Annotated in this window: 41 protein-coding genes and 1 pseudogene; 23 read left to right on the top strand and 19 right to left on the bottom strand. The window is 62.6% G+C overall.

Going from position 1 to position 43,702, the window contains the following annotated elements:
* On the top strand, positions 1 to 404 hold a 404-nt coding region (locus NKI73_RS29270; RefSeq protein WP_352634983.1), incomplete at its 5' end, for an integrase core domain-containing protein.
* Here NKI73_RS29270 and NKI73_RS29265 read toward each other — a convergent pair.
* Positions 369 to 1,775, bottom strand: a complete 1,407-nt coding sequence (locus NKI73_RS29265) for a hypothetical protein (protein WP_352634981.1) — start codon at positions 1,773 to 1,775, stop codon at positions 369 to 371. The genes NKI73_RS29270 and NKI73_RS29265 overlap by 36 nt on opposite strands.
* 440 nt (positions 1,776 to 2,215) lie before the next feature.
* Between NKI73_RS29265 and NKI73_RS29260 the strand changes: the two genes are divergently transcribed.
* Entirely contained in the window at positions 2,216 to 3,307 is a 1,092-nt protein-coding gene (locus tag NKI73_RS29260; protein WP_352634979.1) for a GGDEF domain-containing protein, read from the top strand.
* Positions 3,308 to 3,335: 28 nt separating this feature from the next.
* Here the strand turns inward: NKI73_RS29260 and NKI73_RS29255 are convergent, their stop codons facing one another.
* Positions 3,336 to 4,037, bottom strand: a complete 702-nt coding sequence (locus NKI73_RS29255; RefSeq protein WP_352634977.1) for an antitoxin Xre/MbcA/ParS-like domain-containing protein — start codon at positions 4,035 to 4,037, stop codon at positions 3,336 to 3,338.
* Between the two features lie 354 nt (positions 4,038 to 4,391).
* Positions 4,392 to 5,384, bottom strand: a complete 993-nt coding sequence (locus NKI73_RS29250) for an adenosine kinase (RefSeq protein ID WP_352634975.1) — start codon at positions 5,382 to 5,384, stop codon at positions 4,392 to 4,394.
* A gap of 237 nt (positions 5,385 to 5,621) precedes the next feature.
* Here NKI73_RS29250 and NKI73_RS29245 point away from each other — a divergent pair, with 237 nt between their 5' ends.
* Both NKI73_RS29245 and NKI73_RS29240 read left to right on the top strand, forming a co-directional pair.
* Positions 5,622 to 6,539, top strand: coding sequence for a DMT family transporter (locus NKI73_RS29245; protein ID WP_502905638.1), 918 nt, complete (start codon positions 5,622 to 5,624; stop codon positions 6,537 to 6,539).
* A gap of 169 nt (positions 6,540 to 6,708) precedes the next feature.
* A complete protein-coding gene (locus NKI73_RS29240; RefSeq protein ID WP_352634974.1) occupies positions 6,709 to 7,425 on the top strand; it encodes a sulfate transporter family protein in 717 nt (238 codons plus the stop codon).
* On the opposite strand, the gene NKI73_RS29235 is transcribed toward NKI73_RS29240, so the two are convergent.
* The 6 genes from NKI73_RS29235 to NKI73_RS29210 all read right to left on the bottom strand — a co-directional run bounded on the left by NKI73_RS29235 (position 7,422) and on the right by NKI73_RS29210 (position 11,932).
* Positions 7,422 to 8,420: a proline racemase family protein gene (locus NKI73_RS29235; protein ID WP_352634971.1), complete on the bottom strand. Its 999-nt coding sequence runs from the start codon at positions 8,418 to 8,420 to the stop codon at positions 7,422 to 7,424. The genes NKI73_RS29240 and NKI73_RS29235 overlap by 4 nt on opposite strands.
* A gap of 14 nt (positions 8,421 to 8,434) precedes the next feature.
* Positions 8,435 to 9,238, bottom strand: coding sequence for an isocitrate lyase/PEP mutase family protein (locus NKI73_RS29230; RefSeq protein ID WP_352634968.1), 804 nt, complete (start codon positions 9,236 to 9,238; stop codon positions 8,435 to 8,437).
* 76 nt (positions 9,239 to 9,314) lie between these two features.
* The gene (locus tag NKI73_RS29225) at positions 9,315 to 10,169 is read right to left on the bottom strand and encodes a hypothetical protein (protein WP_352634966.1); all 855 of its coding nucleotides are present in this window, start codon (positions 10,167 to 10,169) and stop codon (positions 9,315 to 9,317) included.
* Positions 10,170 to 10,238: 69 nt separating this feature from the next.
* Positions 10,239 to 10,898: an HAD family hydrolase gene (locus NKI73_RS29220; RefSeq protein ID WP_352634964.1), complete on the bottom strand. Its 660-nt coding sequence runs from the start codon at positions 10,896 to 10,898 to the stop codon at positions 10,239 to 10,241.
* On the bottom strand, positions 10,898 to 11,383 hold the full coding sequence (dut, locus tag NKI73_RS29215) for a dUTP diphosphatase (protein ID WP_127289994.1): 486 nt from the start codon (positions 11,381 to 11,383) through the stop codon (positions 10,898 to 10,900). Before dut ends, NKI73_RS29220 begins: the two co-directional genes overlap by 1 nt.
* Before the next feature lie 78 nt (positions 11,384 to 11,461).
* A complete protein-coding gene (locus NKI73_RS29210; protein ID WP_352634962.1) occupies positions 11,462 to 11,932 on the bottom strand; it encodes an Lrp/AsnC family transcriptional regulator in 471 nt (156 codons plus the stop codon).
* Between the two features lie 114 nt (positions 11,933 to 12,046).
* On the opposite strand from NKI73_RS29210, the gene NKI73_RS29205 reads away from it, so the two are divergent.
* Positions 12,047 to 12,295 carry a DUF6356 family protein gene (locus NKI73_RS29205; protein ID WP_352634960.1) on the top strand — a complete coding sequence of 83 codons (249 nt, stop codon included), beginning with the start codon at positions 12,047 to 12,049 and terminating at the stop codon, positions 12,293 to 12,295.
* Between the two features lie 15 nt (positions 12,296 to 12,310).
* Positions 12,311 to 13,111: a class II glutamine amidotransferase gene (locus NKI73_RS29200; protein ID WP_352634958.1), complete on the top strand. Its 801-nt coding sequence runs from the start codon at positions 12,311 to 12,313 to the stop codon at positions 13,109 to 13,111.
* Positions 13,112 to 13,163: 52 nt separating this feature from the next.
* On the opposite strand, the gene NKI73_RS29195 is transcribed toward NKI73_RS29200, so the two are convergent.
* Positions 13,164 to 14,114 carry a hypothetical protein gene (locus NKI73_RS29195; protein WP_352634956.1) on the bottom strand — a complete coding sequence of 317 codons (951 nt, stop codon included), beginning with the start codon at positions 14,112 to 14,114 and terminating at the stop codon, positions 13,164 to 13,166.
* Positions 14,115 to 14,745: 631 nt separating this feature from the next.
* On the opposite strand from NKI73_RS29195, the gene NKI73_RS29190 reads away from it, so the two are divergent.
* Positions 14,746 to 15,021: a hypothetical protein gene (locus NKI73_RS29190; protein ID WP_352634955.1), complete on the top strand. Its 276-nt coding sequence runs from the start codon at positions 14,746 to 14,748 to the stop codon at positions 15,019 to 15,021.
* A 69-nt stretch (positions 15,022 to 15,090) separates the two neighbouring features.
* Here NKI73_RS29190 and NKI73_RS29185 read toward each other — a convergent pair whose 3' ends face one another.
* Positions 15,091 to 16,164: an NAD(P)/FAD-dependent oxidoreductase gene (locus tag NKI73_RS29185; protein WP_352634953.1), complete on the bottom strand. Its 1,074-nt coding sequence runs from the start codon at positions 16,162 to 16,164 to the stop codon at positions 15,091 to 15,093.
* A 234-nt stretch (positions 16,165 to 16,398) separates the two neighbouring features.
* On the opposite strand from NKI73_RS29185, the gene NKI73_RS29180 reads away from it, so the two are divergent.
* Positions 16,399 to 17,991, top strand: coding sequence for a peptide chain release factor 3 (locus NKI73_RS29180; RefSeq protein WP_352634951.1), 1,593 nt, complete (start codon positions 16,399 to 16,401; stop codon positions 17,989 to 17,991).
* A 160-nt stretch (positions 17,992 to 18,151) separates the two neighbouring features.
* Here the strand turns inward: NKI73_RS29180 and NKI73_RS29175 are convergent, their stop codons facing one another.
* The gene (locus tag NKI73_RS29175) at positions 18,152 to 18,622 is read right to left on the bottom strand and encodes a VOC family protein (protein ID WP_023758244.1); all 471 of its coding nucleotides are present in this window, start codon (positions 18,620 to 18,622) and stop codon (positions 18,152 to 18,154) included.
* A gap of 267 nt (positions 18,623 to 18,889) precedes the next feature.
* Between NKI73_RS29175 and ilvD the strand changes: the two genes are divergently transcribed.
* On the top strand, positions 18,890 to 20,734 hold the full coding sequence (gene ilvD / locus NKI73_RS29170) for a dihydroxy-acid dehydratase (protein ID WP_352634949.1): 1,845 nt from the start codon (positions 18,890 to 18,892) through the stop codon (positions 20,732 to 20,734).
* Between the two features lie 169 nt (positions 20,735 to 20,903).
* Here ilvD and NKI73_RS29165 read toward each other — a convergent pair whose 3' ends face one another.
* Positions 20,904 to 22,658, bottom strand: coding sequence for an ABC transporter ATP-binding protein (locus NKI73_RS29165; protein WP_352634947.1), 1,755 nt, complete (start codon positions 22,656 to 22,658; stop codon positions 20,904 to 20,906).
* Between the two features lie 169 nt (positions 22,659 to 22,827).
* On the opposite strand from NKI73_RS29165, the gene NKI73_RS29160 reads away from it, so the two are divergent.
* Together NKI73_RS29160 and NKI73_RS29155 are read left to right on the top strand one after the other, a co-directional pair.
* Positions 22,828 to 24,108: an amidohydrolase family protein gene (locus NKI73_RS29160; RefSeq protein ID WP_352634945.1), complete on the top strand. Its 1,281-nt coding sequence runs from the start codon at positions 22,828 to 22,830 to the stop codon at positions 24,106 to 24,108.
* A gap of 235 nt (positions 24,109 to 24,343) precedes the next feature.
* Positions 24,344 to 25,267 carry a DMT family transporter gene (locus NKI73_RS29155; protein ID WP_352634944.1) on the top strand — a complete coding sequence of 308 codons (924 nt, stop codon included), beginning with the start codon at positions 24,344 to 24,346 and terminating at the stop codon, positions 25,265 to 25,267.
* 7 nt (positions 25,268 to 25,274) lie between these two features.
* Here the strand turns inward: NKI73_RS29155 and NKI73_RS29150 are convergent, their stop codons facing one another.
* Positions 25,275 to 26,177, bottom strand: coding sequence for a phosphotransferase (locus NKI73_RS29150; RefSeq protein WP_352634942.1), 903 nt, complete (start codon positions 26,175 to 26,177; stop codon positions 25,275 to 25,277).
* A 103-nt stretch (positions 26,178 to 26,280) separates the two neighbouring features.
* Here NKI73_RS29150 and NKI73_RS29145 point away from each other — a divergent pair, with 103 nt between their 5' ends.
* Complete coding sequence (locus tag NKI73_RS29145) at positions 26,281 to 26,913, top strand: class I SAM-dependent DNA methyltransferase (RefSeq protein WP_352634940.1); 633 nt, start codon at positions 26,281 to 26,283, stop codon at positions 26,911 to 26,913.
* 61 nt (positions 26,914 to 26,974) lie between these two features.
* On the opposite strand, the gene NKI73_RS29140 is transcribed toward NKI73_RS29145, so the two are convergent.
* Positions 26,975 to 29,428 carry a GcvT family protein gene (locus NKI73_RS29140; RefSeq protein WP_352634939.1) on the bottom strand — a complete coding sequence of 818 codons (2,454 nt, stop codon included), beginning with the start codon at positions 29,426 to 29,428 and terminating at the stop codon, positions 26,975 to 26,977.
* Positions 29,425 to 30,312, bottom strand: coding sequence for a phosphotransferase (locus NKI73_RS29135; protein ID WP_352634938.1), 888 nt, complete (start codon positions 30,310 to 30,312; stop codon positions 29,425 to 29,427). Before NKI73_RS29135 ends, NKI73_RS29140 begins: the two co-directional genes overlap by 4 nt.
* 403 nt (positions 30,313 to 30,715) lie before the next feature.
* Here NKI73_RS29135 and NKI73_RS29130 point away from each other — a divergent pair, with 403 nt between their 5' ends.
* Entirely contained in the window at positions 30,716 to 31,492 is a 777-nt protein-coding gene (locus NKI73_RS29130) for a DeoR/GlpR family DNA-binding transcription regulator (RefSeq protein ID WP_352634935.1), read from the top strand.
* A 36-nt stretch (positions 31,493 to 31,528) separates the two neighbouring features.
* Here NKI73_RS29130 and NKI73_RS29125 read toward each other — a convergent pair whose 3' ends face one another.
* Entirely contained in the window at positions 31,529 to 32,914 is a 1,386-nt protein-coding gene (locus tag NKI73_RS29125; RefSeq protein WP_352634933.1) for a sensor histidine kinase, read from the bottom strand.
* The gene (locus NKI73_RS29120; RefSeq protein WP_352634931.1) at positions 32,911 to 33,585 is read right to left on the bottom strand and encodes a response regulator transcription factor; all 675 of its coding nucleotides are present in this window, start codon (positions 33,583 to 33,585) and stop codon (positions 32,911 to 32,913) included. The genes NKI73_RS29125 and NKI73_RS29120 overlap by 4 nt, the downstream gene beginning before the upstream one ends.
* Before the next feature lie 287 nt (positions 33,586 to 33,872).
* On the opposite strand from NKI73_RS29120, the pseudogene NKI73_RS29110 reads away from it, so the two are divergent.
* The 4 genes and pseudogenes from NKI73_RS29110 (at position 33,873) to NKI73_RS29095 (ending at position 36,066) form a co-directional block, all read left to right on the top strand.
* A pseudogene (locus tag NKI73_RS29110) lies at positions 33,873 to 34,470 on the top strand (class I SAM-dependent methyltransferase).
* Entirely contained in the window at positions 34,467 to 34,697 is a 231-nt protein-coding gene (locus NKI73_RS29105) for a hypothetical protein (RefSeq protein WP_352634925.1), read from the top strand. Before NKI73_RS29110 ends, NKI73_RS29105 begins: the two are co-directional and overlap by 4 nt.
* Positions 34,660 to 35,085: a DedA family protein gene (locus NKI73_RS29100; protein ID WP_352634923.1), complete on the top strand. Its 426-nt coding sequence runs from the start codon at positions 34,660 to 34,662 to the stop codon at positions 35,083 to 35,085. Before NKI73_RS29105 ends, NKI73_RS29100 begins: the two co-directional genes overlap by 38 nt.
* A 75-nt stretch (positions 35,086 to 35,160) precedes the next feature.
* Positions 35,161 to 36,066, top strand: a complete 906-nt coding sequence (locus NKI73_RS29095; RefSeq protein WP_352634921.1) for a LysR family transcriptional regulator — start codon at positions 35,161 to 35,163, stop codon at positions 36,064 to 36,066.
* A gap of 6 nt (positions 36,067 to 36,072) precedes the next feature.
* Here the strand turns inward: NKI73_RS29095 and NKI73_RS29090 are convergent, their stop codons facing one another.
* Positions 36,073 to 36,555, bottom strand: coding sequence for a helix-turn-helix domain-containing protein (locus tag NKI73_RS29090; protein ID WP_352634919.1), 483 nt, complete (start codon positions 36,553 to 36,555; stop codon positions 36,073 to 36,075).
* A 75-nt stretch (positions 36,556 to 36,630) separates the two neighbouring features.
* On the opposite strand from NKI73_RS29090, the gene NKI73_RS29085 reads away from it, so the two are divergent.
* From NKI73_RS29085 to NKI73_RS29060, 6 genes are all read left to right on the top strand, one after another.
* Positions 36,631 to 37,476, top strand: a complete 846-nt coding sequence (locus tag NKI73_RS29085) for a class I SAM-dependent methyltransferase (protein ID WP_352634917.1) — start codon at positions 36,631 to 36,633, stop codon at positions 37,474 to 37,476.
* 214 nt (positions 37,477 to 37,690) lie between these two features.
* Positions 37,691 to 38,845, top strand: a complete 1,155-nt coding sequence (locus NKI73_RS29080) for an ABC transporter substrate-binding protein (protein WP_352634915.1) — start codon at positions 37,691 to 37,693, stop codon at positions 38,843 to 38,845.
* Positions 38,846 to 39,062: 217 nt separating this feature from the next.
* Positions 39,063 to 40,067, top strand: a complete 1,005-nt coding sequence (locus NKI73_RS29075) for an ABC transporter ATP-binding protein (RefSeq protein WP_352634913.1) — start codon at positions 39,063 to 39,065, stop codon at positions 40,065 to 40,067.
* A gap of 226 nt (positions 40,068 to 40,293) precedes the next feature.
* Entirely contained in the window at positions 40,294 to 41,259 is a 966-nt protein-coding gene (locus tag NKI73_RS29070; protein ID WP_352634911.1) for an ABC transporter permease, read from the top strand.
* A complete protein-coding gene (locus NKI73_RS29065; protein ID WP_352634909.1) occupies positions 41,249 to 42,064 on the top strand; it encodes an ABC transporter permease in 816 nt (271 codons plus the stop codon). Before NKI73_RS29070 ends, NKI73_RS29065 begins: the two co-directional genes overlap by 11 nt.
* A 105-nt stretch (positions 42,065 to 42,169) precedes the next feature.
* The gene (locus NKI73_RS29060) at positions 42,170 to 43,597 is read left to right on the top strand and encodes a gamma-aminobutyraldehyde dehydrogenase (protein WP_352634907.1); all 1,428 of its coding nucleotides are present in this window, start codon (positions 42,170 to 42,172) and stop codon (positions 43,595 to 43,597) included.
* Positions 43,598 to 43,702 lie beyond the last annotated feature (105 nt).

Here is a 43,702-nt window from a genome sequence, read left to right as displayed (position 1 = left end):
AGATACTGCCCGACGAGAAAAAAGAAAGCGCCATCGCCTTCCTCAAGGCGGCGGTTGCCTACTACGCCAGCCTCGGCGTCGCGATAGCCCGCGTCATGACCGACAACGGCTCCTGCTACAGATCCAAGGCCTTCGCCAAGGCCTGCCGCGATCTCGGCCTCAAGCATGTCAGGACAAGGCCCTATACGCCCAAGACCAACGGCAAGGCAGAGCGCTTCATCCAGACGGCACTGCGAGAATGGGCCTACGCCATTGCCTATCCGACTTCAGACCACCGCGCCGCCGAACTGCCTGTCTGGCTGCACCGATACAATTGGCATCGACCTCACGGCAGCCTGAAGTCCAAACCACCTATCAGTCGCCTCGCCTTAACCGAGGACAACCTGTTGAGGCTCCACACCTAGGCTAGGTAATCGTTGCAGCATTAAAGACGCTTCCTCAATTGGGGCGGCGCCGGTTGCGGCTTCGAATGCACTTTGAAGCTCATTTAGCGATATAGGACCAACGTTTGCGGCCTTCGATCGTGTGAGCCGAGCAAGTTGAACGAAAATGGCGAAAATGGTGTCAGGGTCGAAAGATACGTGTATCCGTGCATCACGTTCACAAATCACCCGGATAAAGTGATTCCAGAAATCAACCTCGTTCCCTTCACTGCCAAACATCGTATTGAATGTCTCTGTGTCGAGATTGGCGATGGTTTGGCATATTAGAGGTCGCCGAGGCAACCAGCTTGGAATGTCAACTTCAATATCAAGTTGTCCGAAATATTCCAGAAGTTCAGTATCGCTAAATTCGTTTTTCGATCTAGCTACGATAGTTTTCTTTGGGTCCAATCCAAGAGCAGAAAACATCTCGGCGCTATTCGGAAAATAGTGTTCTCTGCCAGTTATGAGAACACCACCTTTAGATTCAGAAATTATATCTTTTACACCCTGCAAGGATTTTGCTCGAATAATCTTTAGCTTTTGTCCATCATTGCTCCAAGCCTGTGATCCTACTTCGTCAAAACCGTCAAGCATAAGTGCGACGGAGCCGCTCTTAAACGCACGGATTGCAGCGCCTTCAAGGTCATCCAGGCCTAGATCTTGAAGATGCCGCCGTAGCAATTCACTGCTTCGACTGAGTCCCCAAGATTGCCGCAAATTGATTGCGACAGGGTACCCCAGCGTTTCGACGGCATTCGTGCTGAGAAGTCGGAACACCTCTCTAATGCAGCGGCTCTTTCCGCTTCCATATTCTCCGAGAAGAATGATTCTCGATCCGTCTTTCAACCATCGAGCGATCTCATGAGAGGTAACGTCGGAAACGCGTCCGTCTATCTTATAGCGAACTGGTACGTAAGCCGTCTCGTCACTTTCACCAGTAAGTGGGTCAACAGAACTTCCAAATGGTGCACTCTGGCGAGCCACGCTGTAACGATCGAAGTCGAAAAATAAACGGGAAAATTCGGCAATTGAAAGAACTTGAATGTGATGAGAAACGCCAGCTTCCTTCATGCTGTTGGTAATCGGTCCATTAACAACGCAGAATGACTTCGCAAGGATGCCACGTGAAAAAGAATCAGCCTTAGCTGTTATAAGCTTAGTAATATCCGTTCGAACCTTGGATAGTGTTCGATCTTCTGTGATTTCTATGTGAATACTGACTTCTGAATCGATAGCAATTGCGCCATCGATGTTTACGCCTCCAATCTTGGTCGGCAAGCAAGGCTTTCCCCAGATGTGCTGGGCAAGACCGCGAACCTTATCCTCAAATTTGTCCCATGACTTATCCATATCGAATCCCCCATCGAGTCAGCATCTACGGACTGCGCATTTGATGCAAGTCACTAAGGTCAGCAACTAGCGAGTGGCTCGATCGATATGTGATCGACTTCAACCCGCCCCATCACCCGCTTTTGCTAGGCAATCTCCGCCAACAGGCACTCCCAAGACCACCTGATTCCGGCCGCCCGCTGGCCAGCAGGTCCCGCGCCATGACCAGTGCCTCGCGGCCACCATTGATGGGCTCGCGCGCACCGCCAGCGCCGATAGCAAGAGATCGGTCGGATTTCGCGTTCGGCCTGTATCCTGCGGTTCAGGCCAATTTTACGGGCAAATCACCGGAATCCATAAGATATTGATAATATTCGGTGGTTATACCAGGGAGCTGTCGTCGATGTGCCAGAGCGGCATTTTGGACAGACTGGGGTGGTGACCGTCATGGATTTGCAGCCGTGAAGCGCGATACGATTCCAGCATCCGTGGTCGGCCAGGGAGCCTATCACGACGAGCGCCTGGATGCGCTGCTCAGCATTACCGGCCGGATGGACGGCTATCTCTACCGCTGCCGCAACGATGCGTCCTACACCATGCTCTATATCAGCGACGGCATACTCACCGTCAGCGGTTATCGGCCGAGCGATTTCATTCACAACGCGGTGCGCGACTATGTCTCGGCCATCCACCCGGATGATCTCGCCGCCGTCTATGCCGCCGTCGACACCGCGCTCGAGGCGCGCTGCAACTGGAACGTCGACTACCGCATCGTGCCGCAGGTCGGCGAACCGCTCTGGGTCCGCGAGATCGGCGGCGGTGTCTGGGATGATACCGGCGAACTCGAATTCCTGGAGGGCTTCGTCGTCGACATCAGCGACCGCAAGGTTGTCGAGGACCTCAATTCGCAGCTGCTGCTGGATCTGAAGACCGCCAACGAGGAACTGTCCGCGCAAAAGCGCGAGATCGAGCTGGCGAAGCTGCAGAGCGACCATTCGGCCAACCACGATCTGTTGACGGACCTGCCCAACCGGCGTGCCTTCCACAACGAACTCAAATCGGTGGTCGCCCGCTGCGGCGCCACCGGCGAGGCGGCCGGACTTCTGTTCATCGACCTCGACCGGTTCAAGGAAGTCAACGACACGCTCGGCCACGAGGCCGGCGATGCGCTGCTGCAGCGCGTCTCGAGCCAGCTTCGCTCGATTCTGCGCAGCGCCGATTTCGTCGCCCGGCTTGGCGGTGACGAGTTCGCCTTCTTGTTCTCGGGCGACTCCGGTCTGGCGCAGCAGAAGGCTGTGCGCGTCGCCGAACGCATCCTGGAAAGGTTGCGGATCAAGGTTCCTACGCCGAATGGCGAGATCCAGGTCGGCTGCACCGTTGGCGTGGCCATGTATCCGGCGGAAGCCGCCGATTCCGAAGCGCTGATCGCACTCGCCGACCGGCTGATGTACATCGGAAAAAAGAGTGGCCGCAACCGGTTGGTCACCGCGAAGGAAATGGCGCCGCAACAGGCATCGTCCGGTCCTCGCCACCCGATTCGCAAGACCGCCTAGCGCTATCAGGGATCTGCACCAAAGCCCATCAAGCAGGCGCGAACACGCGTGCGGCTTCGACGACTTCATCGACCTGATCGTGCCGTAGCAGGTCGATGGGAACGCGGCCGTCAAGCTGCGCCGAGGGGCGCGTCAGCCACAGCCAGGCCAGCCTCGGATTGCTGATCTGGGACAGCACCCCAGGGATGCCCGCGACCGGCCTGCCGTCGACGAACTGCGCCAGCGGGAAGACATGCTTGCGGCCGCCCTTGCGCAAGGCGATGACCTCGCCCCGCCTTTGCCAGCGATGCAGAGTCGAGCGGGCGATGCGCAGGTTTTCTTCCAGATAGGTCGATCCGGCGACGCGGCCCGCCCAATCCTCGATCAGCATCGATTCGAGATCGTCGGATTTGGGGAGCGAAGGGGGCTCGGCATCGGCCAACAGGGTGGTCGTCGGATTTGTCGCGCCAGCGATACCGGCTTCGCTGCGGCGCGCGGCCTCGGCCGCCAGCGCGCGCACGAATTTCGAGGCCAGGCCAGGCAGGTCGGCATGGATGGTGTCGATGGCGCGCTGGTGCTTCGGCGACAGCAAGGTGACGGCGGACGCTATGCTGCCGGCGATCTTGCCGACCGAGACCATGGTGGGATTGTTGATGGCCTCGTCATAGTGGGCAAGCGCGCGTTCGACCTCCTCCGCGACCATCTCCGCGAAGTCGTCCTGCTTGATGTCCTGGATCAGAAATTTGTTCATGCATCTGTCTTCCGGGCCGCGCGCTCCTCCCAGCGGCGGATTGTTGAACTTCTAGAGCAGAAAGGGGAAATCGCGGCGGCAACAGATGCAGCGGCCCGACAGCTTGCTGTCTTGCATTTCTGGACACCCCCAACTGACTGCGAGCGCCCCGAAATGTCAGTCGCAGGGCGCCTCGATTGCGTGTAGGTGCGATGTGTGACAGCCGCGCGACGGTGAGAAGCACGGACGGCCAAGCTGCCGATCTCCCCCCTCGTGGGGGAGATGCCCGGCAGGGCAGAGGGGGGCGCGAAAGATCGCTGCGCAGCGATGTTTGCGCCCGAGCTCCACGTCCTTGTGACGCCGCTTGACGGTCGGCTACAACAATCCCGCCTGCTCGGCCTCGCGGCGCAAGTTCTGCCGCGGCCTGGGGCCGATCTGCTGGATCACCAGTCCGGCCGCCAGTGAGCCAAGGTCGCCGCAGGTCTGCAGGTCGCGGCCTTGCGTGTAGCCATGCAGGAAGCCGGCGGCATAGAGATCGCCGGCGCCTGTCGTGTCGACCAGCTCCTTGATGGCGGTCGCCTTGATGACCACGGTCTCGTCGCCGCGTACGATCACCGAGCCCTTTTCCGAACGCGTCACGGCGGCGATCCTGCAATCCTTGCGGATCTGCGCCAGCGCCTCGTCGAACGACGATGTCTGGTAGAGCGACTTGATCTCGTGGCTGTTGGCAAAGACGATGTCGACCGTGCCCGAACGCATCAGGTCGAGGAACTCGTCGCGGTAGCGGTCGACGCAGAACGAATCCGACAGTGTCATCGACACTTCGCGGCCTGCCGCGTGCGCCAGCTTCGCCGTCTGCCGGATTGCTTCCTTGGCCCTCGGCGGGTCCCACAGATAGCCTTCGAAATAGGTGACCTTGGCGCCAGACGCCTTGTCGGCCTCGACATCCTCAGGGCCAAGCTCGACGCAGGCGCCGAGATAGGTGTTCATCGAGCGTTCGCCGTCGGGGGTGACGAAGATCATCGAGCGCGCCGTCGGCGGCTCGCCCTTGAGCGGCCTGGTGTCGAAGGCGACGCCCTGCGCATGGATGTCGTGGGCGTAGATTTCGCCCAGCGCATCGCTGGAGACCTTGCCGAAGAAGGCGGCGCGGCCGCCGAAGCTGGCGACGCCGGCCGCCGTGTTGCCGGCACTGCCGCCGGACGCTTCGATCGCCGGGCCCATGCGGCTGTAGAGCAATTCGGCGCGCTGCGTGTCGATGAGATTCATCGCGCCCTTGATGATGCCGTTGGTCTCGAGGAACTCCTCGTCGCACTGGGCAATGATGTCGACAATGGCATTGCCGATGCAAAGCACGTCATAATCCGGCATCAAAATCTCCGCCAAAAACCCGAGCCGGCTTCTTGCCACGTCGGCCGGGCGCGGGTCTAGCGATTTGAAACCGGTTTGCCTAGAGCGCGACCCACAACTTTGGTGGATCAGGCCAGAACAGGCCAAAAGCGCATCCGCAACGAGGCGCTATGACAATTCGACCGTGGCCGAAGCATTTCATCGCGACACCACTTAAAAGCCTGGCTCAGACGATCACGTTTTAAGGCGAGCCAGCCCATGCCGACAAAGAACACGCCGACAGGGAACGACATGACCACCGATCTGGCACTGCCCGCCGTGCTGGCGGTGCTCTGGGGCGCCTCCTACACCTTCATCAAGATCGGCGTCGAGACGATCCCGCCGGTCACCTTGATTGCCGCCCGCACCCTGATCGCGGGTGGCATCCTGTTCGCCATCATCCGCTGGCGCGGGCTCGCCATGCCGGGCGATGCGGCGAGCTGGCGCCGCTTTGCGTTCCAGGCCTGCCTCAACAGCGTCATACCGTTCACCCTGATCGCCGCCGCCGAACGCTCGGTCGACGCCGGCCTCGCCACCATCCTGAACGCGACCTCACCGATCTTCACCTTCCTCTTGACCGCGCTCATCACCCGCCACGAGCCGGTCACGTTGCGCAAACTGATTGGCATCGGCGCCGGCATTGCCGGTATCTGCCTCATCATCGGCACGCAGGCGCTGGGTGGTCTCGGTCATGAACTGTGGGCACAGTTGGCAATCGTCGCCGCAACAATCTGCTATGCCGGCGCGGCGATTTTCGGCCGTGGTTTCAAGAGCCTCGACCCGATGCTGCCGGCCGCCGGCTCGATGCTCTGCGGCGCAGTCATTCTCGTGCCGCTCAGCCTTGTGTTCGACCAGCCATGGACGCTGTCGCTGTCGACCGCGTCGATCCTGGCGCTGCTCGGCCTGTCGGTGTTTTCGACGGCGCTGGCCTTCGTCATCTATTTCCGCCTCATCCACACGCTGGGCTCGGTCGGCACCACCTCGCAAGCCTATCTGCGCGTGCCGATCGGCGTCGGCATCGGCGCCGTCTTCCTTGGCGAAAGCCTTGGTTCAACGGCATGGCTGGGCATGGGTTTTGTCATTGCCTGCGTCGCTGCCATGACCATACCGGTTCGAAAGCCGGCGTTTGCGCGGTAGAGCAATTCCAGGAAAAGTGTGAAGCGGTTTTCCCGGGAAAAGCGCATAGCGCTTTCCCTTGGGAATTGCGTCAAAGCAAAAGAACCAGCCCGCTTGTGCGCGCGACCTAAGCTGCCTATCTCGGAAGCGTCCGCCGCTCGGCGGCGTCCGCTAGAGGGGCTGAAGCACGGTGATTTTCGACGCAGCACGCACCGCGGCCCTTGAGCTGCTCTCGCCTCCGTTTCGTGCCGTGTTCGTGAAGACGCTCGGGCTGACCTTGCTTGCGCTGGTGGCCTTGTGGTTCGGCCTGACCAGCCTTGTCGAGTGGCTGGCCCTGCCGTGGCTGCAGACGCTGTTGCCCGGCATGCCGTCCTGGGCCGGCTGGCTGGGCGGCATCATCGCAGCCATCGCGCTCGCCTTCGGGATGGCGTTGCTCATCGCGCCGGTGACGGCTGTTGTCGCCGGCCTGTTCCTCGACGATATCGCCGAAGTGGTCGAGCGCACCGACTATCCCGACGATCCGCCCGGCCGCGCCATGCCGGCGCTGCGCTCGCTGGTGCTGTCGATGCGATTCCTCGGCGTTGTCATTCTTGGCAACATCGTCGCCGTGCTGCTTCTGCTGGTGCCGGGCGTCAACATCGCCGCTTTCTTCATCGTCAACGGCTATCTGCTCGGACGCGAGTTCTTCGAATTCGCCGCCATGCGCTTTCGCGGGGAAGAAGAGGCCAGGGCCTTGCGCCGGCACTATGCCGGCACCGTGTTTCTCGCCGGACTGGTAATCGCTGCCTTCCTCGCCGTGCCGTTGCTCAACCTGGTGACGCCGCTCTTCGCTGCCGCCATGATGGTGCATCTGCACAAGGCGATTTCGGTGCGGGAAGTGGCTCGATCCGGATATAGGCGCACTTAACGCAGGAGAAATCCGCGTCCCAGTTCGTCGTCGGGCTCGACGATGAACTCAGCCCGCCCGGAATAATAGGCGCGACCGCCGACGCGGGCGATGATCGCATCGTGCGGGCCAGCCGTCGCCGTCCGCACCACGGCCCCGGAAAAACGCGAGCCGGCGATGCTCTCGAACATGCGCGTCTGCCCGATCGCGATCTCGCCCCTGTCATGCATGGCCGCCAGCCTTGCGGTGACGCCGGAGCCGGTCGGCGAGCGGTCGACTTCGGCTTCGGCGAAGACACAGACGTTTTTGGTCACCTCGCTGGAAAAGGCATCCTTTCCGTCGGTCAGGATGGTGCCGTAGAGGAAGGCGAGGTCGGCGTGTTCGGGATGCGACAGTGGGAATTCGGCCTTGAGCCGGTTCGTCAGCGCCGTTGCCGCATCGACGAAATCGCGTACCCGGTCGCGGCCGAATTCGAGCCCGAATTGGTAACAATCGGCAAGCGCGTAGAAAGCGCCGCCATAGGCGACGTCGAAGCCGATCGTGCCATGGCCCGCAAGCTCTATCGTCTGGTCGCCCGCGAACAGGAACGCCGGCACGCTTTCGAACGACACCGCGCCGGCCTTGCCGTCCCTGACCTCGACCGAGGCGATGACCAGCCCGCACGGCGCCTCGATGTTGACGGTCGTCACCGGCTCGCGTTTCGTCACCAGTCCTTCGTCGACGGCGTAGCGGCCGAGCGCGACGACGGCGTGGCCGCACATGGTCGAATAGCCTTCATTGTGCATGAACAGCACGGCCAGGTCGGCGCCGGGCAGGTCCGGCTCGAGCAGCAAGGCACCATACATGTCGTAATGGCCGCGCGGCTCGAACATCAGGATTTTCCTGAGATGATCGAGATGGTCGCGCACATAGGCGCGCTTTTCCAGGATCGTGCCTCTCGGGATGTCCGGATAGCCGCCGGTGACGATCCTGACCGGCTCGCCGCCGGTATGCATATCGACGACGGTCAGCGTCATGCGATGGGCCTTATCTAAGCTGAAGGTTTGCCGAACAGCGCCTGCAATTTGCCGAACGGCATGGCGGCGCGGGTGAAGCCGAAGGTGCCGTCCTGCTGGATTTCGCGCGCCGCTGTCTCCAGCATGCCATAGGCGAAATTGGTCAGCCACGGCCCGAGCGAGATGCGCTTGACGCCGGCCATGGCGAGATCGGCGATGGTAAAGCCGGGCCTCGCCATGACGTTGACCGGCTTGCCGACCGCCGAGCAGATCGCACGCACCATCTCGACGTCGCCGATGCCCGGCGCATAGAGCACATCGGCGCCGGCCTTCTCGAAAGCCTGCAGCCGCTTGATGGTGTCGTCGAGGTCGGACTTGCCCCACAAGAAATTCTCGGCGCGCGCGGTGAAGACGAAATCGCGCTTCAGCGCGCGAGCTGCCTCCACGGCCGCCGCGACGCGCTCGACGGCGTGCGAGAAATCATAGATCGGCTTGTCCGGGTCGCCGGTGTGGTCCTCGATCGAGCAGCCGGCAAGGCCGGCCGCTTCCGCCGCGAAGACGGTTTCCGCGGCACTGGTCGGGCTGTCGCCCTTGCCCTTCTCGAGATCGGCCGAGACCGGCAGGCTGGTCGCCGCCGTCACCTCGCGGCAATGGTGGATCATCTGGTCGAAGGTCACGGTGCCATCCGGCAGGCCGCGCGAAAAGGCAAAGCCGGCGCTGGTCGTCGCCAGCGCCGTGAAGCCGAAAGAAGCCAACAGCTTCGTCGTGCCGATATCCCAGGGATTGGGCATGACGAAGGTCGAGGCATGCAGGTCGCGAAAGATCTTGCCCTTGTCCATGGTAGTTCCCCCTGTGCGGTGTAGCTAAGCGGATTTTATCCTGCCTCATTTGGCCGGGCAAACGAATGCGGTTGGGTCAGAAGCGTTTGGCGTTCTCTCCTGCCAATTTGTCCAGCGCGTCGGAATCCTTGGCGTAGCGCGATGTCTTCTTATCCCACCGATAGGCGACGGAAATCGCATGAGACTCTGGCCTGGGCGGTTCGTCGTCGCAGCTTTCGCCACTCAGCACCGTGGCATCGGTCACGGTCACCTTGATGGCGGCATAAGGCTGGCCGTCGGCGACGATCTCGAAAGCCACGTCCTGCTTGCGGCTGAAGGCGCACAGGTTCTCATCGAACGTATAGATCATGTCGATCAGTTCGAATTTTTCGTCGCGGACCATGATCAGCGGCGTGATCACATAGTTCTGGCTCGAATTGAAATGCGCGCTCATGGTGACGAGGACGTCATCGTTGGCACCGACGGAAAGCTTGCCTGGTTCGCGGAAATAGGTGCCACGATCGAGCGCGACATTGACGGCGTCGAGCAGTTTTGGTTTGGCCGCAATGTCGTAGAGCGCCAGCACCGCATAGCCCTCGGCGCTGTCGGGGGAATCCCCAAGATCGAACAGCATGGTCAGCCGATCCTTGCCGCTGGCCTTGATGGCAAGCACCGCGGCATTGGAAAAGCCCGACGTCTCAGGCGGCGAGCCGCCGCTGTCCGGCCCCTCGATATGACGCATCTCGATCGGCAGCCCGCCCTTGTAGAAGCCGTCCTTGTCTGCGGCGAGATCTGGGATAACCATCCTCGCCAGATCGAGATAGGTGACATCCTTGCGGCCCGGCAGCGCGCTGCCGAGTTCCGGGAAGCCGACGGCCTGCGCGCCGGCCGCGGTCCACAGGAACGGCAGCAGCATCAGGGCGAGGACGAAGCGAAGCAGGGTGGGTTTCATGCGCGGCCTCAAGTTGGCGGCCAAGCTAGCACGGACAATCGAGGCGCACAGCCGTGGGCTGAGATCAGGTCAGTGGATCGGCACCAGCCCGGCCAGTTCGCGCATGTCGTCGAACAGGATGCCGCCGGCCTGGATCAGGCCGTCGCGGTCGGAATAGGGGTCGCCATGATAGGAAAACACCCGCATGCCGGCGGCAATGCCGGCTTGCGTGCCGGCGACGCTGTCTTCGATGACGATGCAGTCGGCGGGCGCGAAGCCCATGGTCTTGGCCGCATGCAGGAACAGGTCGGGGAACGGTTTGCCGCGCGCGACCATGGTCGAGGAAAACATCGCGTGCTCGAACAACGGCAACAGCCCGGTCTGGCCGAGCGTGATGTGCATCTTCGACACCCTGGCCGAAGTGGCGACGCAATAGGCGATGCCGGCTGAACGCACGGCTTCGACAAACTCGCGGACGTAAGGGATTGCCTCGACGCCATGGGCGAACAGGTCAGGCAGGCCGGCATTCCAGCGATCGACGAAATCGGCGCCGAGTCTGACGCTGGTTTCCTCTTCGATCTGTTTCTGCACCGAAGCCATGCTGCGGCCGGAGAAATGCTTGCGGCAATATTCGAAGCTCGTCGGATAACCGGCAGCGCTCAGCCATTCGGCGAGGCGCCGATTGGCCAGGTTCTCTGTATCGACCAGGATCCCGTCGCAGTCGAAGATGACAAGTTTAGGAATTCGCATCAGGCGGTGCCGGTCGATCCGAACCCACCGGAGCCACGCGCCGTTCCGCCGGCAAGTGTGCGCTCTTCCACGGCTGCCTGCGTCACCGCCGCGAAGACGATCTGGGCGATGCGCATGCCGCGCGTCACCGCGAAATCCTCGTCGCCGAGATTGATCAGCAGCACCTTCACCTCGCCGCGATAGTCACTGTCGATGGTGCCGGGCGTGTTGAGCACGGTCAGGCCATGTTTGAAAGCAAGTCCGGAGCGCGGCCGGACCTGGCCTTCCATGCCTTCCGGAATCTCCAGGATCAGCCCGGTCGGCACCAAAGCGCGTTTGCCAGGCAGGATCAGCAGCGGCCGGTCGTCGGGCACCGCGGCGCGCAGATCCATGCCGGCCGCGCCGGTGCTTTCATAGGCGGGAAGCGGGAGTCCCTCAGCATGCGGCAACCTGACGAAGCCGACGGTGGGACCGATGACGGAGGGAGTTTGGAGGGCTGCGCGCATAAAATCGATCCTATCGGCGCGAACGGCGATTCGGTCAACTCGACCGCAATGCTATCAACGTCTTTCTTTCAGGCATCACTATGACCTGGCCATCGGAACGACGGTCGTCTCCTTGATTTCCTCCATCACGAAGGAAGCGGAGACATCAGACAGCGCTACCTTGGCGATCAGCCGCTGGTAGAGCCGGTCGTACGCCTTCACGTCGGCGACGCGGGCGCGCAAGACATAATCGAGGTCGCCGGACATGCGGTAGACGCCGGTGATCTCGGGAAAGCCGGTCACCGCCGCCCGGAATTTCTGCAGCCACTCCGGGTCGTGGTTGGACGTGCGGATCAGGATGAAGACGGAAAGGCCAAGCCCGAGCTTTTCAGCATCGACCAGCGCCACGCGGCCGGTGATGACGCCATCCTCCTCCAGCCGCTTCACCCGGCGCCAGCAGGCATTGCGCGACAGCGACACCCGTTCCGACAGCTGGTCGACTGACAGCGTGCCGTCGCGTTGCAATTCAGTCAGCAATCTTCGATCGATTTCGTCGATTTCCTGCGCCATGTGGGATGTTTGTCCCATGAGTAGGCCAAATACAAGGACATTTTGAGACCGATGAACCGGCGAAGCATGTCAGGATACTCATATCAGGAACTCGAACACTGAAGGGGAACCAGCATGTCGGTCGCAAGGATTTTCACCTCTCATCCGGCCAAGGTCGGCGAAACCTATCTCGGTCACATGGGTTTTGCCGCCTGGTTCTCGTCGCGGCTGCTGATGGCGGCGGGCGCCGCGCTCGTTCACGCTTTCTTGCCATTTCTGTTTGAGACTACCGCCAGCCGAATCGTTCGCGAGCTTTATGAGCGGACGCAAAACAGAGGCACGCACGCGACCAAGGAGCCTGCGGCTCTTATGGATCGCGCCTAGAGGGCGACAGAAGCGATGTGCCGGTGGGCGGCCTACCTCGGTGAAGCAGTCTTTCTCGAAGACATCCTCACCGCGCCCTGTCACTCGCTGATTGCCCAGAGCCATTGCGCCCAGGAAGCGAAATCACCGACCAATGGCGACGGCTTCGGCCTTGCCTGGTATGGCGACCGCCCGGAGCCGGGTCTCTACCGCGACATCCTGCCGGCCTGGTCGGATCCCAATCTGAAGAGCCTGTGCCGGCAGATCAAATCCGGCCTGTTCCTCGCCCATGTGCGGGCGTCCACCGGTGGCGCCACCAGCCGCATGAACTGCCATCCGTTCATCTCCAGCTCCTGGTCGTTCATGCACAACGGCCAGATCGGCGGCTTCGAAAAAATCCGCCGCGCGCTGGAGAACTCGCTGTCCGACGCCGTTTTCGACCAGCGCGAAGGCACCACCGATTCCGAATTGTTCTTTCTCCTGATGATCGACGAGGGGTTGGCCACCGATCCGCAGGGCGCCGTCTCCCGTGCCACCAGCCGCGTGATTGAAGTCTCGTGCCGCGCCGGCCTAGAGCCGGCGCTGAAACTCACCGCCGCCTTCTCGGATGGACAGGCGCTGCATGCGGTGCGCTATGCCACCGACGCCCACGCGCCGACGCTCTACACCTCGACCTTCCGCAAAGGCGGCGGCCGCTGCATCGTTTCCGAGCCGTTCGATCGCGAGGGCGGCGATTGGCAGGCGATCCCGCCATCGAGTTTTGTCACGATCACCGGCGATGGCATGGCCATTCGCCCGTTTGCACCGGCTACTGCAAAGCTGGCGCTGGTCGTCTAATCGCAAATCACAAATCACGGCACCGTCGCGGGCCTCGCCCTGGCTATCACCTTCAGAAGCTTTCCGGCACGCTGGAATGTCTCAGCCAATGGCGGTCGAAGACATCGAGAATGGCGCGGAACTCGGCTGGCGGGACCTGGTGGACACCGCCATCGCTGCCTCCCATGAGGAACCGTATGAGCTGTCGGTCGACCTGCTCCGGTTGCTCGATGGATATGCCGAGCGATCCCAAATCCTCTGATATCGACTGGTCGCTCAGCAGGTATCCGCCCCACGAGGTAGCGCCGGGCGCCGGATCGCGCAGACGTACGATGAGGATCCTGGTCAATGACGGCAGGGCCTCTGGGCCGATAATACCGGTTCCGCACATATAGCCGCCAAGCACACTTCCCGGCTGCGACTGCGGCAGCAGGCTGATGAAGAACTGGGCATCGCCGCCGGCTTCCTTCAGATGCACGTAAAGAGCGCGCTTGGCTGGCGTGACAGGGCCGCCAAGCACCAACTGGCCTGTCGGCAACGCTTCGCGATAAGTGGCTGTCAGGCCATGCAGACCAGGCCCTGTCTCGATCGACAGGATGCCCTTGATGATCTGGCCGCGATAATAAGGCGACCAGGCGCGCGAATAGCATGCATAGGTACCGGTCAGCGCGAAGACGAGGCTGCGCTCATCATGGCCGGTGGAGGTGTCGAATTGAGTGCCGGCGCGGCGTTCGAGCACTGCGCTGTCGACGCCATGGCGGGCCGCGATGGCGGCGGTGAAGTGCGGCAGGTCGCAGTCGGCGATCCATGCGCCTGGCTGCTCCAAGCGAAGCAGCTTCGCCCAATCATCATAGACACTGTGCTCGCGCGGCTGGGCGCGGCCCTGCAGCCATTTGTCGGCGCGGCCGAGATCGAACGCGGTCTTCGGATTAACGGCTCGGAACGCCGCCGCCAGATCCTTGCGGGTGACGGTCCCCAGTAACGCCGAGGTCAGCCGCAATTTCTGCGCAATGTGTTGTGCCATACGGCTGCCTCTTGCTGCTCGCTGTCTGCCATAACACCCCGTCACCCATCCTCCCATTGTTATATTTCCATCAGCTAATATTCCAGGAATTCCAGAGAATTCCACGGTATTCCATACGTGCTGCCTTTTCGGGTCGCGGGCCGGCGCTAAGCTCGTAGAGGGCAAGGGGCATATCATCCGCGAGAACGTGCTGAACGTGAGCTGAGCACGTCCCTTTCTTCGCAGAGCAGTGACTCGCTCCAATCGAGCAACGGCCGAACTGGGCTAAAGGAGCCTGCTAGCAACCGAACCGTAATGCCACCTCAACCTGAAGGAACGACCGGATGACCTCGAACGCCTCTTCCAGACTGACGTTCATTGTATTTACTGCTGGCTGTATCGCGTTGGCGCTGCTCTTTCGATACGCGCCGGCCGGTGAATTCCCTCGAAATATATCAAGACCGCACCGGTGGCACTCGCCGCAAATCCGACGCGCATCGACGTCGACAATGAGGCGCACGCCATACGCTTCTACATCGATGGCAAGCAGGTCGCCTTGCTCGATCAGTCCGGTTTCAGACAGTAAGGCGCCAAGCCGCGCAAGGTCGTGCGGCGGTTTTGAGTGCATGAGACTAGAACTTGGGCGCGACGCATGGGTGATCCAGAAAATGCGGAGCGCTTTGGAGCCAGAGAGGAAATCGTCATGAGACTCGTTCTGTCCGCGTTGCTTGTGCTGCTTGCCTTGTCGCAGGTAGCGGAGGCGAAGAAGAAAGTCGTGGTGACGCCGGACAATGCCGCCAAGGCGCAGGCGACCCGGCCGCCGCTCGACAACGCATCGACAGGCGGGATTAAACCTGCCGCGGATGCAAAGGCGCCAGCCATCGACGGGATGCAGTACCCGCCGGCGCTATATCTCAATTTCCACTAGGCCGGTTGCTTGCCGGCGTCGGATCGATGACCCGCGGCCATTGACCGCTGGCTTTCGTCGTCCGCTGGGCTATTGAGCGAAGCGTCCCAATCCATAAGGCGCCAAAAGCGGGTCGCGCTCGCCCTCAAGTATCTCCCGCGCGGCGAACAGGCCGACGGCCGGCGCCAGCGTGATGCCCGAATGCATGACCGCGACATAGACACCGTCCATGCCCTCGACGCGGCCGATGATCGGAAAGCCGTCGATCGGCGTCGGCCGGTAGCCGACCGTGTGGAAATCGAGTTCCAGTCCCTCGCTGCCGCGCAGCATGGCTTTCATCGCCGCAAACAGCGCGTGGGCGGTGGCTTCTGCATTCATGCCAGGGTCGGCGCCGCCGAAATCCGAGCCGGCGATGATGCGACCCTCGGCCGTCTGGCGCATATGCAGCCGCTCGGCCAGCACCAGCCCGTTGAGCAGCTTTTTGTAAGGCCTTGAATGGACGATCAGGCCGGGCGGTGTTTCGATCGGCAGATTAATCCCGGCAGTCGCGGCGATATCCGGTGAGCCAACGCCGGCCGCGATCACCACTTCGTTTGATGCAATCAGGCCATGCGATGTGTCGACACCGGTGATCTTGCCACCGGCCTGGACCAGCGCCGTGACCGTGCTGGAGATGATGCGTGCGCCATGTCGCTCCGCGTCTGCCAAAAGGGCACGGGTAGCAGCCACCGGTTCGGCGACACCTTCCTCAGGCACATGCAGGGCAAAGTCGGGAAGCTCGGCGAGATTGGGCTCGATGCGCGCGGCACCGGCGCGGTCGACTCGTTCGATGCCGTAGCCCCAGACGGAATGCTCTGTGGCGTAGGTTTCCATGTCGGCCGCCGCCAAATCCCAGCACAGGCCGCCACACCAGCTGAGCGGGAGGCCGGGCAGATCCTGCGCCAGCCGCGTCCATTCGGCCATCGCGCGGGTGCGCAGTCGGAAATACGGCTCCGGATTGCCCCAGCTGGCATTGATCCAGGCAAAGGAATTGGGCGTTGCGACCCCGCCGGCGGCGCTGTCGGCAACGACCGTCACCTGCGCGCCCGCTTTGCTCAGATGCCAGGCGATGGAGGCGCCGATGATGCCGGCACCGATGACGATCACTTGTTTCCCGTTGCTCATGCTCGCTCCTCTGCCTCGTCATCCGGAGGGATGTTCATCCAACTGCCATCCTGGCAGCCGTTTGCCAACATCGAGCAGCGCAAAATATGCCGCAATGCGCTGGCCTGAGCCACAGCATGACGGAGCTGCATGCTCTGACCGAGAGGTGGCAACCAGCAGCATCCCCGCCGGACCGGTCGACAGCCCGGCACTGCGCTGCTAGAAGCCCGGCCTGTCACACGGAAATCCCAGAGAATGCCCGAAGCAATAGAAGAAGAAGTGGCGCGCCGCCGCACCTTCGCGATCATAGCGCACCCCGACGCCGGCAAGACGACGCTCACCGAAAAGCTGCTGCTGTTCGGTGGCGCCATTCAGCTTGCCGGCGAAGTCAAGGCCAAGAAGGACAAAATCCAGACGCGGTCCGACTGGATGAAGATCGAGCGCGAGCGCGGTATTTCGGTCGTCACCTCGGTGATGACCTTCGAGTATGAGGACACTGTCTTCAACCTGCTCGACACGCCCGGCCACGAGGATTTCGCCGACGACACCTACCGCACGCTGTCGGCGGTCGACTCGGCCGTGATGGTCATCGACGCCGCCAAGGGCATCGAGCCGCGCACGCTGAAACTGTTCGAGGTCTGCCGGCTGCGTGACATCCCGATCATCACGTTCGTCAACAAGATGGACCGCGAAAGCCGCGATCCGTTCGAGATCCTCGACGAGATCGAGCAGAAGCTGGCGCTGGATACCGCGCCCATCACATGGCCGATTGGTCGGGGAAGAACCTTTTCCGGCACCTATCATCTGGCGCTGAACGCGGTACGCAAAGGCGACGACGAGAAGGAACGCACACCGGTCAACGGTCCCGATTCCAACCGCGTTGCCGGGCTGCTGCCGGAAAACGAGCGTGAGGCCTTTATCGAGGAGCTGGAGCTCGCGCGGGAGGCTTGCCGACCTCTTGATATTGACTCGTTCCGGGAAGGTCATCTGACGCCGGTCTATTTCGGTTCTGCGCTGCGCAATTATGGCGTCCGCGACCTGATCGAGGCGCTTGGCGCGTTTGGGCCCCCGCCGCGCGCGCAGGAGGCCGACACCCGCAAGGTCGAGGCGACCGAAGAGAAGATGACGTCCTTCGTCTTCAAGATCCAGGCCAACATGGACCCCAACCACCGCGACCGTATCGCCTTCGTCCGCGTCTGCTCGGGCAAGCTCGAGCGCGGCATGAAGGCAAAGCTGGTGCGCACGGGAAAGCCGATGTCGCTGTCGGCACCGCAATTCTTCTTTGCGCGCACCCGCGTCACCGCGGACGAAGCCTTTGCCGGCGATGTCGTCGGTATTCCCAACCACGGCACGCTGCGCATCGGCGACACGCTGACCGAGGGTGAGGAGATCCTGTTCCGCGGTGTGCCGAACTTCGCGCCCGAAATCCTGCGCCGCGTCCGCCTTGGCGACGCAATGAAGGCCAAGAAGCTCAAGGAAGCGCTGCAACAGATGGCCGAGGAGGGCGTCGTGCAGCTGTTCTCGCCGGAGGATGGCTCGCCGGCCATCGTCGGCGTTGTCGGTGCGCTGCAGCTCGACGTGCTGAAGGAACGGCTGAACTTCGAATACACGCTTCCGGTCGAGTTCGAGATGTCGCGGTTTTCGGTCTGCCGCTGGATCTCGGCCGACGACAAGGCCGAGGTTCACCGCTTCATCGAGGCGCATCGCGGTGACATCGCCCGCGATCTTGACAACGATCCGGTGTTTCTGGCCCAGCACGCCTTTTCGCTGAACTACGAAGCGGAACGCTGGAAGGCGATCCGCTTCGCCACGATCAAGGACTATCAGGTCCGCGACAAGGCGGCATGAGCGGCAGCTCTTCCTTCTCCCCCGTTTACGGGGAGAAGGTGCCCGAAGGGCGGATAAGGGGCAGCGTCGACCTGGGTCTAATAGACTCCAACGTTCCCCGCCCGTTGCAGCTCCAGGCGTTCGAAGCAATTGGCTTTCCGTCCGCTACGCGGACCGCTTCTCACCCTTTCGCCGCTTCCTCGATCTTGGCGACGTCAATCTTGCTCATCTGCATCATCGCTGACATCACGCGGCCGGCCTTGGCCCGGTCCGGATCCAGAAGCAGGTGCGGTAGCTGCTCCGGCACAACCTGCCAGGAGACGCCGAATTTATCCTTCAGCCAGCTGCATTGCGACGGTTGGCCGCCACCTTCGATGAGCTTGTCCCAGAAGTAATCTACCTCTTCCTGCGTCTTGCAGTCGATCGACTGCGACATCGCTTCGGTGTGCTTGAACTGCGGTCCACCGTTGAGCGCCTGGAACTGCACGCCGTCGAGTTCGAACGTGGTCACCAACACCTTGCCTTCATCGGCGTGGCCTTCGGGCCAACGCATCACGCTCAGCACCTTCGAATTCTTGAAGATGGAGACGTAGAAATTCATGGCCTCTTCGGCCTGGCCATCGAACCACAGGCAGGTGGTGATCTTTTGCATGTCGTGCTCCTCGGGTGTTTTGGTTGCGGTTACGGCGAAACGGCTGACTCCGGGAATGGTGCATATCTTGCCGTTTGCCCAAGGACGGCCGTGCGGCACGCAATCCGACAACGGGGTGCAATTTTTTTGGAAGATCTGATTTTTGCAGGGAATCTGGCGCATTGCAAAATTGTGGCCAGACCATGTTTGCGCGTCTATAACGCCTGCGGTCCGAATTCAGCTCTGCCGCGCCATTCCTGGGCTGCGGCCAGCCACCAAGGAAAAAACATGCCTGCCTATCGCTCCCGCACCACTACCCATGGCCGCAACATGGCCGGCGCCCGTGGTCTGTGGCGCGCCACAGGCATGAAGGACAGCGATTTCGGCAAGCCGATCATCGCGGTGGTCAACTCCTTCACCCAGTTCGTGCCGGGTCATGTCCATCTGAAGGATCTCGGCCAGTTGGTCGCGCGCGAGATCGAGAAGGCCGGCGGCGTCGCCAAGGAGTTCAACACCATCGCCGTCGATGACGGCATCGCCATGGGCCATGACGGCATGCTCTATTCGCTGCCGTCGCGCGAGCTGATCGCCGATTCCGTCGAATACATGGTCAATGCGCATTGCGCCGATGCCATGGTCTGCATCTCCAATTGCGACAAGATCACGCCCGGCATGCTGATGGCCTCGTTGCGCCTCAACATTCCGACCGTCTTCGTTTCCGGCGGGCCGATGGAAGCCGGCAAGGTGGTGCTAGCCGGCAAGACGCAGGCGCTCGACCTGGTCGACGCCATGGTCGCAGCGGCCGACGACAAGATCTCCGATGAGGACGTCAAGGTCATCGAGCGCTCAGCCTGCCCGACCTGCGGCTCCTGCTCGGGCATGTTCACCGCCAATTCGATGAATTGTTTGACCGAAGCGCTTGGCCTGTCGTTGCCGGGCAACGGCTCGACGCTGGCCACGCATGCCGACCGCAAGCGTCTGTTCGTCGAGGCCGGCCATCTGATCGTCGATCTCGCCCAGCGCTACTACGAGCAGGATGATGAGACCGCTCTGCCGCGCAACATCGCCTCAAAAGGCGCCTTCGAGAACGCCATGACGCTCGATATCGCCATGGGCGGCTCGACCAACACCGTGCTGCACATCCTCGCCGCCGCGCATGAGGGTGAGATCGACTTCGATCAGGATGACATCGACGCGCTGTCGCGCAAGGTGCCGGTGCTGTGCAAGGTGGCTCCCGCCAAGTCCGACGTCCACATGGAAGACGTCCACCGCGCCGGCGGCATCATGGCGATCCTCGGCCAGCTCGACAATGCCGGCTTGATCAACCGCGACCTGCCGACCGTTCACACGTCAACGCTCGGCGAAGCGCTCGACCATTGGGATGTTTCACGCTCGACCAGCCAGAGTGTGCGCGATTTCTTCCTCGCCGCCCCCGGCGGCGTGCCGACGCAGGTCGCCTTCAGCCAGGATCGCCGCTGGGACGAACTCGATCTCGACCGCGAGAAGGGGGTCATTCGCTCGGCAGAACATCCCTTTTCCAGGGATGGCGGCCTTGCCGTGCTGAAAGGCAATCTGGCGCTCGACGGCTGCATCGTGAAGACGGCCGGCGTCGACGAATCGATCCTGAAGTTCACCGGCCCGGCGCGCGTCTTCGAAAGCCAGGATTCGAGCGTCAAGGCGATCCTGTCCAACGAGATCAAGGCCGGCGATGTCGTCGTCATCCGCTATGAGGGACCGCGCGGCGGCCCCGGCATGCAGGAAATGCTCTATCCGACCAGCTATCTGAAGTCGAAGGGCCTCGGCAAGGCCTGTGCGCTGGTCACCGATGGCCGCTTCTCCGGCGGTACTTCGGGCCTGTCGATCGGCCACGCGTCGCCGGAAGCCGCCGAAGGCGGGCTGATCGGCTTGGTGCAGGAAGGCGATACGATCGAGATCGACATCCCGAACCGCAGCATCCGCCTTGCTGTCAGCGACGCTGAAATCGCTGCCCGCCGCGCTGCGATGGAGGCAAAGGGCGCCTTGGCCTGGAAGCCTGAAGAAAAGCGCAAGCGCAAGGTGACCACCGCCTTGCGCGCCTATGCCGCCATGGCCACCAGCGCGGCCAAGGGCGCGGTGAGGTTCGTGCCGGAGTAGTGCGGTTCTTCCTTCTCCCCTTGTGGGAGAAGGTGGCCTCGCGAAGCGAGGTCGGATGAGGGGTGTTCCAGGGAACGCCAACGCCTCACTCCGCTGGAACACCCCTCATCCGTCTCGGCGCTAACGCGCCGATCCACCTTCTCCCACAAGGGGAGAAGGGAAGAGTGTGCTACGGCATCAGTTGGTACTCATAAAGCTTCTGATAGAGCCCGCCCTGTTTGAGTAAGGTCTTGTGCGGACCGCTTTCCACCACCTTGCCGGCTTCGAGCACCACGATTGTGTCGGCCTGGTGCACGGTCGACAGGCGATGCGCAATGACGATCGTCGTGCGCCCTTCGGTCAGCTGCTGCAGCGCATCGCGGAAAAGCGCTTCCGATTCGGCGTCGAGCGCGCTGGTCGCCTCGTCCAGGAGCAGGATTTCGGCATTGCGCAGCATGGCGCGTGCGATCGAGATGCGCTGGCGCTGGCCGCCGGACAGCAGCGCGCCGTTTTCGCCCACCTCGGTGTGGTAGCCTTTCGCCTGCGCGCTGATGAACTCATGCGCGTTGGCCGCCCTGGCGGCAGCGATCACCTCTTCGTCGGTCGCGCCCTCGCGCCCAAGCCGGATGTTGTGCATGATCGTGCCGGCAAACAGGAACGTGTCCTGGCTGACATAGGCGATCTTTTCCCGCAGCGACGCGAGCGTCGCATGGGAGATGTCTTGGCCATCGAACAGCACCTTGCCGCTCTGCGGGTCGTACATGCGCATGATCAGGTTCAGAATGGTCGACTTGCCGCCGCCGGAAGGCCCGACCAGTGCCGTCATCTTGCCGGGCGCAAGCGTCATGTCGAACCGGTCCAGCACCGGAGGGCCATTCTGATAGGCGAAGCTGACGGCGTCGAACCTGATCTCGCCCGGTCCGGCCAGAAGCGGCTTCGCATCCGGCTTCTCGGCCAGCGTCAGCGGCTCGTCGGCCAGCTGGAACATCATGCGCACACCGACGATGCCGCTTTCCAGTGAGATGCGCACGCGCGCAAGGCGCTTTGCCGGTTCATAGGCGAGCAGCAGCGCCGCGATGAAAGCCATGATGCCGCCAGGTGTCTGGCCGCCCTGCAGCACCAGAAGGCCACTGACCAGGACGGCGCCGGCGATTGCCAGCCCGGCGAGCGTCTCCATCACCGGACTGGTGATCGCTTCCAGCGTGGCGATGTTGTTGGCCCGGTTCTCGACATCCGACACCGCCTTGAACATGCGCTTGCGCATCATGCCTTCGAGGTTGAAGGACTTGACCACGCGCACGCCGATCGCGGTTTCCTGCATCACCTGCACGATCTGGCCGACCGAGCGAAACTCCAGCGCTGCGAACTTGCGAACGCGCTTCAGGATGCGGTTGACCCCATAGATGGCCAGGGGGCCGACGATGAAGCAGATCAGGGACAACGCCGGCTGCTGCACGATCATGACCAGCACCAAGGCAACCAACGTCACCAGATCCCGCACATAGGACGTGACGATGAGGTCGAGCACGTTGCGCGCCGCCTGCGCATTGTTGGTCATGCGGGTGATCAGGTCGGATGACGAGGTCGAATGATAGAACTCAATGCCTTGCGCCAGGACGCGATCGTAGATCTTGCGCTGCCGTTCGGCGATGATGGCGTTGCCCACCCGGCTCATGAAATAGGCCTGGACGAAATTGGCGATGCCCTTGACGATGAAGATCGCTGCGACCGCCAGGGCAATCATGTTGACGCGATCGATCCTTTTGTCGATCACGAATTCATTGGTAATTTCGCGCAGGATCCATGCGCTGGCAGCCGTCATGCCGGCCACCACCAGCATCGACAGGATGGCGGCGCCGTAGCCAAACATATGCTGGCGGAAGGATTCCCGAAGCAGCCTCGCGACGAGGCGCTGGTTCTCCGTCGAGCGGAAGAAACGAAACAAACGGCTGGTCCTTGAAACCGCGACAACGAAGGCGGCTTATAGAGGGAGTTGCGGCCGGATGGAACCATCCGCTGCCGCTGCGGACAAACCGCTGTTGCAAGCGGCATCGACGGGATGCGATTTTCAGCCTCGGCTACATCAGATGATTCTTTTGACGGGATGACGACAGATGGATTTCGACCTTATCGTTCGCGGCGGCACACTGCCCGATGGCAGGGTTGCCGACATCGGCATCACCGGTGAGACCATCGCGGCGATCGAGCCGAAGCTCGACGTCGCCACCGACGCGACGATCGACGCCCGTGGCAATCTGGTCTCTGCGCCCTTCGTCGATCCGCATTTCCACATGGACGCAACGCTCTCCTACGGCATTCCGCGAATCAATGCGTCGGGCACGCTGCTCGAAGGCATTTCACTGTGGGGCGAGTTGAAGCCGCTTCTGACGCATGAGGCGGTGCGCGACCGCGCATTGGCATACTGCGACTGGGCGGTGTCGATGGGCCTGCTCGCCATCCGCACCCATGTCGATGTCTGCGATGACCGCCTGCTGGCGGTCGAGGCGCTGCTCGAGGTCAAGAAGACGGTCGCCCCCTACATCGATCTGCAACTGGTGGCTTTCCCGCAGGACGGGTTTTACCGCTCGCCGACAGCACGTGAAAACACCATCCGCGCGCTGGACCTGGGCGTCGATATTGTCGGCGGCATCCCGCATTTCGAGCGCACCATGGCCGACGGCACGCGCTCGGTAACGGAGCTGTGCGAGATCGCGGCCAGGCGCGGCCTGATGGTCGACCTGCATTGCGACGAGACCGACGACCCGCTGTCGCGTCATATCGAACAGCTTGCCTATGAGACGCAGCGCCTTGGCCTGCAGGGCAAGGTGGCCGGCTCGCATCTCACCTCGATGCATTCGATGGACAATTACTACGTCTCGAAGCTGCTGCCGCTCATCGCCGAAGCCGGTGTCTCGGCCATCCCCAACCCGCTGATCAACATCATGCTGCAGGGCCGCCATGACACCTTCCCGAAGCGCCGCGGTATGACCCGGGTCAAGGAAATGCAGGCGCTCGGCATCCGCGTCGGCTGGGGCCAGGATTGCGTGCTCGATCCCTGGTATTCGCTGGGCACCGCCGACATGCTCGATGTCGCCTTCATGGGGCTGCACGTTGCCCAGATGTCGAGCCCGGCCGACATGGCGCGCTGCTTCGACATGGTCACCAACGTCAACGCATCGATCATGGGGCTCAACCATCTCGGCCTGGCGGTCGGCAAGCGCGCCAGCCTTGTCGTCCTCGACGCCGGCAATCCGGTCGAGGCCCTGCGCCTGCGCGCCGAACGCCTGTGTGTCATCGCCAGGGGCAAGGTGGTGGCGGAGCGGACGAAGCAGGAGACCAGGCTTTCGATCGTTGGACGGCCGGCACTGGTGAACCGGCGGCACATATCCGGCTAGGGTGGGTCACCGTTTCGCGGAAACGGCGAACCACTGCTAGCTCTTTGTTTTGACGCAATTCCCAAGGGAAAGCGCTATGCGCTTTTCCCGGGAAAACCGTTTCACACTTTTCCTGGAATTGCTCCTAGATACAGCCGATTCCCGGCTCTGGCCTTGCCGATTTCCGGATTTCTCCTCGTCAAAGCCGCCGCTTCCGTCTACGACGCGGCTTACGCAGGGAGGATTCGGGATCGGCATGACGCAGCCCGTGGCGCAGAATTCCACAGTCAGGAACGTGCTTTTGGCCGGCATTCTGCTGATGCTGGCCGGCGACTTCCTGTTTGCGCTGAACGACGCCATGGGCAAGTGGCTGGTCGCCAGCTTCTCCGTCGGCCAGGTTGTGCTGATCCGGTCCATCGGCGCCTTCTTCGTGCTTGGCCCGATGATCGCCCATCAGGGCACGGCCAAGCTGTTTCGCATGGAGCGCCTGGAGCTGCAGCTGCTGCGCGTGGTGATGACCACGCTCGACACCGCGCTCTTCTATGCCGCCGTCGTCTATCTGCCGCTTGCCGATGTGATGAGTTTCTACATGGCCGGGCCGATCTATGTCGCGGCACTCTCGCACCTCTTGCTTGGCGAAAAGGTCGGCTGGCGCCGCTGGATGGCTATCCTGCTCGGCTTCTGCGGCGTGCTGATCATGCTGAAACCGTCCTCGGCGGCGTTCTCGCTGTCATCGGGCTTCGCGCTCGCAGGCAGCGTCGCCTTCGCTTTCGCCATCATCCTCAACCGCCGCTTGCGCGGCACCAGCGACACCAATCTGGTGACTTGGCAGACCATCGGCACGCTGCTGGTCGGCGGTGTGCTGACCATCGGCGCCTGGCAGACGCCGTCAGCACTCGATTTCGGCGCCATGCTGCTGCTCGGCATTGTCTCCTGCGGCGCACATCTGATGATCACCAGGGCGCTCAAGCTGGCGCCGGCCTCGACGCTGGCGCCGCTGCACTACACGCTGCTCCTGTGGGCGGTTGTGTTCGGGCTGGTGTTCTTCGGTGACGTTCCGGGCCCGCGCATCCTGATCGGCTCGGGCATCGTCGTGCTGGCCGGCTTGTTCATCTTCCACCGCCAGAAACTGGTCGAGACCACGGTGCCGCCCGAAAACGTGCCGAAGGGCGTCAATTAGTCCAGGCTCAGCCCTGACGTATAATCGCCAGATGCCGTGAAAACTCCGACGTCTCCATAAGCGCCTTGCAGCGGACAAACCGACCGTCGGCATAGGCGCGGAAATCATCGACCGGATTGTTGTTGGCGAGTTGGATCAGTCCCCACTGCGTCCACAACAAATCGCACATCGCCTTGTAGATGACGATGCGGCCGCGCTCGGCCGGCCTCGCCTCGCCGCCGAAATAGGCGCGCATCATCTCTTCGTCCTGCGCGGCGTCGAATTTGCCTTCCACGCTGAGGTCGCCAAGGTCCCAGAGCGGGTCGTTCATGCCCGAATATTCCCAGTCGACGATCCACATCCGCTCGCCCGTGTCGAGGAAGTTCTCGCACAGCGGATCGCAGTGGCAGGCGACGATGGGCAGCGGATGGGTGGCGAGCGCCGATCGCACAGTCTCGGCCTCGTGCACCACGTCATGGTAGCCGGCGGGCAGGGCGACATCCTTGGTCGACAGCACCTTGAGATAATCGTCGATCATCGCAAACAATTCGAAGCGGAAGGGAAACACCGCGCCTGAATTGTGCAGCTTGCGAAAAGCCTCGCCGGCCCGCGCGGGACTGCCCGGCCGAAGCTTGAATTTTTCCGGCGACATCGTCTCGGCGCCGGCGATGAAGCGCGTCACCATGATTCCGGTGGCGGGGTCGACATGCAGCACCTCAGGGCTGACCCCTGCCTTTGCCGCTTCGCGCGCCGCCACAGCTTCATTGGCCCGGTTGATGTATTCTTCGGTGCCTTTGCCGGGAATACGCAGGCAGAAGTCGCCGGCCCTGAATACCAGATTGGTGAGACCGCCAAGCCGTTCGAGTGGCCCGGTGTAGCCGACCAGCATGGGAATGGCGGCCAATGTCGCGCGCACTTCGTCTGTCACCATGCCTGCGCCCCCACGCTGTTATTTGTCGCAGCGACGGTTCCACAATTTTCGTGCTTTGGCTATCATCCGATGTGAGACCCAAGGAATGGTGGACAGGACAAAAGTGGCGGACAGCAAACATCATGGTGCACTTGGCGCCGTCTATGCGGCCAAGCGCCCGGAGGAGGTCGCAGCACTCTATAACAGCTGGTCGCAGACCTATGACGCCGACATGTCGGCCGCCGGCTATCGCCATCCAACGATCTGCCTTGCGCTGCTAGCGCGCCATCTGCCGCGCGGTTCAGCCCCGCTGCTCGATGCCGGCGCCGGCACCGGGCTGATCGGCGAATGGTTGAACATTGCTGGCTATCCCGAGGTCGAGGCGCTCGACATTTCTGAAGGCATGCTGACTCAGGCGGCGCGCAAAGGCGTCTATTCGGCGCTCCATTGCCTGGCTCTCGGCGGTCATCTGCCCTTTGCCGACGGGGCCTATGCCGGGATCATCTCGGCCGGCGTCTTCACCTCCGGCCATGTCGGCGTCGAGGGGTTGGACGAGTTGATCCGCATCTGCCGACCGGGCGGAGTGATCGTGCTGACCGTCAAGAACACGCTGTGGAAAGCGGGCTTCGCCGCGCGCATCGCCGAGCTCGAAGCGCAAGGCCTCGTCAGCCGCGTCGAGGAAACGAGGCCTTACATCTCCATGCCGGGCGAGGCCGACACCGTGCCGAGCCGCGGTCTCGCTTTGCGCGTGAACTAAAGCAATTCCAGGAAAAGTGTGAAGCGGTTTTCCGTCCGGAATTGCGTCCTATTAAAGAACTCTACGCTTTGACCTTGGCGGCTGTCGGATCGTACATCGGCTCGAGATGGATCTTGGCCGGTGTTCGTTCCATCGCGACCACCAGTTCGTAGTCGCCCGAGGTGAGAAAATCGTCGCTGACGCCATCGGCGTTGCGCACATAGCCGTAGCCGATGTTCTTGCCCAGCGTGTAGCCGTAGCCACCGCTGGTGAGATAGCCGACCAACTCGCCATTGCGCAGGATGGTCTCGCGTCCGAGCAACACGATCTCGGGGTCATCGACCGTGAAGCCGGCAAAGCGTTTCTTTAGTGCCGCGCCGCTGGCCGTCTCGAGCGCTCGCCGCCCAATGAAGTCGGTGTTCTTGCGCAGCTTGACCGCCCAGCCGAGCCCGGCTTCTTGTGGCGTGTCATTGGGCGTGATGTCGGAGCCCCAGGCGCGATAGCCTTTTTCCAACCGCAGCGATTCGAGCGCTCTGTAGCCGACCGGGCGGATGTCATGCGTCTTGCCTGCCGCCATCAGCGCGTCGAAGACTTCGCCGGTGGCCGCGATCGGCACATGCAGTTCCCAGCCGAGCTCGCCGACATAGGTGACGCGCAGCGCCCGAACCGTGTGACCGGCGACAGCGATTTCGCGCACATGGCCGAACAGGAAGCTCGCATTCGACACCTCGGCTTCGGTCACCGCCGAAAGAACGTCGCGCGCCCGGGGACCCATCAGCGACAGCGTGCCGAAGTCCTCCGTGACGTCGACAAGCGTGGCATCGAGGCCTTGGCTGATGTGATCGCTGATCCATGAGGCATCATGCGTACGGAAGCCTGTGCCGGTGACGATGTAGAACTTCTCCTCGGCCAGCCGCGCCACCGTCAGATCCGCCTCGATGCCGCCGCGTGTGTTGAGAAGCTGCGTGTAGGTCAGCCGGCCGACCGGCTTGTTGACGTCGTTGGCGCAGATCCAGTCCAGCGCCTTCAGCGCGTCGGGCCCGCTCAGCTCATATTTGGCAAAGGACGATTGATCGAAGATGCCGACCTTTTCGCGCACATGCCGGTGTTCGCCGCCGACCGTCGCGAACCAGTTCTGCCGGCCCATCGAATAGATGTCCTGCGCCTCGACGCCTTCTGGGGCGAACCAGTTCGGCCGTTCCCAGCCGAGCTTCGAGCCGAACACGGCGCGCTGCTGCTTCAGCCTGTCGTAAAGCGGCGAGACGATGCGCGGCCGCCCGCTGGTGTACTCCTCGTGCGGAAAACCGATCGTATAATGCTTGCCATAGGCCTCCAGCGTGCGCTCGCGTACCCATTGGCGATCACGGTGCAGGTTGGAAAAGCGCCTGATGTCGACCACCCACAGGTCGAGCGGCGCTTCGCCATCGACCACCCACTGCGCCAACACCCAGCCGGCGCCGCCACCCGAGGCGATGCCGAAGGCGTTGAAGCCGGCGCCGACGAACATGTTGGCGCATTCGGGCGCTGTGCCGAGGATGAAATTGCCGTCCGGCGTAAAGCTCTCCGGCCCGTTGATCATCTGCTTGACGCCGACGGTTTCCAGCGCCGGCACCCGCGCGATCGCTTGCATCATGTGCTGTTCGAAATGGTCGTAGTCGTCGTCGAACAGCCGGAACTCCCAATCGTCAGGCACATCGCCTCCGGGGAGATCAGTCGCCCAGGCCTGCGGGTTCGGCTCATAGCCGCCCATCACCAGCCCGCCGACCTCTTCCTTGAAATAGGTGCGCCGGTCCGGGTCGCGGATGGTCGGCGCGTCGGTCGCCAGCCCATCGATCTTCTCGGTGATGATGTACTGATGCTTCACCGGCTGCAGCGGCACGTTGATGCCGGCCATCCCGCCGACCTGCCGCGCCCATTGCCCGGCGCAGTTGACCACCTTGTCGCAGGCGATGTCGCCCTTGCTGGTCTTCACCGCCGTGATGCGGCCGTCCTTCATCTCGAAACCGGTGACGCGGACATCCTCGAACAATTTCGCGCCATGCATGCGCGCGCCCTTGGCCAGCGACTGCGTGATGTCGGAAGGGCTCGCCTGGCCATCGGTCGGCAGCCAGGAGGCTCCGACAAGATCGCCGGTTTCCATGAGCGGCCACATGGCCTTGACCTCCGCCGGCGACAGCAACTGCATGTCCATGCCGAAGCTTTTCGCCGTCGTCGCCAGCCTTTTGTACTCGGTCCAGCGGTTTGCATTGGTGGCGAGCCTGAGGCACCCGGTCATCTTCCAGCCGGTAGCAAGGCCGGTCTCGGCTTCCAGTCCCTTATAGAGGTCGACGGAGTATTTCAGCACGCGGGTGATCGAAGCCGATGAGCGCAGCTGCCCGACGAGGCCGGCGGCATGCCAGGTCGAGCCCGAGGTCAGCTTGCCCTGCTCGAGCAGCACCACGTCGGCCTTGTGGTCGCGCGCCAGATGATAGGCCGTCGAACAGCCGATGATGCCGCCGCCGATGACGACGATCGCGGCCTGGCTAGGCAATGTCATGATTTCTGTGTCCCGTACTTCGTTCTGTAGTTTTCCAGCGCGCCTTCGAGCCGCGTCAGGTTTTCCTCGGTGTAGGCGACGTAGTCGATGCCGGGCGCGTCGAGATACAGCTCGGACACCATGCTCCACATCGCCTCGCGCAGCAGCGAGGCGCATTGCATGGCCGCGTGCGAGCGGCGGATCGCCTCATCCGGTTCCTTCATGAAATAGGCGGTCAGGAAGGCGAAGGATTCCTCGTCGCTCATGCCGGCGTTGGAGGCCACGCCGGCGAGGTCGAACATCGCCGTGTTGAAGCCGGCATATTCGAAGTCGATCAGCCACAGCCTGTTGCCGTCGTCGAGAATGTTGGCCGGCAACAGGTCATTGTGGCCAAAGACGATCGGCAGCAGTTTCTGCGCGCGCTCCAGCTCGTCGGCCAGCGTCAGCAGGCGCGGCAGGTCGCTGCGTTTGCGGCTGCCGCCTTCTTCAAGCGTGCGCGCATAGTCTCGGATGACATGGAACACCCAGAACATGAAGCCGGCCCCGGAGACGTGATTGGGCATCTCCCGGTGGAAGGCGCGCATCAAGGCAGCGACACGGCCAAGGTTGGCGCGCACATCTTCCGCCTGATAGGTTTTGGCGCCAAGAAACTCCGTGACCAGGATGCCCGGTTCGGCATGGAGGACTGCCGGCGCGAAACCGGCGGCATGGGCCGCCCGCGCCGTCATCACCTCGCGCTCGCGAAAGACATGGTGGAACGGATAGTCCTTGCCGAAGCGAACGACATGTTTGCCGGTCGCGTCCGCGACCACATAGTTGGCGTTGCTCAGACCGCCAGGCAATGGTGCGATTTCGATGCCGCCGGTCCAGCAGGGCAGGGCGCGGATGCGTTCTTCGGCAGTCACAGAATCATCCCTGGTTTGCTGGGGGTTCGATAGGGTGCCATAGACAGCGCAACGACGGTGGAGAGAAACGCAAAAATCTCGTCGGTGCGGGATGCCAGGATCGGTATCCCGCACCGCACCGACGAGCCCCTTGGCCAGGTTTTTGAGCCCGGCATCCGCCCCCGCGGATCTGAAAATTCCTTGCGCCCGGCACGTTCCAAACGGCCTGATGCGTGAGTTGCGGCTCTGCCATCATCCTCCCGTTGCAGCTCCGAACCCTGTCTCGATTTCACGCCAGGGTTGCCCGGTTGTCAAGAAAAAGATGTGACCTTTTTTGGGTGTTTTGCCCGAAACCATAAGATAGCTCCTTTAAAAGCGCTTGAATTACCCTAAAATCGGTCAAATTCTCAGTTCGGGGAACCAAATGGCCCAATCCAAACGCCATGGCGAAATCCTGCGGCTCCTGCAGGAAGAAGGCACCGTCACCATCGCCAGTCTGGCCGACCGGCTGGGCGTGTCGCTCGAGACCGTGCGCCGCGACGTCAAACCGCTCACCGGCGACGGCTCGGTCCTCAAGATGCATGGCGCCATCGGCCTGCCGTCGATGGTCGGCGAAGCGCCGTTCGAACGGCGCATGCGTGAGAATGCCGACGCCAAGCGCGTCATTGCCCGCATGGTCGCCGCCACCATTCGCGACGGCGAATCGATCATGCTCGACACCGGCACGACGACCTCGTTCCTTGCCCGAGAGCTGCTGGGCCACCGGCGCCTGACGGTCGTCACCAATTCGTCGGATATCGCCCGCACGCTGGCCACCATCAACGGCAACAAGGTCTATATGGCCGGTGGCGAATTGCGCAGCGATTCCGGCGCTGCCTTCGGCGCCTCGGCCATCGACTTCGTCAGCCGCTTCTCGGTCAGCCACGCCATCATCTCCACCGGTGCCATCGATGCGGTGATGGGCGTCATGGACTATGACCTGGAAGAGGCCGAATTCGCCCGCATGGTGCTGTCGCGCGGCCAGCGTTCACTTGTCATCACCGATCACTCGAAGTTCGGCCGCCAGGGCCTGGTCCAGGTCTGCGGCTTCGACAGTTTTTCCGAACTTGCCAGCGACCGGTCACCGCCGCGCGATATAGCCGCCGCCCTTGCGCAGGCCGGTGCGCGGCTCAGCATCGCCGGCGGGGAAGCCGGGTTTTAGCCGAACACCAGCGATTGATATCAAACGCGCCTACACTCACATGGTGGCTTGCGGGAATGTCTCTACAGGCAAAGCGCGAAAGCTCATCCGGAAGCAGGCGCCGCTCGGCTCGCCGTCGAGCATCTCGATGCGCCCGCCATGCAGTTGCATGATCTCCTGCACCAGGTTGAGGCCGAGCCCCGCGCCGTGATCCTGCGGGCGCAGCCGGTAGAAGGGTTCGAAGATACGCTCCCGCTCGGCCGGAGGCACGCCGCCGCCTTCATCCCGCACTTCGATGATGGCAGGGGCGGTGACGCCGATAGTGATCTTGCCCGAACAGCCGCCATGCTCGATGGCGTTCTGGACGAGATTGGTCACGGCGCGTTCGATTGCCGTTCTGTCGCCGGTGGCGAAAATTGTTTCTCTTTCCGGTTCGAACGACATCTCGTATCCGGCCGAGAACGCCATCGGCGCCAGGTCGACGATGACGCCGCGCGCGATCGCCACAAGGTCGATCCTCTCGAACGGCGTCGTCTGCCGGTCGAGGCGCTGCAGGTCGAGCAACTGGTCGGTCAGCGTCGAAAGCCGGGCTGCGTCCTGCAGCAGCCGCGCCCGTTCCGGTGTCGCCGGCAGCGAGGCGAGACGCGTGTTGAGGATGGCGACCGGCGTGCGGAGTTCGTGTGCGGCGTCGGTCAGGAAGCGTTTGTGGCGCTCATAGCCCTTGTCGAGGCGCGATAGCGCGGCATTCACCGCCTTCACCAGCGGCGTCACTTCCGTCGGCACGTCCTTCAGCGGCAGTTGCGCGCCGCGCTGGTCGATGTCGATGCGTTCGGCCTCGGCGGCCGCATGGCCAAGGCCCGAAAGCGCGCCGCGCACCACCCAGGGCGTGGCGAACAGCGTGGCCAGTGCCATCAGCCCGGCCAGCGGCAATATCCCTTGCAGGAAAAATTGCGGCGCCTGCTGAAGCAGGCGCATGAGCGAAAGGCCGCCCTTGGTCCCGGTGAAGATCTGGACATTGCCGGCCGCCGTGTCGGTCCAGCGTATCTTTCCCCCGGGCGGCGCGGCTTGCCCGATTGCCTGGTCGATACGGGCATCGCTGATGGTGTCCAGCAGTCCGACAAAGGGCTGGAAGATGGTCGGCACCGTTCCTTCCCGCAGCCGCTGCCCTTGCTTGTCGCGAATGATGAACCAGAGGTCCGGAACTCCAGATCGCAGCTTTGCCATGTCCGGCGTCTCGTTGAGGACAAGCTTGCCGCCGATATCGCGTGCCACCGCATCCGCCAGTATGTCCATCGTGCCGTCCTCATAGTCGTGTGGAATAAGCCCGGTTGCCAGCATGGCGCCAACAATGCCGACGATGATCAGTGTCAGCATCGCGCATTGCAGCAATGCGATGCGCAGCACCAGGCTCCATTTCAGCGAACGCGGGCGCTTGATGGTCATGTCGTCTCGCGCAAGAGATAGCCGACGCCGCGAATGCCGTTGATCGTCACCCCGCCATCGGCGTCGGCGAGCTTGCGGCGCAGGCGCGAGACGTGGGTGTCGAGTGCGTTGGACTGGATCTCATCGTCGAGGCCGAACACCGCTTCCATCAGCGCCTCGCGCTGCACCATGCGGCCGGTCCGCCGCATCAGCGTTTCCAGCACCAGGAGTTCGCGGCGCGGCAGGCTGAGTGGCTCGCCACGGATCGACACCTCGCGATGCCCGACATCGAGCACCAAATGGCCGGCGCGGATGAATTGCGACTGCATCGGTACCGGGCGCCTGAGCAGCGCGCGCAACCGGGCCAGCAATTCCTCGAAAGCGAATGGCTTTGCTAGATAATCGTCCGCGCCCATATCCAGCCCGTCGACCTTGTCCGGCGTATCCCCCTTCGCCGTCAGCATCAGCACGGGCGTGGTGTTTTTCGCCGAACGCATTCTGGGCACCAGCGACAGCCCGTCGCCATCCGGCAACTGGCGGTCGAGCAGTATGGCGTCGTAGCTGTCGGTGGCAACGAAGCCTTCCGCCTCGAGCAGCGAGCCCGCGTGATCGACGACCATGTCATGGCGCTTCAGGGCTGCGCGCAAGGCCGAGACCATTTCGGGCTCGTCTTCGACCAGCAAGATACGCATCCATCATCCTCTCACGAAGGCCACTGCTGGGGGCGCTACAGCGCCAACATTGCGCAAGCATGGCAAATCCTGGCGGCCGGCGGCGACAAGTCCTTTCTTTGCATCTGCCACCTTGCGCAATGTCTATGCAATCCAGTCGCCGCAAACAGCACCGGTCGGCACGAACCGCCATGCCGGCATCAAGGCGTCGGGCCCGAATATGCAACAGGTTTGGGTCCGACGCTGAAACGAAATCAAATGGCCGCACCAAACTGATTGTCGCGCTGCTGTCCGGATTGAGGTTAGCTATGTCTGCAAATGATGCTCTGTCTTTTCTCATGGCCTGGACCGCCGCGCCGTTCAGGATCGGCTCCGTCACGCCGTCCAGCTCCAGCCTGGCGGCGCTGATGACGCGCGACATCGGTCCCGACACCGGCCTGTGCTGGAACTTGGTCCTGGAACCGGCCCGTTCACCCGGGCGTTGCTGGCGCGGGGCGTAAACGAAGAGGATCTGACGTGATCGAATCCGATCTGGACTTTGCCGCGCTGCTCAAGCGGCGCTTTCCCGCCGCCCGGGTGTTCGAAATGGATGCCGTCGGTCTGCGCCACCTTTCGCTATTCCCTAGGCCGTTGGTCGGCGCCGCCGTCAGTGGCCTGCCCTTCCTCCTGATTTCCCCGCGCAAGACGCTCGCCATACTTGAAGGCGTTTTCGCAAACCTTCGTCCAGGCGGCGCGCTCTATCAGTTCACGCTTGGTGGACGATGCCCGTTCGACCAGACGCTGCTCGACCGGCTGGATCTGGAAGCGACACGGGTCGGCCGCACCTTCCGCAATTTCCCGCCGGCGACCGTCTATCGCATCGCCAGGATCAAGACGCTCGGCACCTATGACTGGCGCTTCGCATGACGGGGCCGCTGGCGACTATTCTGGGCTTTGGCCTGTTGGGCGTTTTCTGCCTCGCCTTCACCGAAAAGATCCTGCCCGTGCCGCCGTCGCATGTGCTGCTGCTGTTCCTCGGCATGACGGCGGCGCCGGATGGTTTGACGCTGGCGATCGTGCTGATGGTGACGACGCTTGCCTCCACCAGTGGCTGCCTTGTCTGGGTATGCGGTCGGCCGCCGGGTTGGATTTGACCGTGCCGACAGGCTGGTCGACCGTTTCGGCAAATATGTCTTTCTGCGTCATGTGACCTACTGCAGGCTCGGCCAGGCCTATCGGCGCCATCATGTCCGGGTCTCGTTGCTGGCGCAGTTCATCCCGACGGTGCGCAATTACCTGCCGATCGCCGCCGGCGCGCTCTGTCTTCCTGTTTGGCCCTTTGCTGCCGTAACGCTACTCGGCGCCACGCTCTGGAACGCGGGCTTTCTCTTGACCGGCTACCTGCTGCGCGGCAGTGGCCAGGATTCCTTCACGGTGGGCCTGCGCATCATTGTCATTGTCGTGGCTCTGGAGACGGCATTCATGCTCGCGCTTCGCTATGGCCCCGCATGCCGGCGGCGCATCAAGCTGGTGCTCGGCTGAGCGCCATCTCTCCGGTCATTGGATAAGCTCTGCCGTCGGCTTTCCTTCGCTTCCACGCCGGTGTTTAGTCCGGCCATGGCTTTCACCATCCGCCAGTTGCAGTTCTTCATCGCCGTGGCCGAGCAAGGCACGGTGTCGGGTGCCGCGCAGAACCTCTCCATCTCGCAATCGTCGGTCACCGAAGCGATCAAGGAACTCGAAAGCGATCTTGGCGTCGAACTGTTCGAACGCCATCCGCGCGGCCTCAACATCACCCACAAGGGCCACCAGTTCCTGCGCCATGCGACAAAGATCCTCGCCGATGTTTCCGACGCGCGCCGCTCTTTCTCAGACGAACAGGCGGCAGTGGGCGGACGACTGCAGCTCGGCGTCACCTCGCTGGTCGCCGGTTATGTGCTGTCGGATCTGCTTGCCCGTTATCGCCGTGCCTATCCCGGCGTCGAGGTCTCGGCCATCGAGGACAATGGCGATTATCTCGAACATCTCTTGATCGGCGGCAAGCTCGACATTGCCGTCATGGTCACCTCCAATTTGCGCGACCGCACCGCGCTGCAGTCGGAAATCCTCGAAGTCTCGGCCTATCGGCTGTGGCTGCCGCTCGGTCATCCGCTCGCCAGCGCTGACATCATCAGCATCGGCGACATTGCCTCCGAAACGCTGATTATGTTGACCGTCGACGAGATCGAGGAAAACACCGGCAAGCTGCTGACGGCAATTGGCGCCAAGCCGCATGTCGCCTTCCGTACACGTTCCGTAGAAGCCGTGCGCAGTCTCGTCGCCACCGGCGCTGGCGTGGCGCTGCTGCCCGATCTCGTCTACCGGCCCTGGTCGCTGGAAGGCGACCGCATCGAGTCGCGCGATATTTCCGGCTCCTTGCCGGTGGTCCAGGTCGGCATGGTCTGGCGGCGCGGCTCCGGCCTGCCGCAGGCTGCGCGCGATTTCATCGGCCTTGCCCAATCGCAACGGACGGTCCGCCGCTAGTGTGGCCTACTCCAAGTTGACGTCGCCAGTCTTGCGCTCGCGCCTTGAGACAGAAACCGCCTCCGCCTTGAACGGCCCGATTGGAGCAACCTCGAAGCGGCCGGCGCCGGCAAGCCTGACGGCGCGGCGGAACGTCGGACACTCCATCGGCCGGGCTGCCGGACATCGGGCGGCGTGACGCAAAGCCTCTCGGATCGCGGTCAGGCGCTGGATGGTTTGGTCAAGTTCGTTCGCCTTGGCATCAAGGCGCCTTCGATCCATTTTCGGCAGGCCGTCGGGCGTCAGCATCGCGGAAATCTCGTCCAGTGCAAATCCTCCGGCGCGTCCAAGCGCGATCAAGGCGAGCCGTTCCAGGACGGCCGGGTCGAACAAGCGGCGCTGGCCGCGACGGCCGATCGAGGCAATGAGGCCCTTCTCGTCGTAGTAGCGAAGTGTCGAGGCGGGCACGCCGGTGCGGCGTGACACTTCGGCAATATCCATATCTTTCATGCTTGACCTCAAGTCGGCTTGAACTCGTAGAGTGCTCGCGACGAGCGGTGAGAGCAACAGAAAGTGAGGTCCGTTATGCCACAATCCGCGCAGCCAAACACACGGCAAGCCGCGCTCTGGAATGATGTCAGCGGAAAGGCCTGGGTCGAGATGCAGCCGATCCTCGACGAGGTACTGGCGCCGTTCGAGCGGCTGGTAGTCGATGCCGGCTATCCCGGGGAAGGGGGCAATGTCCTGGACATCGGCTGCGGCGCCGGCGCTACAACTCTGGCGATGGCGCGCCTCGTGGGCAAGGACGGACGTTGTGTTGGGCTTGATATCTCGCAGCCGCTTGTCGCCCTGGCGACGGAGCGCATGCGGCGGGAATTGGTAGCAAACGCAAGTTTTGAAGTGGGCGATGCCCAGGCATATGCATTCGAATCCGGGCACTTCGACGCTGTTGTCTCGCGCTTTGGTGTCATGTTCTTCGATGATCCCGTGGCCGCGTTCACCAACATAAGACGGGCCGCAAGGCGCGGTGGCAAACTCGCCTTTGTTGCTTGGCGCAGTCCGGTCGAGAATGATTTCATGACGACCGCTGCGCGAGCGGCTGCGCCTTTCCTGCCGCCCGCACCCGCGCAAGACCCCGATGCGCCGGGGCAGTTTGCCTTTGCCGACGGCGCCAAGGTGAAGCGGATCCTTGACGCGAGCGGCTGGGCATCGATCGAAGTCGAACAGGCGGACGTCCTGTGTCAGATCGCCCAAGACGATCTGATGACGTATGTCACCCGGCTAGGGTCGGTCGGCGCCGCGCTGCGCGAGGTTGACCGGGCAACGGCCGAAAAAATCACTACGGTGTTGCCTGCTGCGTTCGCGCCTTTCGTGGAGGACGGTGAGGCTCGCTTCAATGCGGCCTGCTGGCTGGTGACGGCGCTGGCTTGAAGGGGCGTCTGGCTATCGGAAAAACCGATATCACCCTTCTGATAAATGAATTTGCGAAACCGGAATTTTCCAAGCACTTTCCGATTCCAGGGATCAAGCCGCCATTCAGAGCGGCATCAAGTCCAACGGACTGACTTTTTCAGTTTGCGCGTGACTTCCTGGCGAAGACCGAAAACCGGCCTTCGCAGTCAGGCGCCTAAATGGGAGATCGACAATGAATTCATTCCTGAAGTCATGCACTGCTCTGACGGTCGCGCTGACCTTTTCCGGTCAGGCCGTCGCCCAGGTCAAGGAACTGGGCAAGGGCGAAGGCCAGGTCAACATCGTGGCCTGGCCGGGCTACATCGAGCGCGGCGAAACCGACAAGGGCTATGACTGGGTGAGCTCCTTCGAGAAGGAGACCGGCTGCAAGGTCAACGTCAAGACCGCCAACACGTCAGATGAAATGGTCTCGCTGATGAATGAGGGTGGTTTCGACCTCGTCACCGCTTCAGGCGATGCCTCGCTGCGCCTCGTTGCCGGCAAGCGCGTACAGCCGATCAACACCGATCTCATCCCGAGCTGGAAGACGGTCGACGAGCGCCTCAAGGACGCGCCGTGGTTCACCGTCGGCGGCGCCCACTACGGCGTTCCCTACCAGTGGGGTCCCAATGTCCTGATGTACAACACCGACGTGTTCAAGGAGGCTCCCAAGAGCTGGAACATCGTCTTCGAGGAAATGAAGCTGCCGGACGGCAAGTCCAACAAGGGGCGCGTGCAGGCCTATGACGGGCCGATCCACATCGCGGATGCCGCCAACTATCTGATGTTCCACAAGCCGGAACTCGGCATCAAGGATCCCTATGAACTGAACGAGGACCAGTACAAGGCAGCGCTCGACCTGCTGCGCGTCCAGCGCACCCTGGTCGGCCGCTATTGGCATGACGCCGCTATCCAGGTCGACGATTTCCAGAACGAAGGCGTCGTCGCTTCCGGTTCGTGGCCGTATCAGGTCAATACGCTGGTTGCCGCCAAGAAGCCGGTCGCTTCGACCATTCCGGAGGAGGGCGCAACCGGTTGGGCCGACACCACGATGATGGAAGCCGACTCGGCCAATCCCAACTGCGCCTATATGTGGATGGAACATTCGCTGTCGCCCAAGGTGCAGGGCGATGTCTCGGCCTGGTTTGGTTCGCTGCCCGTCGTGCCAGCCGCCTGTAAGGGCAATGAGCTTTTGACCGACGAAGGCTGCAAGACCAACGGCTACGACAATTTCGGCAAGATCAAGTTCTGGAAGACCCCAGTGTCGAAATGCGCCACCCAGAACGACCAGTGCGTGCCCTACTACCGCTGGGTGTCGGACTATATCGGCGTCATCGGCGGTCGTTAAGCGCCCTTCCCTCCCCTTGTGGGAGGGTCGACGCGCAGCGTCGGGGTGGGGGTTCGCCCAGACACGATTTTGCCTATGAGGCCGCCCCCCACCGTGGCCTTTGCTGCGACCTCCCCCATCGAGGGGAGGTGTAGTGGCGCGCGAATTCGCATCCCCTGCCAGGATTTGCAGGCGAGGTGATCGACAGAACTAAAATCGGCAACAGACTGACAGCACCATGACATCAGCCGTTTCCTTCCAGAAAGCCTCGCGCCATTTCGGCAGCGTTCGCGCCGTTGACGCGGTCGATCTCGACATCGCGCCGGGCGAATTCTTCGCTATGCTTGGGCCGTCCGGCTCCGGCAAGACCACATGCCTGCGCCTCATTGCCGGTTTCGAGCAGCCGACATCGGGTTCGCTCTCGATCTTCGGCGAACGCGCCGAGGGCGTTCCGCCCTATCGCCGCAACGTCAACACCGTGTTCCAGGACTATGCGCTGTTCCCGCATCTGAACGTGCTCGACAACGTCGCCTACGGGCTGATGGTCAAGGGCGCCGGCAAGGCTCAGCGGCACAAGGCGGCGGAAGAGGCGTTGTCGCTGGTCCGGCTGCCCGGCTATGGCGCGCGCCGTCCGGGCCAGCTTTCCGGCGGCCAGCGCCAGCGCGTCGCGCTCGCCCGCGCGCTGGTCAACCAGCCCAAGGTGCTGCTGCTCGACGAGCCGCTCGGCGCGCTCGACCTCAAATTGCGCGAGAACATGCAGGAGGAACTGAAGTCGCTGCAGAAGGCGCTCGGCATCACCTTCGTCTTCGTCACCCACGACCAGGGCGAAGCACTGTCGATGGCCGATCGCGTCGCCGTCTTCAACGATGGCAAGATCATGCAGATCGGCACGCCGGAGGATATCTACCAGCGGCCGAAGACGCGTTTTGTTGCCGATTTCGTCGGCTCCTCAAACGTGCTGCCGCCGGACTTCGTCCAGCGTTACTCCGGTCAGCATCGCTGGGGCAGTCTGCGCCCTGAATCCATTCGTGTCGGGCGCGCGGCCAGCGGGGTTGGCGAAGGCGTGTCCGCACGCCTCGTCTCGACCAATTATCTCGGTGCCACGACGAAGCTGGCGCTCGACGCCGACGGGCTGCGGTTGCACGCCATCGTGCCGGCCGGCACGGCCTTGCCGGGGGAAGGCGAGACGGTCGTGCTCACCTTCAACCGCGAGCATCTGCACCTGATGGATGAGCCGGCATGACGAAGGCTTGCGCGAAGCGCCCCCCTCTGTCCTGCCGGACATCTCCCCCGCAAGGGGGGAGATCAGCAGCTTGTCTGCCTCACCAGTTTTGCAGTGTTGGAAGCTGGCGAAGCCTGTGGGGACAGCCAATCTCCCCCCTTGCGGGGGAGATGTCCGGCAGGACAGAGGGGGGTGTGAAGGATCGCGGCCTTGCGGCCATTGATCCAATCAGCACGGCAGCCGCGTCATGACAATCGCCGCGCTCAACCCAAATCCCACCCCCGCCATCCTGCCGGGCAGCGGCGGCTTGCGCGGCGCCCTGTCGGACCTCTTCTGGCGCAAGCCGAAGGTCCTGCTGCTGCTCATGCTGCTGCCGCCCGTGCTGTGGCTCGGCATCGTCTATATCGGCTCGCTGTTCGCGCTGCTGGCGCAGAGCTTTTTCTCCATCGACGAGTTTTCCGGCCTCATCAACCGCGAATTCACCTTGAAGACCTACGGCGACCTGTTCCAGGCCGCCAATCTCGACATCATCCTGCGCACGGTGACCATGGCGGCTCTGGTCACGCTGGCCTCTGCGGTCATAGCCTTCCCGATCGCCTACTACGCGGCGCGCTATGCGCGCGGCCGCTGGAAGGCGCTGTTCTACCTCGGCATCATGCTGCCGCTGTGGTCGAGCTATCTGGTCAAGATCTACGCCTGGAAGCTGATCCTGGCCAAGGAAGGCATCCTCACCTGGCTGCTCGCCAAGCTGCACCTGTTGTGGGTGCTCGACGCCTGGCTGTCGCTGCCGGTCGTCGGCGGCAATTCGCTGTCGGTGTCGTTCACCGGCACCTTCATCGTCTTCGTCTATGTCTGGCTGCCGTTCATGATCCTGCCCGTGCAGGCCGCACTTGAGCGCGTCCCCGGCAATCTGGTCGAGGCCTCGTCCGATTTGGGGGCTTCGCCCGGACAGACCTTCCGCAACGTGCTGTTCCCGCTGGCGCTGCCGGGCATCGTCGCCGGTTCGATCTTCACCTTCTCGCTGACGCTGGGGGACTACATCATCCCGCAGATCATCGGCACGTCGCGCCTGTTCGTCGGCCAGGCGGTCTATTCGCAGCAAGGCACCGCCGGCAACATCCCGCTCGCCGCCGCCTTCACCGTGGTGCCGATCGTCATCATGGGCTTCTATCTCTGGGGCGCCAAGCGCATGGGGGCCTTCGATGCGCTCTGATGGTTCCCAGTCGGCTCCGCGCGGCCTAAAGATAGCCGCCGCCTGCGGGCTGCTGTTCCTGCATCTGCCGATCCTGCTGATCTTCGTTTATGCCTTCACCACCGAGGAGAAGAGTTTTGTCTGGCCGCCGCCCGGACTGACGACGCAATGGTTCGCCGTCACCTGGAACCGGCCGGATGTCTGGCAGGCGCTGTCGCTTTCGGTCAGGGTCGCGGCCATCTCGACAGCGATTGCGCTCATCCTTGGCACGCTCTGTTCGGCGGCGGTGTCGCGGACAAAATTCTTCGGCCGCGAAACCATCTCGCTGCTGGTCATCCTGCCGATCGCGCTGCCCGGCATCATCACCGGTATCGCGCTGCGCTCGGCCTTTTCGCTTGCCGATATCCCGTTCTCGTTCTGGACGATCGTGCTTGGCCACGCCACCTTCTGCGTCGTGGTCGTCTACAACAACGCCGTCGCCCGTTTCCGCCGCACCTCCGGTTCGATGATCGAGGCGTCGATGGATCTCGGCGCCGACGGTTTTCAGACCTTCCGCCATGTCGTGCTGCCCAACATCGCCACGGCGCTGCTTGCCGGCGGCATGCTGGCCTTCGCGCTGTCCTTCGACGAGGTCATCGTCACCACCTTCACAGCCGGCCAGCAGCAGACGCTGCCGATCTGGATGCTGGAAGAGCTGATCCGTCCGCGCCAGCGCCCGGTCACCAATGTCGTCGCCATGGTCGTGGTGCTGGTGACGCTCCTGCCGATCCTTGCCGCCTATTACCTCACCCACGACGGCGATCAGATCGCTGGAAGCGGGAAATGAAAAACAGCGAATAGGGAGTAGCCAATAGCGAATAGGGAAGATCGACGGTCAAACCCTACTCGCTATTCGCCACTCGCTATTCGCTCCTGTTAAGGGAGAAACCTTATGGACACCCAAATGCTGATCGGCTCGAAATTCGAGAAGGGTACCGAGACCGAGGAACCGATCCTCAATCCCAAGACCGGGGCGACCATCCTCAACCTGCCCGAGGCCAACCAGGCACAGATCGAGGCGGCTGTCACTGCCGCCGAACAAGCGTTCGTCTTGTGGTCGCGCACCACGCCGGCCCAGCGCTCAGGCTATCTCCTGAAGATCGCCGACCGCATCGAAGCCGACGCCAAGGGGTTCGCCACGCTCGAGGCGCTCAACTGCGGCAAGCCGATCAACGCCGTGCTCAATGACGAAATCCCGGCGATCGTCGATTGTTATCGCTTCTTCGCCGGCGCCGTTCGCTCGATGCCGGGCGTGGCCGCGGGCGAATACATTCCCGGCCACACCTCGATGGTCCGCCGCGACGCCATCGGCATCGTCGCTTCCATCGCGCCGTGGAACTACCCGCTGATGATGATGGCCTGGAAGTTGGCGCCGGCGATCGCCGGCGGTAACACCGTCGTCTTCAAGCCGTCCGAGCAGACACCGCTGACGGCGCTGAAGTTGGCAAAAATCCTTGCCGAGATCCTGCCCAAAGGCGTCGTCAACGTCGTGCTTGGCCGCGGCGACAGCGTCGGCAACACGCTGATCAACCACCCCAAGGTCAACATGATCTCGATCACCGGTGATGTCGCCACCGGCAAGAAGGTGCTGCAGGCGGCCGCCAAGTCGGTCAAGCGCACGCATCTCGAACTCGGCGGCAAGGCGCCGGTCATCGTCTTCGACGACGCCGACCTCGGCGCCGTGGTCAATGGCCTGCGCGCCTTCGGCTATTACAATGCCGGCCAGGACTGCACCGCCGCCTGCCGCATCTACGCCGGCAAGAAGATCTACGACAAGCTCGTCGCCGATCTGTCATCGGCCGTCTCGACCATCAAGTACAACCGTCCCGACGACACCGAAAACGAGATCGGTCCGCTGATTTCGCGCCGCCAGCGCGACCGCGTCTCCAGCTTCGTCGAGCGCGCTTCGGAACTGAAGCACATCGAGATCACCACCGGCGGCAAGCCGGGCGAGGGCTCCGGCTTCTACTACCAGCCGACCGTCGTTGCCGGCGCGCTGCAGGAAGACGAGATCGTACGCCGCGAAGTGTTCGGGCCGGTCGTCTCGGTCACTCGTTTTTCCGAGGTCGACGAGGCTGTGAGCTGGGCCAATGACAGCGACTACGGCCTGGCGTCATCGGTATGGACCAAGGACGTCTCGCGGGCCATGGCGACGGCCGCGCGCCTGCAATATGGCTGCACCTGGATCAACACCCATTTCATGCTCACCAACGAGATGCCGCATGGCGGACTGAAGCAGTCCGGCTACGGCAAGGACATGTCGCTCTACGCGCTGGAAGACTACACCGCCGTGCGCCATGTGATGGTTGCGCATAGCTAGCTTTCCCTTCTCCCCGTTCACGCAGGACTGTCCGGGGAAAGTTATTCATATATGAAGGCCATCTGATTGAGGGAGGATCGGTCTCTTGGTCGGCTCGGATTGACC

It is taken from the genome of Mesorhizobium sp. M0496 (genome assembly GCF_040321205.1).
GTDB lineage: Bacteria > Pseudomonadota > Alphaproteobacteria > Rhizobiales > Rhizobiaceae > Mesorhizobium.
The sequence above is the reverse complement of the archived record's forward strand: the minus strand, read 5'-3'. Positions and strand labels throughout refer to the sequence as shown.

What these genes read in the sequence shown, in the direction of transcription:
- NKI73_RS29070 (WP_352634911.1), top strand. Translation starts at nt 40,294, where the DNA reads ATGACAATCGCCGCGCTCAACCCAAATCCCACCCCCGCCATCCTGCCG.
- NKI73_RS29220 (WP_352634964.1), bottom strand. Translation starts at nt 10,898, where the DNA reads ATGCGAATTCCTAAACTTGTCATCTTCGACTGCGACGGGATCCTGGTC.
- NKI73_RS29090 (WP_352634919.1), bottom strand. Translation starts at nt 36,555, where the DNA reads ATGAAAGATATGGATATTGCCGAAGTGTCACGCCGCACCGGCGTGCCC.
- NKI73_RS29105 (WP_352634925.1), top strand. Translation starts at nt 34,467, where the DNA reads ATGACGGGGCCGCTGGCGACTATTCTGGGCTTTGGCCTGTTGGGCGTT.
- ilvD (WP_352634949.1), top strand. Translation starts at nt 18,890, where the DNA reads ATGCCTGCCTATCGCTCCCGCACCACTACCCATGGCCGCAACATGGCC.
- NKI73_RS29155 (WP_352634944.1), top strand. Translation starts at nt 24,344, where the DNA reads ATGACGCAGCCCGTGGCGCAGAATTCCACAGTCAGGAACGTGCTTTTG.
- NKI73_RS29150 (WP_352634942.1), bottom strand. Translation starts at nt 26,177, where the DNA reads ATGGTGACAGACGAAGTGCGCGCGACATTGGCCGCCATTCCCATGCTG.
- NKI73_RS29200 (WP_352634958.1), top strand. Translation starts at nt 12,311, where the DNA reads ATGTGCCGGTGGGCGGCCTACCTCGGTGAAGCAGTCTTTCTCGAAGAC.
- NKI73_RS29225 (WP_352634966.1), bottom strand. Translation starts at nt 10,169, where the DNA reads ATGAAACCCACCCTGCTTCGCTTCGTCCTCGCCCTGATGCTGCTGCCG.
- NKI73_RS29180 (WP_352634951.1), top strand. Translation starts at nt 16,399, where the DNA reads ATGCCCGAAGCAATAGAAGAAGAAGTGGCGCGCCGCCGCACCTTCGCG.
- dut (WP_127289994.1), bottom strand. Translation starts at nt 11,383, where the DNA reads ATGCGCGCAGCCCTCCAAACTCCCTCCGTCATCGGTCCCACCGTCGGC.
- NKI73_RS29130 (WP_352634935.1), top strand. Translation starts at nt 30,716, where the DNA reads ATGGCCCAATCCAAACGCCATGGCGAAATCCTGCGGCTCCTGCAGGAA.
- NKI73_RS29190 (WP_352634955.1), top strand. Translation starts at nt 14,746, where the DNA reads ATGGGTGATCCAGAAAATGCGGAGCGCTTTGGAGCCAGAGAGGAAATC.
- NKI73_RS29120 (WP_352634931.1), bottom strand. Translation starts at nt 33,585, where the DNA reads ATGCGTATCTTGCTGGTCGAAGACGAGCCCGAAATGGTCTCGGCCTTG.
- NKI73_RS29255 (WP_352634977.1), bottom strand. Translation starts at nt 4,037, where the DNA reads ATGAACAAATTTCTGATCCAGGACATCAAGCAGGACGACTTCGCGGAG.
- NKI73_RS29065 (WP_352634909.1), top strand. Translation starts at nt 41,249, where the DNA reads ATGCGCTCTGATGGTTCCCAGTCGGCTCCGCGCGGCCTAAAGATAGCC.
- NKI73_RS29060 (WP_352634907.1), top strand. Translation starts at nt 42,170, where the DNA reads ATGGACACCCAAATGCTGATCGGCTCGAAATTCGAGAAGGGTACCGAG.
- NKI73_RS29085 (WP_352634917.1), top strand. Translation starts at nt 36,631, where the DNA reads ATGCCACAATCCGCGCAGCCAAACACACGGCAAGCCGCGCTCTGGAAT.
- NKI73_RS29235 (WP_352634971.1), bottom strand. Translation starts at nt 8,420, where the DNA reads ATGACGCTGACCGTCGTCGATATGCATACCGGCGGCGAGCCGGTCAGG.
- NKI73_RS29175 (WP_023758244.1), bottom strand. Translation starts at nt 18,622, where the DNA reads ATGCAAAAGATCACCACCTGCCTGTGGTTCGATGGCCAGGCCGAAGAG.
- NKI73_RS29095 (WP_352634921.1), top strand. Translation starts at nt 35,161, where the DNA reads ATGGCTTTCACCATCCGCCAGTTGCAGTTCTTCATCGCCGTGGCCGAG.
- NKI73_RS29185 (WP_352634953.1), bottom strand. Translation starts at nt 16,164, where the DNA reads ATGAGCAACGGGAAACAAGTGATCGTCATCGGTGCCGGCATCATCGGC.
- NKI73_RS29195 (WP_352634956.1), bottom strand. Translation starts at nt 14,114, where the DNA reads ATGGCACAACACATTGCGCAGAAATTGCGGCTGACCTCGGCGTTACTG.
- NKI73_RS29075 (WP_352634913.1), top strand. Translation starts at nt 39,063, where the DNA reads ATGACATCAGCCGTTTCCTTCCAGAAAGCCTCGCGCCATTTCGGCAGC.
- NKI73_RS29205 (WP_352634960.1), top strand. Translation starts at nt 12,047, where the DNA reads ATGTCGGTCGCAAGGATTTTCACCTCTCATCCGGCCAAGGTCGGCGAA.
- NKI73_RS29080 (WP_352634915.1), top strand. Translation starts at nt 37,691, where the DNA reads ATGAATTCATTCCTGAAGTCATGCACTGCTCTGACGGTCGCGCTGACC.
- NKI73_RS29210 (WP_352634962.1), bottom strand. Translation starts at nt 11,932, where the DNA reads ATGGCGCAGGAAATCGACGAAATCGATCGAAGATTGCTGACTGAATTG.
- NKI73_RS29265 (WP_352634981.1), bottom strand. Translation starts at nt 1,775, where the DNA reads ATGGATAAGTCATGGGACAAATTTGAGGATAAGGTTCGCGGTCTTGCC.
- NKI73_RS29230 (WP_352634968.1), bottom strand. Translation starts at nt 9,238, where the DNA reads ATGGACAAGGGCAAGATCTTTCGCGACCTGCATGCCTCGACCTTCGTC.
- NKI73_RS29125 (WP_352634933.1), bottom strand. Translation starts at nt 32,914, where the DNA reads ATGACCATCAAGCGCCCGCGTTCGCTGAAATGGAGCCTGGTGCTGCGC.
- NKI73_RS29140 (WP_352634939.1), bottom strand. Translation starts at nt 29,428, where the DNA reads ATGACATTGCCTAGCCAGGCCGCGATCGTCGTCATCGGCGGCGGCATC.
- NKI73_RS29160 (WP_352634945.1), top strand. Translation starts at nt 22,828, where the DNA reads ATGGATTTCGACCTTATCGTTCGCGGCGGCACACTGCCCGATGGCAGG.
- NKI73_RS29245 (WP_502905638.1), top strand. Translation starts at nt 5,622, where the DNA reads ATGCCGACAAAGAACACGCCGACAGGGAACGACATGACCACCGATCTG.
- NKI73_RS29250 (WP_352634975.1), bottom strand. Translation starts at nt 5,384, where the DNA reads ATGCCGGATTATGACGTGCTTTGCATCGGCAATGCCATTGTCGACATC.